Origin of the sequence: Salipiger sp. PrR007 (assembly GCF_010499845.1) — a bacterium.
GTDB lineage: Bacteria > Pseudomonadota > Alphaproteobacteria > Rhodobacterales > Rhodobacteraceae > Salipiger > Salipiger pacificus_A.
Genome location: NZ_JAAGOZ010000019.1, coordinates 1 through 57,671, shown reverse-complemented (window position 1 = coordinate 57,671; position 57,671 = coordinate 1). Strand labels below are relative to the sequence as shown.

Here is a 57,671-nt window from a genome sequence, read left to right as displayed (position 1 = left end):
CCGCCGCAAGTTTCAGGCCCTTCCGAGCAGGTCCTGATCCCGGACGCGCGTCGTATCGCCAACGCTCTAGGCCAAGCGCGCAAAGCATCGGGCCTTCAAGACGTCCGAACAGAGAGCGATAAGATCGCCGCGCCCAAGCCGCCCCCTCGGGCAGGCCCCATCGACCGGAGTTCGAATTCGGTTCCAAATGATGCTATGTTCACATTGGCGCGCCGACTGGCGTGTCCTGTCTTGCAAATAATTCTGAATGGAGGACCACCATAGACGCTCATCTGCTGGCCGCCCTGATCCTGACGCCCTTCGTGCTCGCGTTCGTCTACGCGGGCGTCCACGAGTACTTGCGATATAAATCGGAGGGCCGCGCGACCTATGGCCTCGTGTTTGATGAAGAGACGGGCACCTCCTACGTCACAGGGATCGGCGAGGAGGATGAGGGGTTTGACCCTGAGGACTTCGATCCCGGCAACTATAATGACGCTGGGACCACTGACGAGGTTGGACGGAACACGGGTTCTTCCAACAACGATGCCCTCCCACCACGGACAACCAGCTCCCGAAGCTGACTCTCCGATCTCCTGGACCATGCATGGCTTGGACGCCGCCTCGGATTGATGCTCGGGCGAGTCCCTGCCCTTCGCAGGAGGCGCACAAGCGCCACTTCGTTGCCGCGCCTGTCCTGTGGAAAGGTCGTCGACGCGGCTTGCGATTTGCACAGCGCGGAGGTGTCTCGCCCAACGCACGCGCTCTGTGTCAGAACCGCGTGATGACCGTCGCCCCGACGGATCGGAACTTGTCCATGGTCATCAGCGCCTCGGGGGCATCGGCAAGGCTGATCTGCTCCCCCACCAGCCGCGCCGGGTCCAGCTTGCCGCTGGCGACCATGTCCAGCATCGCCCCATAGCGATGCGCCTGCATTCCGTGAGAGCCGAGCAATTCGATCTCCTGGCCGACGATCTTGGGCATGGGCACCGCGGGCGCCGCGTGCTCGCCGAGCATCAGCCCGACCTGCACGTGCTTGCCGCGCGGGCGCAGGCAGAGGATGGAATTGGTCATGGTCACCGGGTGACCGAGCGCATCGAGCGAAACATGCGCGCCGCCGCGCGTGATCTCGCGGATTGCCCCAGGCACATCCGCCTCGGCACCGTCGATGACGGCCACGGCACCAAGATCCTTGGCCAGCGCCAGCTTGGCCGGGTCGAGATCGACGCCGATGACGTTTGCGCCCACCGCCGCTGCGATCATCACCGCCGAGAGGCCGACCCCGCCGCAGCCGTGAACAGCCACCCATTGCCCGGCGCTGACCTTGCCCTGGTCGATCACTGCCCGGAAGGAGGTCGCGAAGCGACAGCCGAGGCTCGCCGCGGTCGCAAAATCCATGGTCTCGGGCAGCGCCACGAGGTTCAGGTCCGCTTGGTGAATGCCAACATATTCGGCGAAGGACCCCCAGTGGGTGAATCCCGGCTGCTCCTGGTGCAGGCACACCTGCTGCTGCCCCGCGTGGCACTCCGAACAGCTGCCGCAGCCACAGATGAACGGGACGGTCACCTTGTCGCCCACCTTCCAGGTGACGACATCCTTGCCCACGGCCTCGACCACGCCCGCCAGTTCGTGCCCGGGAACATGCGGCAGCTCGATGTCGCTGTCGTGGCCCATCCAGCCATGCCAGTCGCTGCGGCACACCCCGGTGGCCCTGACCTTGAGCACGACGCCATGCGTGTGCGGGGCAGGATCATCGACGGTGACCAGCTTCGGGGCTTCCTGGAATTTCTCGAACAAGACGGCTTTCATCGCAGGGTCTTTCAGCTTTTGCGTACTTTGCGTTCATAGGTCGCGCGCACGGCGGCGTGGAGGAGAGCCTGGCTGCCAGTTCCGATCCCGCTCGGATGTCTTGCAGCAATTGCGCTGCGACGAAAAGAGCTCGCGGCCCGCCCGCCGCGTCTCCAGCGGCGGGCTCAAGGTGGGTTTCGGAGCGTGATCCGGGATCACCGCCCCCAGGTACGCTCCAGCGTCGCGATCCAGTTGCGGTGGGCGATCTTCGCAAGTTCCTCTTCGCCATAGCCTGCCGCGCGCAGAGCCTCCAGCAGGCGCTGAACGCCGGCCACATCGCCGATCCGCCGCGACATGAAGGTGCCGTCGAAATCCGAGCCGAGGCCCACGTGGTCGATGCCGACACGCTCGACGAGGTAGTCGATGTGCCGCACCATGACATCAAAGCCCATCTCGGGATCGCGGACCCCTTCGGGATGAAGGAAGCGCACCCCGAAATTCAGCCCGATCAGCCCGCCGGTCTCGCGGATCGCATCCAGTTGCCTGTCCGTTGCATTGCGGCTGTGCGGGCAGAGCGCGAAGGCGTTCGAATGAGAGGCGACCAGCGGCGCATCGGAAGTCCGGGCGACATCCCAGAACCCGGCGTCGTTGAGGTGCGACAGGTCGACGAGGATCCCCAGCTCGTTACAGAGCCGCACAAGATCCTTCCCCGCAGGGGTGAGCCCGCCACCAATGTCGGGCTCGTGCCCCATCACGAAGGGCACGCCATGGGCAAAGATGTTGGGGCGGCTCCAGACCGGGCCCAGCGTGCGCAAGCCAGCAGCATGCAGAACATGCAGCAGGTCGAGATCTTCGGTCGCTGCCTCGATGCCCTCGATGTGGAACACGGCAGCAAAGCTGCCCTCGGCCATGGCACGACGAATATCGGCAGCGCTGCGGCAGAGCGTGACGGCGCCGTCCGACTGGCGCACGATGCGATGAAGCAGCGCGGCCTGAGCGAGGGTCTGCTGCAGCGCCGACGCCTGCGGCACGCGTGGCAGGTCGCCGTTTTCGTCCGGCGTCTGATCGTCGGTGCTCACCCAGACCGCGCAGAGCCCGCCCGCGAACTGCGAGGCCTGCGCCCGGGGCAGGTCGATCTGCATGCCCGGCGCGCCGGTCAGGAAGCGGGCCTCGGCTCCGTCACGGGCGCGCAGCAGTTTCGAAAGCACGTCGTTGTGGCCGTCGAAGACGGGGATCATCTCGCTCACAGCTGCACCTCGTGGACGTCCTGGTGGGTCGCCACGAAGGCCCGGCCCTCGGGGGTGACCCAACCGCGGAACATGCCAGCGGTGTTGAACGGCGTGCTGACCTGACCCGAGGCGTCCAGCGCCACCAGCCCCGCACCGACGATCCCGGTGGTCTGCGACGAGGCCGAGAGGTCCACGTGCACCACGTGCTCGGCCGCCGTGCGGACGTCTTCGCGCAGATAGGCCATGCGCGCCGCGATCTCGTGCCCGACCACGTGCCGGATGAAGAACTCGCCCTTGCCGGTTCCGGAGACGGCGCAGACCCCGTCGCGGGCGTAGGTGCCGGCGCCGATCACCGGGCTGTCGCCGACTCTGCCGGCGGGCTTGTTGGTGTAGCCCCCGGTCGAGGTGGCCGCCGCGAGGTGCCCTGCCCCATCGAGCGCCACCGCGCCGACCGTGCCGTGCTTCTCGTTCTCGGTCGCCTCGGTCCCGGCGGCGGCATGCGCCTTCATCGCCGCCAGCGCCTCGACGCGCTTGTCGGTGGTGAAATAGTCCTGCGGCATGACCTCGAGGCCCGAGCCGGCGGCAAAATTGTCAGCCGCAATACCGGTCAGGAAGACTGCCCGACCGTCCTGCATCAGCGCGCGCGCCGCGCGCACCGGGTTGCGGATGCCACGTGCCGCGCTGACGGCGCCTGCCTCCAGCGTGGCCCCGTCCATGATCGAGGCATCGAGCTCGTGGATGCCGTCCTCGTTCAGCGCCGCGCCGTGTCCGGCGTTGAAATGCGGGCTGTCTTCCATGACGACGACGGCGGCTTCCACCGCAGCGACCGCAGAGCCGCCTTCCGTCAGTTCCGCCCAGCCCGCGGCGAGCGCGCGCGCCAGATCCCGCCGGGCCTCGGCCCAGTCTTCCGTGCTCATGCTGTCGAGGGGCAGCACGCCGCAGCCCCCGTGAATGGCCAGTGCAATCGTCGTCATGGTCGTCTTCCTGTCTTCATGCAGAGCCGCCCGGGGCATCATCGCCTGGGCGGCTCAAACCTTAGCCAAGGCGTCAGCCAAAGGAGATATCACCGATCACCCGCACCCGCACGCGCCGCGCGCCGCCGGGCAGGTAGGCGATGGGGATGTCCTCGATCTCGAGAACCTGCAGGCTCGCGGCATCGGCACCGGCGGCGACCGCCGCGGCGCGCGCCTCGGTCTCGGCTGCCGCCAGCGCCTGCTCGCGGGTCATGTCCGAAAACACCTGGTCGACCTCGCCCGACACCTGCGCCATGGCCGCGCCGAGCGCATTGGCGACGCCGGCATTCTCGACCCGCAGCACCTCGGAGGCGCCGGGCACCTCGTCGGGGATCAGGAAGGCACCGCCACCGACCGCGATCAACGGCACGTCCTCGGCCGAGGTCTTCATCTGGTCGAAGTTCTCGGCCACCATGGCGCGCATCCGGGCAAGCGTGTCCTGCACGAAGGTCGGATCGAGGTCGCTGACCAGCGACGGGTCGCCCATCTCGATCATCCCGGCGGCCACCGCGATGTCCGAGGTGGTCAGCGTCTGGCCCCCGAAGACCCGGGCTTCCTGCAGGATGCGATAGCCCACCGAGCGCGGGCCGATGGCGCCGGTCTCGGGATCGACGACCGTGCCACCGCCAAGCGCGATGGGCAGCAAGTCTGGCATCCGGAACAAGGTCCGCACACCGCCGATATGCACGATGTTGTTGGCCTCGCGCGGGAAGCCCCCGATCAGGCAGCCGATGTCCGAGGTCGTGCCGCCGACGTCGACCACCATCGCATCGCTGAGCCCGGTCAAGAAGGCCGCCCCGCGCATCGAGTTGGTCGGGCCCGAGGCGAAGCTGAACACAGGGTTCGCCGCCGCCACATCGGCCAGAGCCACGGTGCCGTCGTTCTGGGTCAGGAAGAAGGGCGCATCGAGGCCGATCTCGGCGAGCGCCGTCTTGAAGGCCTGCACCGTGGTCTTGCCGAGCGACTGCAGTGCCGCGTTCAGCAGCGCGACGTTCTCGCGTTCCAGCAGACCGATCCGGCCAAGGCTGTTCGACAGGGTGATCCGCGCCTCGGGGATGATCAAGCGCACGATCTCGGCCGCGCGGTCCTCGCATTCGGTGGTCAGCGGCGAGAAGGTGGCGGAGATCGCCACCGAGGTCACCCCGGCGTCGCGGATCTTCATCGCGGCCTCGCGGATCTCGTCCTCGCGCAGCGGCACCAGCGGGCTGCCGTCATATTCGTGCCCGCCGTGCACCATGAAGATCATCGGATCGACCGCGCGATACAGATCCTCGGGCCAGTCGCACATCGGCGGCAGCGACGCGCCGGTGGGCAGGGCGATGCGGATCGCCGCTACGCGCTCGAGCCGCGCGCGCTCCACCACGGCATTGGTGAAATGGGTCGTGCCGATCATCACCGCGTCAAGCGGACGCGGCGTGTCGCCGATATGCGCAGCGACATGCGCGAGCGCGGCTTTCACGCCCGACATCACGTCCTGCGTGGTGGGAACCTTGATCGAGGCGGTGATCTTGTCGCCATCGATCAGCACGGCATCCGTATTGGTGCCGCCGACGTCAATGCCAATACGCTTCATTTGAATACCGATTTGAAGTCAATGTCATAGCCGAAAGCGCGCGGACCGACCGCCGCCACGCCCGCGGGCGTCGTGAGGATCTCGGGAGCCGGGAGCGCCACCACACTCACGCGCTGGCCGTAACGCACGGATTCGGTGCCGATGGCGCTTCCCGACACGCTGTCGAGCAGGCACAGCAGGTCCGGCGTCATGGCGACGGGCGCGCCATTGCGGAAGGCCACCGCCCATTCGTTCTGGAACGCCAGCTCGAGCGTCGCGCCGCGATCCGTGTCGATGCCCTCGATCACGGTCTTGCCGCGCAGGAAGCCGCCGGTGGTGGTGCGGTCCACGTCGACGATCTTGCCGCGGAAGATCTGCTTGCCCTTGGCATGGTCCAACACGGCAGCGACCGGATCGTCGTGGCGGGCGCGGGCCTCGAGCACGACGCGGCCAAGCTCGGTCGCCTGGGTAATGGTGTGGTGGATGCCCCAGTCCTTGACCTCGCGGCCGGTGCGGGGTGCCTTGCAGGTCGCGGCGGTCGAGCCCACGGCGGTGCAGACCGCGCGCGAGACCTTCTCCATCCATTTCCAGCTTTCGGCGCGGGTGACGATCACCTCGTTGTCGCGCACGTCCACCAGCGACAGCGGGAACATCGACAGCCCGCCGATCGCGAAGGAGGTCATCTGCGCCTCGGGGTAGGCGCGGCCCATGCAGTCGGCGTTGACCACCGGACGGCCCAGCAGCGCGGCGGCAAGGAATGGCGAGAGCGCGTTGGCGCCGCCGATCTCCAGCGCCATGATCGCCCGGAACGGACGGCCGAGGTAGTCTTCCATCAGCTCGACCGCCCGGGCCATGTGCCGCGGATCCTTCAGCCGTTCCTGGCCGACCAGCGGAGCGCCCATGCCCGAGACCACCGCGACCATGTCGTCGTCCGCCAGCTCGCTGGGCTGCAGGACCTGGACCCGCGCACCCTCGGCGTAGAGGCGGCGGAGGTTCAGCGTTGAAAGATAGGGGTTGCCGCCGCCGCCCGTACCCAGAATCCACGCGCCGGTCGCGAGGGATTCAATATTCTCTTCCGGAAATTCCTGGAGCATCTGTCCACCTTGGGCGTTGCTTGTGCCGGCCCCGCGCGCTGCGGGACCGGGCTGTTTCAAAGGGATCGCGACCGATCAGTTCGACGGGCATTCCCAGGTGAAATTCCAGAAGTTCAGATCCCAGCTCTGCATGGGACGGAACTCGTAGCCCTGCAGGCAGGCATTGGCCGCGTAGCGGCGCATCGGGGCCACGGCCCAGACCGAGGTCTGCAGGTCGTAGATCGACTGCTGCAGTTCCTTGTAGGTGGCGTTGATTTCGGCCGGGTCGGTCTGCGCGCGCGACTGGTCGATCAGCGCGTCGATTTCCGGATCTTGCAGCCATGCCATCGACCACCAAGTGCCCGAGGCCTTGGAGTGGTACTGGTTGAAGAACATCGAATCCGGCGACGGGTAGCTCGGGCTCACGTTCACCTGCGTCGAGGCCGGGGTGGTGTCGGGGTTCGATGCCAGTTCGACGATGCGGTTCCAGGGCTCGGGCCGGATGTCGAGCGTGATGCCGATCTGCGCGAGGTTGGCCTGCATCAGCAGCGCCACTTCCTGCTCGAAGGCCAGCGAGGCGACGTAGCTGTTGACCAGCGTGATGTCCTCGCCCGCGTATTTGGATTTCGCGAGCTCTTCCTTGGCCTTCTCCAGGTCGTAGACGCCGGTCGGGATCTCGGTGTTGAACGCGGCCTCGAAGGTGTCCGAGAGCGGGCCGTGCATCGGCACGCCCGGGTAGATGATCTCCTGGATGGTCTCGTAGTCGGTCGCATAGGCGATGGCGCGGCGCACGTGCACGTCGTCGGTCGGGTAGACCTTGGTGTTCAGCTTGATCTGGAAGCCGCCGGCGGTGCGGGTCTGCAGCAGCTTGTAGCCCGGCATGTTGCCGATGGAGTCAAACGTGTCGTTGCCCAGCCCGTGCGACGACAGGCCCAGCTCGCCCTTTTCCGCCAGCGCGCGCACCGTGGCGTCGTCCGATGTCTGAACGAAGCGCACTTCGTCGATCGGTGTGCCCTTGTCCCACCCGAGGAAGTAGTCGGGGTTGCGCGCGATCACCATGTCCGCCGAGCGGTTGTAGCTGACCAGCGAATACGGGCCCGAACCCACCGAGTTGTCGCCAACATAGGCTTCGCCGAGCGCGTCATCCGCCGTCGCATTTGCCTCGACCAGCTTCTGGTTCAGCACCAGCAGGATCGGGGTGGAGGCAAGGAAGGGCGAGAACGGGCGGTTCAGCTTGATCTCGACCGTCGTCGCGTCGGGCGCGGTGACGTTGGCGGGATCGATCAGGTCGACGAGCAGGTTCGACGGCCCCTTGTTGATCTTCAGCAGGCGCTGGATCGACCAGACCGCATCGGAGGCGCTCAGCGCCGAGCCGTCCTGGAAGGTCACGTCGTCACGCAGGTGGAAGGTGTAGGTCCGACCGTCCTCGGAGATGTCCCAGGATTTCGCCAGATGCGGCACGATCTCGCCCGAGGGGGCGACGGTGGTCAGACCGTCGTACATGTTCACCACCGCCATGTAGCCGGTGTAGTCGGTGACCTTCGCCGGATCGAGCGAGCTGAAGATCTGCATGGTGTTGACCACGGTCGACACCTTTTCCTGCGCCATGGCGGCGGGTGCGGCACCGAGGCCGAGCACGGCTGCCAGAGCGAGGGCCGAAAGCCCGCGTTTCTTTGCCAGAATGGACATTGTTGTACTCCTGTTGGGTTTTCTTCTTTGTCTCAGGCGGCCTGTCCCAGCGGGGCAAGCGGCGCGAAGGGGATCTCGGGGTAGCCAAAAGCGGCGGGGCCGACCACATCGAGCGCCCGCGCGGAGCGCAGCAGGTCGTGGCAGGGCACGGCGAGCACGGCGATGCGCTGGCCGTAGCGCAGCATCTCGGTGGTGATCGGGTAGCCGGTGTCCACGTCCAGCACGATGATGAGGTCGGGCACTGTCACTTCGACCTCTCCCTCGCGGCGGAAGATCAGGAACTCGTTCTGGATCGCGATGCTGGCGGTCTGGCCCTGGAAGTCGTCGAAGCCGCCAAGCTCGAGATCGCCCACGGCGAAGCCGCCGCGCAGGTGGCGCTTCAGATCGGTGATCTTGCCGGTGAAGACGTGCCGCCCGCCTTCCAGCGCGCAGACCGTCGCGACCGGATCGTCGCCGTTGCGGCGCGCGTCCAGCACCGCCCGCCCGAGGCGGATTGCCTTGGTGTAGCTCTGGGGGATGGCATTCTGGCGCACGAAGCTCGCCGGCATCGGGGCCGTGGCCAGCATGGCCGCCCCGCCCTGCGCCACCACGCAGGCCCGTGCCATGCGCTCGTGGAACACCTCGGAGACCGCGTGCTGGAAGACCACGCGGTTGCCGTGCAGGTCGCACATCACCGAAGGGGTCGAGCTGTGGCCGTAGATCGAGAAGGTGGTCATCTGCATCTCGGGGAAGGCCCGGCCCATGCCGTCACAATCCAGAACCGGCAGGCCTCCGAGTGCCGCCGTGACCAGCGGGTTCATCGAGTTGGCGCCGCCGATCTCCTCGCAGACGATGGCGTCCATCTTGCGACCGGTGAGCTCTTCCATGCCCTGCAGGCAGCGCAGCCCCTCGCGGCCTTCGCGGATCCGCTCGGTGCCCACCACCGGTGCGCCGATGCCGCCGATGGACATGCACAGCGCGTCATCGGCGATCTTTTCCGTGGAGAGGATGGTCATCTTGTAACCCGCCTTCATCGCCTCGCGGGTCAGCAGCTTGCCCTGGTAGGGGTTGCCGCCGCCACCGGTGCCGAGGATCCCGGCACCGACTTCCAGCGCCTCGAGATCGTCGAGTGTCAGCTCCCACAGGTCGGCGGGATCGTAGGTCAGCTCACGGGTATCAGGCATTTTCGACTTCCATTTCTGCGAGGGCACCCATCTCACCCACGACCTTCACGTGGATGCGGGTGGCATTGCCGGGCAGGTAGGCGAGGGGCATGTCCTCGCGCTCGATCACCTCGATTGTCTCGGCGACGGCCCCGGCGGCGATGGCTTGGGCCCGGGCTTCCGCCTCGGCCTCGGCCAGAGCGCTGTCGCGGGTGACGCCATCGGTCAGGCTGAAGATCCGGTCGGTCTCGCCCGAGATCTGCGCGATCGCCGCGCCCACCGCGTTGGCCACGGCGAAGTTCTCGGGACGGATCACCTTCAGATCGCCGATCTGGTCGGGCATCAGCACCGAGCCGCCGCCGACCGCGATCACCGGCACCGGCTCGGCCGAGATGCGCGCTCGCTCGACGCAGGTTTCGAACATCTCGGTCATACGGGCCGCCGCCGCCGCGACCAGCGCGGGATCGAGGCTCGCCAGCAGCGCGGCATCGCCGATCTCGGCCTTGCCGGTGGCCACGGCGATGTCTGTCGCGGTCAGGGTCTGGCCGCCGAAGACCAGCGCCTCCTGGCGGACACGGTAGCCGACGGACTGCGGGCCGATCACCACGCTCTCGGGGGCTCCTTTCACCAGCGAGCCGCCACCGAGGCCGATGGAGAAGACGTCGGGCATGCGGAAGTTCGTGCGGACCCCGCCGATGTCCACCGAGGTCGAGGCCTGCCGGGGGAAGCCGTGCGACAGCGCGCCGACGTCCGAGGTGGTGCCGCCCACGTCGACCACGATCGCCTCCTTGAGGCCGGTCAGGAAGGCGGCGCCGCGCATCGAATTGGTGGGGCCCGAGGCGAAGGTCAGCACTGGGAAGGCGCGGACCGTGTCTGCGGCCATCAGCGTGCCGTCGTTCTGGGTGATGAAGAAAGGTGCCTTCACGCCCGCCTGCTCCAGCGCGTGGCCAAAGGCCTGCACCGTCTTGTCCGCCAGCCGCAGCAGCGAGGCGTTCATGATTGCGGCGCTTTCCCGCGCCAGCAGGCCGTGACGGCCGATGTCGCGCGACAGCACCACGCTGAGGCCGGGGCATTCTTCGAGCAGGATGTCGCGGGTGCGCAGCTCCATCGTGTCGTTCACGCCGGAGAAGACCCCGGTGACCGAGGCCGCCCGGATGCCCTTCGCGCGGATTTCACCGGCGATCCTGCGGATTTCGTTTTCATCAAGCGGCGACAGCACACGGCCGTCGAACTCGTAGCCGCCCTTCACCTGATAGCCGTGATTGCCGACCATCTCGCGGATGTCTTCGGGCCAGTCGACCATCGGCGGCAGACCCGCGCCCGAAGGCAGGCCGAGGCGGATGGCGGCCACCGGGTCGAGATGCCGGCGCTCGATCACCGCATTGGTGAAATGGGTGGTGCCGATCATCACCGCACCGATACGGGCGCGGTCGATGCCCGAAGCCGCGATCACCTGCTCCAGCGCCTCGAACACGCCCGAGGTCACGTCCTCGGTGGTCGAAGCCTTGATCCCTGCAAGGACCTCATTGCCCTTCAGCACGACGGCATCGGTATTCGTGCCGCCTACGTCAATTCCTACGCGATACACCAAAGGCTCCTTCATCAATCAGTGGTTTTGACCAGAAAGGCTGCGCGCTCTTCCGGGCTCACCGCGGGCTTTTGGCGTTCCTCATCGTCGGTAACGACCGGGATCGCCGCGATCAGCGCGCGGGTATAGGGATGTTTCGGGTCGGCGAAGACCTCGGGCGTCGTGCCTTCCTCGACGATTTCGCCGCGCAGCATGATCGCGAGGCGCGAACAGAAATTGCGCATCAGCGACAGGTCGTGCGAGATCATGAAGTAGGTCAGACCCAACTCTTCGCGCAGTTGCAGCAACAGCTCGATGACGGTCTTCTGCACCGACACGTCGAGCGCCGCCGTCGGCTCGTCGAGGATCAGCACCTTGGGCTCGGCGGCCAGCGCACGGGCGATGGCAACGCGCTGTTTCTGCCCGCCCGACAGCTCATGCGGATACTTCGCGAGGTAGGACACCGGCAGGCGCACCAGCTCCATCAGCTCGGCCATGCGCGCGTCGCGCGCCGCGCCTGACAGCCCGGCGTATTTCAGCGGAAGCCCGAGGCTCTGCTTCACCGTCCGCTTGGGGTTCAGCGAGGTGCCGGGGTTCTGGTAGACGATCTGCGCCAGCGGGCGGCCGGGGTTCGGCGTGCCGTCCACGGAGACGCTGCCGAAGGTGGGGCGCGACAGCCCCATCATCATCCGCGCCACGGTGGTCTTGCCTGAGCCCGACTCCCCCGCGAGGCCGAAGATCTCGCCCTCGCGCAGGGTGATCGTCACGTCCTTCACCGCGGTGAAGCGCTTGCTCTGGCGGCCGAACTGCTTGCCGAGCCCGGTCGCGCTGACGATGGGCGCCTGCGCGCTGATCTGCTGGGTCTGCACCCGAGGGCCATAGAGTGGCGGCACGGCGTCGAGCAGCCCGATGGTGTAGGGGTGTTCGGGCGCCGAGAGGATCTTCGCGCAGGGCCCGGCTTCGACGATATCGCCATGGCGCATGACCACAACGCGGTCGGCCACCTTGCGGACCACCCCGAGGTTGTGGGTGATCATCAGCAGCGCCATGCCTTCCTCAGCCACCAGAGTATTGATCAGGTTGAGGATCTCGTCCTGCGTGGTGACGTCAAGAGCGGTGCCCGGTTCGTCGGCGATCAGCAGCTTCGGCTGGTGCAGCAGCGCGAGGCCGATCAGCACACGCTGGCGCATGCCGCCCGAGAGTTCCGACGGATAGGCGTTCATCACCCGGTCCGGATCGGCCAGCTGTACGCGGCGCAGCACGGCGGCGATGCGGGCCCGCCGGTCGGCGCGGCTCGATTTCACCCCCTCGCGGCTGTCGGCGAAGCGCAGCACGTCGTCGAGGTGGGTGCCGATCTTGAACACCGGATTGAACGACGACAGCGGGTCCTGCATGATCAGCGAGAAGGCCGACCCTTTCAGGGCATCGCGCTCGCCGCGCGGCAGCTCGAGCACGTTGCGCCCCTCGACCTCGATGCGGCCGGCGCTCACCGTCGCATTGCGCGGCAGCGTGCCGAGGATCGCCTTGGCGGTGACCGACTTGCCCGAGCCGGTCTCGCCGATCAGCGCAACGCGCTCGCCCGCGCCGACGGTGAGGGAGATGTCGCGGAGCACCTGACGGGTCTGGCCGTAGGAGGTGAACAGGACGTCGAGTCCCTCGACTTTCAGAAGTGCGTCGCTCATCTCAGCCCTCCATATCGAACATGTCGCGCAGACCGTCGCCCAGAAGGTTGAAGCCGAGCGTGACGTAGAGAATGACCGCCCCCGGGCAAAGCACCTCCCACCAGAAGTCGGGCATGAACTGCCGCCCGTCGGCGACCATCGAGCCGAGGTCCGGGGTCGGGGGTTTCACGCCGAAACCGAGAAAGCTCAGCGTCGCGCCGAAGAGGATCACGAAGGCCGCGTCCAGCGTCGTCTTGACCGAGATCACCGACACGCAGTTGGGCAGGATCTCGCGGAAGAGGATGTGCATCGGGCCGGCCCCTGCGATGCGTGCGGCCTCGATGAAGTCCTCGGACGCCACCGATTTCGACACCGCGTAGATCAGCCGTGCATGCCACGTCCACCACAGCAGGGTGATCGCGATCATCGCGTTCATCAGCGTGGGCTCGAGCAGGTTCGACACGGCCAGCGCCATCACCAGCGGCGGCATCGCCAGCATGACGTTGGTCAGCCCGGTGATGATCCGCTCGGTCCAGCCGCCGAAATAGCCCGCGGCGAGGCCGAGCACCGTGCCGATCGGCACCGAGATCCCGAGCACGCCGATGACCAGCAAGAGCGAGATGCGCAGACCGAAGACGGCGCGCGAGAAGATGTCACGCCCGACCTTGTCGGTACCGAACCAATGCGTCGCATCCGGCGGCAGGTGGCGCGCGCGGAAGTTCACCACGGCGCCCACGTCCTCTGGCTTTGGAGTGATATAGGGCGCGAGGATCGCGAAGATCACCGCCGAGAGCACGATCAGGCTGCCGATCACCGCCGCGGGATTGCGGCTGAAGCGGTACCACATCATGTAGCTTGCGCTCAGGTCCTTGTTCGCTCCGTCCAGAGCCATCTTAACCTCGGCCATCAGCGGGCCTCCTTTCGGCGCATGCGGGGATCGATGATGGCGATCAGCACATCGACGATCAGGTTGGCGACGATGAAGAACAGGCCTGACACCAGCACGACTGCTGTGACCGCGTTCAGGTCCTTCTGGAGGATCGCGTTGAGCCCGTAGGAGGCGAAGCCGCCCCAGGAGAAGACCATCTCGATGACGAAAGCGTTGCCGATCAGCGAGGCGAACTCGAGCCCCATGATGGTCAGCGGCGCGATCGACGAGAGCTTCAGCAGGTAGCGGAAGATGATCACCCGTTCCGGCACGCCGAAACTCTGCAGCGTGAGCACGTGATCCTTGCGGCGGTTCTCGAGCATCGCCGAGCGGGTGATGCGGGTGATCTGACCGATCCCGGCCATCGACAGGGCGACGGCGGGCAGCGCAAGGTGTTGCAGCGCCGAGACGAAGACGTCCATCCGCCCGGCGAGCAGCGAATCCACCAGCATCAGCCCGGTCGGCCCGCCGGCAAAGCCGAGGCTGTGATCCATCCGCCCGATGATCGGCCAGTCCCCGAAGTAGCGCGCGGCCAGAAGCTGGAGCGAAATGGCGAAGAGAAAGCTCGGAATGGTCACGCCGACGAGCGAGAACAGCCGCCCGACGTGGTCGACCCAGCGATCGCGGAAATGGGCGGTCATGACGCCGAGCGGAATGGCCACGGCGAACATGATGATGACCGCCACCAGCACCAGCTCGACCGTCGCCGGAACCGTCTGGCCAAGGTCCACCGTCACCGGCCGCTGCGACAGCAGCGACATGCCCAGATCGCCCTGCAGGGCGCGCGTCATGTAGGAGACGTATTGCACCGGCAGGGAGTCATCGAGCCCCATCTCGGTGCGCAGGGCGCTGACCTGTTCCGGCGTGGCGGTGGGGCCCAGTGCCATGCGGGCAGGGTCGCCCGGCACCACCCGGGCCAGAACGAAAATCATGATCGAGAGCACGACCATCACCAGCACGAAAGTGCCGAGTCGGGTCAGGATCGCTAAGAACGGGTTTTGCTGCATCAGCCGGAAACCTCCCGGTTGGTCTCTTTCGGCGGACTATTCTGCAGCGTCGAGGGTTCGACAATTTGGGTCTGGTATGGGTTTTAATAAAATTGGTATAGGTTTATGAATGTTTCTCCATCCCTCCCCGCCCGCAAGAATCTTGCGCAAATCGCTGATCGAGCGCGTCCTGAGCGATCAGACCGGCACGATTTTCCTGCGCGCGCCCGCCGGCGCCGGGAAATCGGTCTTGATGCGCGACGCAGCGGACCAGATGGGGGCCTCGGTCTGCGTGCTGCATACCCCGCGCGAAAGCGATGTGCAGAACGGCTGGCTGTTCTGGGATGTGCCGAGCTCGGCGCGCACCGCGCGCTTGCCGGCTCAGGTGGCGGAGAGCGTCGAGCACCTGGTGATCGCGCACCGTCCCAGCCAGAAGATCACCGGCCTTGCTCGGCGGCTCCTGCACGGCGGCACACAGACGCTTGATGCGCGCGCGCTGAGCTTCAGCGCCGCAGAGATTGGCACCCGCCTGCCCGCGGCCCTGACGCGGCGGCTTCTGGAAAGCTACGCCGGCTGGCCGGCGTTTCTGCCGCTCGCGGCGACGCCTGACCCGGACCTGGCCGCGGCCTACGTCGGCGAGACCTTCCTCGCGCAGCTCTCTCCCGCGCCCACGACCCGGTTGTCGATCTGGCTCGAAGACCCGACCCCGGGCCCCGACGACGACTGGTGCGACGCGCTGCCGCCCTTCCTTCTCAGCGCTCCCGACGCCCAATCCGCCCTGACCGAGGCCCTGCGCAGGGCCGTGGCCGCGCGGATCGAAACCTTCTCCAACTCCGGCTCGGTCGCCGAGGTCGCCACCGCCCTCGAGGCCGCCAACCGCCCGCTCGCCGCCATGGCGCTGCTGCTCGACCACGGGCACGAGGCCCATGCTGCGCAGATCCTTGCGCATTCCCGCGGGCTCGAACTGATCTACGAGTCAAACCTCGACGAGTTCAGCCGGATCGTCCTGCGCTTCTCTCCGGAAGTCGTTGCGACCAACGAGACGGTGCTCTTCGCGATCACCCGCACCTTGATGAAACAGGGCGAGTTCCAGCGCGTCCGGCAGCTGGTCGCCAAGCACCTTGGCTCGGACTATCTCGACCCGCTCAAGGTGCTGTCACGCGGGACGCGGTTCTCCTTCGCGGCGCGCCGCTTTCGCCTGAACATGATGATCAGCGAGGACATGACGCCCTCCGACGCGATGCTGCAACGGCTCGGCGAGTTCATGGCCGACTACCCGGTGGGCGACGATCAGAAATGGGCGGCGTTCTACAACGCTCTGCTGGAATTCGAGATCCGGCGCCGGAACTTCCGCGAGGCCGAGGCCGCCGCCGCCCGCGCGCTGATCTACTTCCGCAAGATCGGGGGCCATCCGCTGCTCGAGTTCTTCATCCATCTGCACCTGACCGTGCTGCACCTGACGAACGGCGACGTCCGGCTGGCCCGCCCCGCCGCGCGCATCGCGCGAGATAAGTTGCAATCCGTCACGCATCCGGTCGAACAGGAATTCCGGATGCTGCATCTTGCGGAGGCGGCGCTGGCCTACGAGGAGGGCCAGCCCCAGAAACTCGTGACCTTTGTCGAGCAGGAGTTCGACGTCTTCGCGCGTGCCGAAATCTGGCCGAGCCTGTTCCATTTCGCGATCCATTATGCGTCGCAGGCGGTGATGGACCACTACCCCGCCAGCATCCGGCCCGGGTTCCTCGACGGTCTGTGGCTGCACCTTGCCGAGCGGATGGACCTGCTGCAGGCCGTCCAGATCCGCACCGCCGCCGCCTATCAGAACGAGGGCCGCATCGGCGAAGCGGCCGCCACGCTGCAGAGCCTGCGCGCCACGCAGAGTGTCCCGACCGAGGAGATGACCCCGGTTTGGCTGGCGCAGCTCAACGACCGCAACGCCATCGCGCTGGCTATGGCCCGCCTGCGCTGCCTCGTCGAGGACCCCGCGCCCGGTCCTGACATCGACCGCCAACTCGCTGCGCTCGAGAGCAACCCGAAAGCAACCTTGCGGGAAACCGTCGCGCTGAAGATCTGGCGTGCCCACCTTGCCCACAAGCGCCGCGACACCGCCGGCGCTCGGAGCCAGCTGCAGGCCGCGCTTCTGTCGGCCTCCCGGCTGGGCTGTTTCGGCGTGCTTTCCGAGCAGCGGATCTTCCTTGCGCCGCTGCTGCGCGAGGCGCGCATTCGCCAGCATCTCGAAACCGCACCGGACATACGCGCAACCCTGTCGAAATACGCCGCGTCCATCTCGACGCCCAAGGCCAAGGCGCGCGCCGGGGGGCTGACCGAACGCGAGGCCCAGCTCTTGCAGCTGATTGCCGGGGGCTACCCCAACAAGCGCATCTCGCAAGCGTTGAATATCGCGCAGCCGACCGTGAAGTTTCACCTGTCCCGGCTTTACGCGAAGCTCGGAGCGAAGAAACGAAGCGAAGCTATCCAGGCGGCCAATGCACTTGGGTGGCTGTGATCGGGCAAGCGCGTTTTGGCGCCTCTGCGCGCAGCCTGCGGGCGCGTCATTGGTATCGTAACCCGCACCAACCTGATCGGCGGATCAGGCGTTCCGAGCGGGGTGACGATGACGTAGGAGACAACTCGAAGCTTGAATTCTTCCATCATTCTTGACGATGCACTGAGGTGGACCCCATTTCCCGGACAGGTTTGCGGCGCTGCTGAGCTTGGCTGGTGATCATGCTGCCGCCTTGGGGCCGGGGCCCTGATGGGCCTCAACCGGTGTTCTGCCTTCAAGTGCCGAATGCGGGCGCTCGGTGTTGTAGAAGGTCATCCACTTGCCGATGCCTGCAAGGATCGCCCCAAGCGCCACCTTCGCCTTGAACGCGGCGCCGTAAGTCTTTCGTTTGCCAGCCACGCTGTTCTTCCTCGTCATCGTTGGCGGCAAGCTTAGCAGGGTGTCCGGTTTTCGGGGACACCCTCATCCAATCGAAGACCCCGCCGACGCAGCGAAGATTATGCTTGCCAACGAGGGGGCATCCACAGACGCGCATCAAGGCGCGCGCGCATCCGCCATCTCGCGAAGATGCACGCCAAGCATCAAGAGCGCCGGCCAGAACATATAGGCCTCGATCTCGAGGTTCTCTCCGAAAGAGAGCAGGATCAGCGTCATCAGAATACCCAGCGGGAGGCGACCGCGCGGATGGCGGGTTGCGTCAGCGACGACGACCACGAGATGTGCCACCAGCGGCACGAAAAGCGCGCCGAAACCCACCAGCCCCTTTACGAAGAGCAAACCGAACCAGGTGTGATGGCTGCCGATGGGCATGTATTCGACGAGATGCGGGCCCGGCTGCACGGTCCCGTGCCCAAACCATGGCGCCTCTTCCCGCCACCGCTCGAAGGCGATGCGTTGCAGAGCCTCGCGCACCCGTGTGCTGTCGGCACGAGCGCCCTTAAAGGCCGCGACGCTCGCCTGGGCGCTCGTGAGGAGCCATGTGCCCAACACCGCAAGAGATGCAGTGGCGCCAGAGAGCGCCAGCCAAGCCGCACTGCGCAGAACCTGCGGCAGCATGCGGGGCCCGATCGTGCAGGCCACCAGCCCGACGAGACCCATCCGCGATTTCGAGGCGAGGATCATGAGCAGGCCGGCCCCGACCCCCGCCGCCATCCAGCCACGATGCCTTTCCTCGAGCGCAAAGAGCACCATGACCACGCCAAGCAGTGCCGCGAAGGGAGACCAAGGGAGATAGAACTGCCAGCGCGGTGTCCATGAGGCGGGATCATAGGTGAAGAAATAGACCGAAAAATACTCTGGCCCCGGCCCTCCGATGGCTTTCAGCGGTGAGGTGAAGATGCGTTCGGGCATACCTATGTAAGGCGCGGCGAGCAGCACCGGCGCGAGCACCAGCGTCCAAAAACCGATGGCGCATTGTCCGCGGATCAAGACTTCGCGGCGGATCGGCAGCACGGCGCCCGCCAGGATGAAGAGCGCAACCAGCGCCCAGCCCTTGGCCCAGCCGATCGAGGACTTGATGGTCTGCTTGAGACCCAGCCCCCAGCCCAGGTGCCCGCCCCAGAGCGCGACCAGCATGACCAGCATGCCCGCGAGCCAGAGCCAGACCAAAGCCGGAACCGGCCCCGTTGCGCGCAGATCAGGGCGGATCGCCGGTCCCAAGTAGAGTGCCAGCACCGCCATGCCTGCGAAGGTCCAGCCCAGCACCGGACCGACCACGTAGAGCGCGCCCATCCCGTAGAACACCCATGTCATCACCATGACGCGCCAGGCCAGGGCCTCGGGCGGTGACATGGCGTCGGGCCGGCCCCGCCCGGTCACGGCGCACCGAGGGGACGGGCGAGGATGCGCCCGATCAGCGGACGGCGGATCCAGGCGAGGAACAACCCCAAGAGCAGCATCATAGTCGCCGCCCCCCCGGCCGCGAGCGCCAACTTGCGATTGGGCGAGGTCGGCCGGTCTGGCAACGAGGGGTTCTCCAGGACCTGCACCAGCGGGTAGGAGGCGTAGATGTCGGCCTTGCTGGATTGGCTGCGCGCGATGGCCGAGGCGAAAACCGCTTCGGCCACCGAGAAGTCGCGCTGCATGTCCTCGAGCCGCGCCGCGACGGGTGCCAGCTTGTTCAGACGCGCGGTCTCGGCATCGAGGCGGCGCGCCACCGTATCGCGTTCGGAGAGCAGACCCTCGCGCGCGGCCTCTTCGCGGACAAGCTCCGCGAGCAGCTCGGCCCGCGCTCCGGGCTGCGCGAGATCGAGCGCCGCCACCGCGTCAGCCGAGAGGCCGGTCAGGGCCATGGCGCGCGTGCGGGCCATGGTCCGCGCCGCGTCGAGCGCCGCGCGCGCGGCGGTCACCTCGGGGTGGCGCAGGCCATATCGAGCCCCCGCCTGCGCCAGCGCCGCGGTGTGCAATGCGATTTCGTCCAGCAAAGCCGTGTAGTCGGCATCGGCGTAGAGCTTGATGCTGACCGCTGCTTGCTCGGGCGCGATGCCCAGGCTGCGTGAGAGCGCGGCAACAGCTTCCGTCTTCTGCGCGACGTTCGAGGCGAGCCCGGCCAGATCTGAACGCAGATCGTCCGCCGCGGCGACGAGCCGATCGTATTGCGCCGAGGACACCAAGCCGGTTTCAGCCTGGAGCGCAGCGATGGTCTGCCGTGTGTCGGCGACCGAGCCGCGATAGTCCTCGATGGCCGACAGCGCCCCGGCCTCGCGCACCGACAGCTCGTCAACGCGCAGCGCGTCAACCTCGGTGAAGAACGCTTGGCGCAGCGCCTCGGTGCGGTCACGGGCGTCTTCGGGGGTGGGACCCTTCATCTGCACCCGGATCAGCCCGGTTTGGTCCACAAGTTCGACCTTTGGCCGCCCGATGGCTCGCGGCTCTTCTCCCAGCGTGGTCGCCGCGGCATCGACGATGCGGTCGGCGCTGAGCAGGCGCTTGTAGGTTTCGGTCGGGCTGATCGCGTTCGAGGAGAATGCCGAATTGGCGTAGGAAGACGCCTGCCCGATATCGGCGAGGTTCAGCGACGCCGCTGCGCCGGAGCCGGGCAGGATCAGCGACATCTCGGAGCTGAAGCTGAGCGGCGCCTTCCTGAGGTAGGTTGTGATCGGGCCCCAGATCGCCACCGCCCCCAGCGACGCGAGGATCAGGTAGCGCGGCAGGCGGACGAGGTCGCTCGGCCGTCCGCCGCCGAAGATCCGCCCCAGCGAGAGCTCGCGCGGTGGCGTGCGCAGCAGGCCGGGGATCGGGGCGTGTCGGCGGGCGGACCCGCTGGCGGTGATGTCGGACATGGAAGCTCTCCTTCATCCGACAGTCTATCGCGCCCTCCCCTCCGGGGTCCCCTGCGCCGCCGGATAGCAGAGCACCGTGAGGGCGAGGCCGGCTGGCTGATGGCATCGCCCCACTATCCGAAGGGATCGCGACGCAGGACCCCTCAGGCGAGACCGACCTCCCGCGCGATCAGCGCGGCCTGGGTGCGGTTCGACGCGCCGATCTTGCGATAGAGCGTCTTCACGTGGAGCTTGATGGTCGGCTCCTGCAGGTCGAGGTCTCGGGCGATCTCCTTGTTCGACTTGCCTTCGGTCAGACCTTTGGCGACCTGCTGCTCGCGGCGCGACAGCTTCTCGGCCAGCGGGTGGAGTTCCCGCGTTTCGGGACCGCTCATGAACTCGAGGGGCGCGTAGACCTCGCCCATGGCCATGAATCGCACCGCGTTCACCAGCCGTCGCGCGGTCAGCGTCTTGGGGATGAAGCCGCAGGCTCCCATTGCCAGCGCCTTCTCCGCGACCTCGCGCCGGGCCTCACCAGAGATCAGCGCCACCCGGGGCTGCTCCGGGCGGGCAAGCAGGCGCTCGAGGCCGGACAGGCCGGCCATCTGCGGCATGTTGAAATCCAACAGGACGAGATCGAACGGTCCGTCCTTTTCGATCAACCTTTCGGCCTCGCCGAAACTCGCAGCAGTGACGACCGCGATGTCGCTCGCAGACTCTAAAAAAATGACGAGCGTGTCCCTCAGAAGGTCATGATCGTCGGCAATCAACAGGCGCATGAAAACTCCCTAACCTCGGCAATGGTCTCTCCTCCGCGCCTTAAGATAGCGCGTAGACACGCAGGAGTTGCGAAAAAATGCATTTTTGATCCGCCAGAACAGACGACCTATCCGGTGGGACAGATTTTCGATACCCGCAGCGAGGCTTTCACCTGTCAGGCTCGATGGGTTCTCCCGACGCTCCGTTGAACCGAGTCGCTGCGTCGTCAACCTTTGGGTCAACAACGATTGACCCCTGGGAGAACGCCCGTGAAACACGCCGCCGAAACCGAATTCCACGCACTGAATACTCAGAAAATTCAGAGAGATGACTGTGCCCTGCCGACGCGCGAAGTGATCGGCCTGCCGGTTGTCGACGCCACCGCTCAAGCCACGATCGAGGCCGTGCTGGCGCCCGGGCGGAGGACCGTCGCCTTTCTCAATGCGCATTGCGCGAACGTCATGGCGCGCGATACCTCCTACGCCGACGCGCTGCGCCAGGCGGACATGATACTTCCCGATGGCATCGGCGTCGACCTGACGGCGCGCATGACTGGCCAGCGACTCACGGCGAATCTCAATGGAACCGATTTCGTGCCGGCCCTGCTGCGCACGGCCCGACAGCGGGGTCTTTCGGTCTTCCTTTTCGGGGGCACCCCCGGCACAGCCGAGCGCGCGGCGGACCGGCTTTGCCGCGATCTGCCCGGCCTGCGCGTGGTCGGCACGCGGGACGGCTTCAGCGGCGCCGCCGACGAGACAGCCGCGATCGACGCCATCAACGCCTCCGGCGCCGATATCCTCATTGTCGCCATGGGCGTGCCGCGGCAGGATGTCTGGCTCGCGCGAAACGCGGAACGGCTCGCTCCGCGCATTCGGCTCGGTGTCGGCGCCCTGCTGGATTTTCTTGCAGGCAACGTCCGTCGCGCCCCTGTCGCGATCCGGCGGGCGCGCTGCGAATGGGTCTGGCGGCTGGCGATTGAGCCGCGCCGCTTGGCCGGTCGCTACCTGATCGGCAACGCCACCTTCCTGGCGCGCGCCGCGCTGCATGCGCTCGGATCGGTCGAGCCGATCGCCCTGCGCAAGCGCCTGCTTGATCTGACCCTCTCCGGTCTGGCCGCGGTCGCGCTTTCGCCGCTGCTGCTGCTGGTCGTGCTGGCGATCCGGCTCGACAGCCCCGGCTCCGCGCTCTACCGGCAGACCCGCGTCGGCAAGGACGGCGTGCCCTTCTCGGTGCTGAAATTCCGCTCCATGCACACGGATGCCGAGGAGCGGCGCGCCGCGCTTCTGGCGCAATCGGACCGCGCGGGGATCTGCTTCAAATCCAGGAACGATCCCCGGGTGACCCGCGTCGGCCGCTTCCTGCGGCGCAGCTCGCTCGACGAATTGCCGCAGATTTTCAACGTCCTGCGGGGAGAAATGTCGCTCGTCGGCCCCCGCCCCGCGCTTCCGCAGGAGGTCGCCGCCTATCCCGCACAGGCACTTGGGCGCCTCAAGGTGAAGCCCGGCATAACCGGTCTCTGGCAGATCTCGGGCCGCGCCGACATTTCCTTCGACAAGATGATCGACATGGATCTCGCCTACGGCGCGAGCCGCTCCACCCTGCTTGACCTGATGATCATCTTCCTGACCTTCCGCACCGTGCTGTCCGGCCGCGGGGCTTACTGATCCCTTAGGATCCGCCCCGCCGCGCCCCAGCGGACACGCGAACGGAAGAAAGACCCGGCGCCGTCCCCCGCGCCGGGTCTTTTCGAGTCTGGCCGTTGAAGGACAGGCGCTCGGCCCGGGCCACGATCAGCGCAGGAACGAGACCACGCCGACGATGCCGAGAAGCTTCGCCACCTCGGTGAGGTTGGTGACGGTGCTGTCGTAGCAGGCGATGGAATCGCCGGGCAGCAGGTAAGGGTCGTAGTCGTCGCGGTCGGCGCGGCGCAGCAAGTCCTCGATGTTGCGCTCGATCACAGCCGAGACCCCCGTCACCGGGTTGCGGCTGAACAGCACCGCCGAGCGATCGGCGCTGGTGGCGCGCGGCCCGCCGACGCAGTTGGTATCGACCACCGCCTGCATGTAGCGCGTGCCCCATGGCACCTCGCGCACCTCTCGCCCGACGGCGGATTGCGCATTGCTGCTGGCCGGCTGGGTGAGGTTCGACAGGTAGAGCGACACGCCCGGCGGGCTGATCGGCGAGGGCCGCATGAGGTCTTCCTGGAAGCACTGGCGGCTCGGCACGCGGATTTCGTCCCCGGTGACGAGCATCACGTCGACCACGTTCTCGCCCTCGAAGACACCGCGCATGTCGAGCTTGTAGAGCTGCCCGCCGCGCCGCAGTTCAATCGCCGAGATATCGGCATCGGGCCGCACGCCACCGGCGGCGCGCAGCGCGGCGGAAAGGTTGCGCGCCTCGGTCGAGGCACCCATGGCACTGATCCGCACGCCGTCGCGTTGGTCCGCCCCGAGTGCGCCGACCTCGATCCGGTGCGGCTCGAACACCGCGCCGGAGACGCCGACGCTGACCGGGGCGAGATCGAGAACCCTGACAGAGATGCGCGGCCTGTCGCCGTAGAATTCCTCGGCGATGAGAGCGGCGGCGAGACGGTCCTCGATTTCGTCGACGGTGCGACCCTGCGCCGGGATCGCGTCGAGGAAGGGCAGCCGGATCGTGCCGTCGCGCGACACCTCGTAGGAGCCGTTGAAGGTCTCGTCCTGCTCGACCCTAATGTCGAGAAGATCGCCCCGCGTGAGCCGCTCGCCACGCAGCGAGGCCGCGGCGAGGCCGCTGCCCTTGCCGTCGCCTCCGCCGAGCGGGGCGCGGCACGACTGGGCATTGATCGCCGGGGAGCGGAGGAACTGGGCGTTGGCGCGACTGACCTCGGGCTCGCGCCACTGCGCCTGGTAATCGCGGCCCTCTGCCACCAATCCAAGATTGTCGGGCCTGTCGTAGCTGGCGCAGCCACTTGCCGCCATGAGCGCGAGAATCGAGGCTGCCTTTAGACTTGGCTGGAACACGCAAACTCTCCGTCGGAACTAAGGGGCCGGTAAGGTCCAATTCCAGTGTTAGGCAATCTCGTCGGGCGGATCCACGTTCCCGCTAGGGTTGACGCCATATCCCATCGGATTGCCGGCTGTCCGTGGGCAGCATGCAACTGTCCGCCCGCGCAGGCGACGCCGCGGCCCGCCATGCGGCAAGTTCGTGGAACCAGATACCAAAGGTTCCGCCAATGCCCTTGCCCCATGCCCTTCTCGCGCTCACCGGAGTTCCGCTCGTGCGGAACCTGCTGTCCTACGGCGCGTCGGAAGTTGCGGCGAAGGCCTCGCGCCTGCTGGTCGTCATCGCCGTGTCGCGCACCATGGAGGCTGAGGCCATCGGCCTCGCAGCGGCGGCGCTCGCGGCGGCGGATATCCTCAAGGCGCTGACCGAGAACGGCGTGGGGCAGCGCATCATCGCCGCCCCCGAACACCGGCTTGAAGCCACCTGCGAGACCGCGCGGAGGATTTTCACGCTCTGGTGCGCCGGGCTTTTCGGGCTGCAGCTGCTGGTCGCCGGTCTGGTCGTTGCGCTTGGCGGCAGCGTCTTTGTCGGTGGCCTGATCGCGCTGCTGGCGCTCGAGTACCTCTTCATGCCCGCCGGGCTCGTGCAGGCGGCCCTGGCCATGCGCGAGGGCAAGATGCGGCAGACCGCCGCCATCGCCGGCGGACAGGTGGTGGGTGCAAACCTCATGGCGGCGCTGCTCGCGCTCCTCTGGCCCGGCGCGCTGGCACTGGTGCTGCCGCGCATCCTCGCCGCGCCGATCTGGCTGGTCTGCATGCGCCGCCTTCGGCCCTGGAGAGCGGCGCAGAGCACCATAGGCGCGCCAATCTCCGAGTTCAGCCGCTTCGGGGCCGCAGTTCTGGGCATCGAGATCGTCAAGGCCCTGCGCATGCAGGCCGACAAGCTGCTCATCGGCCTTCTTATGGGGCCCGAGATGCTCGGCCTCTACTTCCTCGCCTTCAATGCCGGGCTCGGCCTTGCCTCGTCTTTTTCGGTGGCGCTTTCGGTGGTGATCTTCCCGCATCTCTGCCGCGCCACGGACCGGGCCGAGGCGCTGCGTCAGGGCATCCTGCTGAGCCTTGCGGTGATCGCCCCGGCCGTGGCGCTGCAGGCCGCACTGGCCCCCGTCTACGTGCCGCTGCTCTTTGGAGCCGGGTGGGAAGGCATCGCCGAGGTGGTGAGCATCCTGTGCCTTGCGGCCATCCCGATGAGCCTCTGGTCGGGCGCCGCCGGCTGGCTGCGCGCCGAGGGGCGCACCGGCGAGGAGCTGCGCGCGACCATGCTGCTCACCGGCGCGCTGCTTCTGAACACGGTCGTCATGTCGCCTTTCGGCCTGACCGCGCTGGCCTGGGGCTATCTCGCCACCGCCTGCCTCACCATGGGTGCGGCGTCCCTTCCCGCCCTCGTTGCCGGCTTCGGCCCGCGCCCCCAAAGGAGCTGACCCATGCCCCGCTTCTCGATCATCGTGCCCTGCTATCAGGCCGCCAAGACCATTGACGACACGCTCGCCAGCCTGCGCGCGCAGACGGTGACCGACTGGGAGGCGCTCTGCGTCGACGATGGATCCACCGATGCGACCTACGCGCTGCTGCGTACCGCCGCCGCGACGGACCCGCGTATCCGCGTGTTGGAGAACCCGGGCAAGGGCCCGTCGGACGCCCGCAACCATGGGGCCGCGCAAGCATCCGGCGAACTCCTCGCCTTCTGCGACGCCGACGACCTCTGGGCAGCGGACAAGCTGGCCGCGCTGGAGGCCGCCTTTGCCGACCCGGCCTGCGACGGCGCCTTCGGCAGGGTCTCCTTCTTCGAGCGCCGGGCGGAGGATGCGCGCTCGGTCTCCAGCGTTCCCTCCGCGCCGCTGAGCATCCCGATGCTCCTGGGCGAGAACCCGGTCTGCACGATGTCCAACATCGCGCTTCGGGCAAGGGTGTTTGCCCAGAGCGGGGGACTGCGCCGCGAGATGGTCCACAACGAGGATCTCGACTGGCTGATCCGTCTCGTGGGCATCGGCGCGCGGATCGACCCCATCGACAGGGTCCTCGTACACTATCGGGTCTCGCGAAGCGGGCTCTCTGCCGACATCGAGCGCATGCGCGCGGGCCGGGCCATGGCGCTGGACAGCGCGGCACGCTTCGGCTTCCAGCCGGACGCGCAGGCCGAGGCGGTGCATCTGCGCTACCTCGCGCGCCGGGCGCTGCGCGTCGGTCTTGGTGGCACCACCGCGCTCGGCCTCGCGCTGCGGGGTCTCGCGCTTGCCCCGGCCCGCTTCCTGACCCCGATGCACCGCGGCTGCGGCACGCTCGCCGGTGCCTTGATCGCGCCCGCCCTGCCCGCGCCGATGCGCCGCGCCCTGTTTTCACGCTGAGACATACTCCGAGGAGCCGTTCCATGTCCCATGTTCGCCACGCCCCGCTCGCCCCGATTGCCTCTGTCGTCGTGCCCGCCTTCAACGCCGCGGCGACGCTGGAGCAGACGCTCGCAAGCCTCAGGCTGCAGACCTGCCAAGGGCTCGAGATCATCGTGGTGGACGATGGCTCGACCGACGACACGCCGATGATCGCCCAGGCTGTCCGCCGGCAGGACCCGCGCGTGCGGATCGTGAGCCAGGCGAACCGAGGCCTCGCCGGAGCGCGCAACAGCGGCATCGCCGCAGCCCGCGCAGACTATATCGGCTTTTGCGATGCCGATGACCAATGGGCCCCCGGCAAGCTCGCCGCGCATGTCGCGCATCTGGAGGCGAACCCGCTCGTCGGCCTTTCGTTCAGCGGCTCGCAGCTCATGGACGAGACCGGCGCGCTCATGCGGCGTGCCCAGAAGCCGCGGCTGACAGGCATCGGCGCGGCGCATGTGTTCAAGCGCAATCCAATCGGCAACGGCTCCGTGCCCGTGTTTCGTCGCACCGCGCTCGAGGATATCGCCTGGCGCCCCGAGGGTGAGCAGCAGCGCGACTGGGTCTTTGACGAGACCTTCCGGCAGTCCGAGGATATCGAATGCTGGCTGCGCCTCGCGCTGAGCACCGACTGGGAGATAGAGGGTATCCCCGGCCTTCTGACACGCTACCGGATCACTTCGGGCGGTCTGAGCGCGGCGACCGACCGCCAGTTCGCGGCCTGGGAGCGTATGGTCGAGAAGCTGACACCGCTCGATCCGCAGTTTTTTGGCCGCCATGCACCCGCCGCGCGCGCCTACCAGCTTCGCTACCTCGCGCGGCGGGCGGTCAGCGACGGACGCGGCGCCGAGGCGCGGAGGCTGCTGCGCCGCGCGCTCGCAAGTTCCCCCCGGCCGTTGATCGAGGAACCGATCCGCTCGTGTGTCACCCTCGTCGCGGCGACTTTGGTCGACCGACCGCTGGGGCGCGCCCTGCACCGGATGGCCACGCGGCCTGCCCCGGCCTGATGCCCTTGGCGCGAGATCCCCACGAAAACACCAAGGAGCCAGCCCGATGACCTTCTTCAGACCCCCTGCCCCGAGCGCGTCCCTTGATCGGAAGCGCGTGATCCACCTCGTCGACGACACCACGCCCGGCGGCGTCATGCGGTATCTCGATTTCCTGAAAAGCGATGCTGCGCTCGCCGAGGCGGCGGAGCATATCCTGCGCCCGGTCAGTCGCGGCGAGATCGGTCGGCTGTCGCTGGACGCCGAGGTCATCGTCTCGCACCTCTCGGTGAACTGGCGGGCCTTGCCCAGCCTCATTGCGCTGCGCGCCCGCCACGCCTCGGCACGGATGATCCATGTCGAACACAGCTACACCGCGGCTTTCACCGCGCTGAATGTGCCCAGTCGGGCGCGTTTCTTCACGCTCCTGCGAAGCGCCTACGCTCTTTTCGACAAAGTGGTGGCGGTGAGTGCCGCGCAGGGCGAATGGCTGCGCGCGCGTGGCCTCGTGCCATGGGACAGGCTCGAGATCATTCGCCCGGCTGTCGACCTCTCGGACTTTGCCTCTCTGCCGGCACCCCGCGCGCGGCCGCGCGTGATCGGTGCCTTCGGACGCCTCGACCGCCAGAAAGGTCTCGACACGCTGATCTTGGCCTTTCGCAAAATCCCCGGGCAAGACAAGACCCTGCGCCTCTATGGCGCCGGCGCCGATCTCGCCATGCTGAAATCGCTCGCGGCCGGGGATGCGCGCATCGAGTTCCCTGGCCATGTCGCGGTTCCGGCTCTGGCGATGGCCGAAGTCGATGTGGTGGCGATGCCGTCCCGCTGGGAGGCCTATGGCATCGCCGCACTCGAAGCGCGTGTTGCCGGACGCCCCCTGGTCGCCACGAGCATCGATGGATTGCGCGACCACGCTGGCCCCGGGGTCACACTGGTTCGGCCGGGCGCCGTGGACGAACTTTCGCAAGCGCTTCTAGAAAATGCGACCTCCAGCCAGACCTCTGATGAGCGCATCGCTCTCGCCGCCCTCGCAGAAACTGCAACGCGCGATGGCTGGCGCCGTCTGATCATGGAAGGTACCTGCTTGACCAGTGCTCGATTTGCCGAAGCTGAGATACCCTCGTTCGCCCGGGCAGCCGTGAATTGAGGCCCCCTTCGAGGCAATGGACCCTTGGGACCTTTGAGCATGTGATCGGGTGCGGTCATGCAGCCGGCCTCAGGGGTGCGGACTTCTGTTCGCGCACCGAGGCCGGCGAATATGCCGTGCTTGAATGGGTGGACTGACTCAACAACCGCCACCTGCTGGAGCTGAGCGGGAACGTCCCGCCAGCGTGAGCAGAGGCAGACTTCCACGCCGCTCAGGAACTTGAAGGCATCGCTGCGCAACAAGACGACATCAGCCTTCGGCATACTCGGAGCGGTTCACACGGCACAGTCCCGGTTTCAGCAGTGGAGGCCGTCCAAGACGAGGCCCATAACCGCCGCGGTGTCTTTCCACCGCGGCAGCTTCTGGCCCAGCACGCGGGAGCGACGGGCAAGTTCGTCCCGCGCCGCTTGGGACAGGAGCAGGGTCCGCAGGTGTCCGGCGAAGGCCGCGGGATCATCCGGGGCGGCCAGCAGCGCCGCCTGCCCGACGGTGCCGGGCACCGCGCCGGTGGCGCAGCTCACGATCGGCAACCCGTGACAGAGCGCTTCGGCGAGCGCCATGCCATATCCCTCGTAGCGGGTCGCGAGGGCGAAGATGCGCGCTTTGCGGTAGGCCTCGGCCAGCGCCGCGTCGGGCAGTTCTCCGGTCAGCGCGACCCGATTTCCAAGCCCGTGCTCAGCGATCAGAAGGGCCAGCTCGTCGGCAACCTCCGCATCATGTATTTTGCCAACGATCGAGGCCGTCCACTCCAGATCGGCGACGCGCGCAAGTGCGCGGATCAGTACGTCATGCCCCTTGCGCCGCGCCAGCAGGCCGACGGAGAGAATGCGCGGGCCCGCCTCGACGCGCAACAGATCGCGCGGCCCGTCATGTCCGGGCAGCGCCACGGTGATCCGCGCGGGGTCAGCGCCAAGACCGATGTATGTCTGTCGCGTGTGCGGGCTGGTGACGACGATCTCGGCTGCAAGCGAGAGGTTCGTTCTTTCCTGCGCCAGAAGATGCTGCGCAATATCCGCAGCCAGCCCCTGCTCCATCCCCATGGGATGATGCAGCATGGCCACCACGGGGCAGGTCAGACGGGCCAGCGCCTCGGCGCGCATCGCCGCGAAGACCAACCCGTCGAGGATGAGAGGCTGATCCGGCGGCAGGGCCTCCAGCACTTCCGACACCTCGCGGCGCAGCGCCGCGCTCTGTTCCGCCGCCGCCGCCCCTGCGGGCAGCGCGATGTGTGTCACGTGCCGGCCCACCGCCTGCAGTTCTTCCAACAGGCGGCGCTCGTAGATGAAGCCGCCGGTCTTCTGGCGGTGGTCGCCGGGGATTGCAAAGGCGCAGGGTCTCATCGAACAAGCTGCTCCGCGCTGGTACGGGCCAGAACCGCGCGCTCTAGTGCGGCCACCAGCGCATGGGCCAGCACCGCTGCCAGCCCGACGAGGGCGATGGCGCTCCAGAGCATGCCGTAATCCGAGGTCGAGGCCACCGTCGCCATGAGCGCGCCAATGCCGCGCCCCGTGGCCAGCCACTCGGCGGTGGTGACGGCGAGGATGGCGGCGGGGATGGCCATGCGCGCCGAGGCAAAGAAGGCTGGCAGCATGGCGGGAAGCTGCGCGCCAAGCAGCCGGCGCAGCGGGCTGGCGGCATAGACGTCGAAAAGGTCGAGCACCGCGCGGGGCGTGCGGGCGAGACCGTGCTGGCAGGCGATCAGCGTGGGAAAAAAGATCATCACCGCGACCACGGTGATGGTGCCCGCCGTGCCGCGCCCGAACGCCCAGACGATCAGCGGCCCCGTGGCGATGATCGGGATTGAGCGCAGCGCGATCGACAGCGGAAGCACCACCCGCGCGAGGCGCGGCAGAAGCGTCAGCAGCAGGGCCAGCCCCGCGCCCAGCCCCAGTCCCGCCAGATAGCCCGGCCCGGCCAGCGCCAGCGTCTCTCCGAGCGCCCCGAAGAGGCGCGCGCGCTGCGCCCCGGCACTGGCACCAGTGACCAGGTAGCTCCAGACATCCTCGGGGCGTTTTGCAAAGAAGCGCGGCACGCCGAAAAGCTCCATGCTGCCCTTCCAGATCAGCAGCGTCACGCCAAGCGCCAGCAGCGCCTGCGCGGGTGCGTCCCAAACTCGCCGGCCGCGCGCGACGGGCGGTGCCATGAGCACCTCGGGCGGGGCAAGGTCGAGACGTCGGCCAAGCGCGCCGACCGCCGCGAAGGCCAGCATGGAGACACCGGCCGCGATCACCGCGATGGCCCATGTCGCAGGTAGGTCGAGCGCCCGCAACGCCCGCACTGTCAGCACGCCAAGCCCGCGCTCGGCGCCGGTGAACTCGCCGACCATCGCCCCGAGAAAGGCCGCCGGGGCGGCGATCTGCAGACCGGCAACGAGGTAGGGCAGCGCCGCGGGCAGCCGGACTTCGCGCAGCGCGGTCATTCGTCCGCGTCCGTAGCTGCGCAGCAGGTCGAACCAGCCCTGCGGCGCGGCGCGCAGCCCCACCAGGACAGGCAGAAAGGTGGTGTAATAGACTGCCAGGGCCGCCAGCGTTACCTGCGGGCCGCTGCCCGGCCCGTAGAGCACGCGCAGGATCGGCCCCGTGGCCACGAGCGGCAGGCAAAAGACCAGCAGCGCCAACGTCGAAAGAAGCCTTTCGCCGCGCGGCACCAGCACCGCCAGCAGCGCCAGCAGCACCCCGGCGAGATTGCCCCAGAAGAACCCGAGCGCCGCCGAGGCCAACGTGGTGCCCAGTGCCCGCCAGAGCAGCCCGGCGTTGTTGGCCGCATAGGCGACGATCTGGCTCGGTGCCGCGATGATGAAACTGCCCGCGGTTGCGCGGGCGGCGCCCTCCCAGATCAGCAGGACCAGCAGCAGGCCGAGCCCGGGCGGCAGCGGACGCGCCCGGCGCAGAGCGGTGCGGCCGCCGCGCAGGGCTCCTCGGCCTTCGCTCATTGCGCCGCGACACTTTCGGGGTATTGGTGGTCGCGCAACGCATCCGTCACCTGCGTGCAGAGCGCGCGAAACTCTCCCGAGGCAAGTGCTTCTGGACCGCGCGGCCGCGGCAGGCGCACCGGGATGTCTGCGGCGACGCGCGCCGGGCGCGGGGTCAGCACGATCACCCGGTCCGACAGGCGCACCGCCTCGGCCACCGAATGGGTCACCAGGACCGACGTCGCGCCACGCGCTTCCCAGAGCGGCGGCAACTCGGCGTTGAGCCGGTCGCGGGTCAGCGCATCCACCGCCGCGAAAGGCTCGTCGAGCAGCAGCAGTTCGGGTTCTCCGGCCAGGGCGCGGGCGATGGCGGCGCGCTGGCGCATGCCGCCCGACAGTTCCGCCGGGCGGCGGCGCTCGAAGCCAGACAGCCCGACCAGCGTGATGAGCTCGGCGATCATCTCGGGGTCGCGCGGTTTGCGCGCCAAGGCCCGCCCCAACGCAATATTGCTCTCGACCGTGCGCCATGGCAGGAGCGCCGCATCCTGAAAGGCGACGGCCAGACCGGCACGTTGGCGCAGCTCGTGGGGGCTCTCTGCACCGATGGTGATCCGTCCCTCGGATGGCCGCTCGAGCCCCGCGATCAGCCGCAGCAGCGTCGACTTCCCGCACCCCGAGGGCCCCACGAGCGCGGTCATTTGCCCGCCGTCGAGAACGAGATCGACCTGCGCCACCGCCTCGACCGGTCGGCCCGCCCCCGCAAAGCTCTTGGCCACCCCGACAAGATGGATATCGGGGAAGCCCTCGGGAGACTGGCTCATTGGCCCACAGCGACCCGCGCGGTCGCGTGACGCGTCCTATCCATGCACCTCCTCCAGAATGGAGCGGTCCCAAAGATCGGGCGAGACGGGTTTGCCCAAAAGCGCCAGCGTCTCGACGTTGGCGGCGACGGTCTCGTCCGTGAACCAGCCGAACCCCTCCGCCTCGGTCAGCTCCGAGAACATCAGCGGCACCTGCCGCTCGGCCTGCAGCTTCTGCGTCGCGAGATCGAGACCTGCTTCGGGGAACATCTCAACCGTGAGCGCGGCGGCGGCTTCGGGATCGGCCTGGTAGTCCTGCCAGCCCATGACCTCGCCCTTCATCAGCGCGACAAGCTGGTCACGGCGGTTGGCGAGGCTGTCCTCGGTGGCGATGTAGGTCTGCGAGTGCACCGCGTAGCCGTGATCGGCGAGCAGCATGGTGACGCATTCCACGCCCTGCATCTCCATCGCCACGGGCAAGTCGGTGGCCCAGCACAGCAGGCAGTCCACTTGCCCCTGCACCAGCGGCGCGGCGTCGTATTGGGTCGGCACCACCTCGATCTCGTCGATCTTTACGCCGTTGATCTCGCAGAGCGCTTCCAGCACCGGGGTATTGGCCAGCGCCATGCCGATCTTCTTGCCAACCAGGTCGGCAGGGCTGCTGACCGGGTTGTCCGGCAGCGAGGCAATGGCGAAAGGGTTCTTCTGCATGGCCACGCCGATGATCTTGAACGGCGCTCCCTGGTTCACCGCCGCGGCGGTGTAATCCGCCGCCGAGATGCCGATCAGCGCCGTGCCCGCGACCACCGGCGGCTCAACCGGCGCGTTTGGTCCGCCGGGCAGCAGCGAAACGTCGAGTCCCGCCTCGCTCCAGTAGCCGTTCTTTAGGGCGATGTAGCTGCCGCCGAACTGCACCGAGTGCAGCCAAGACAGTTGCAGGGCGACGGCGTCCTGCGCGCTCGCCCGCCGCGGCGCCAGCAGCATGGCTCCGGCCGCGGACAGCGCTCCCCCAAGAAAAAGGCGGCGTGTGGGTGTCAGAAAATGCATGGGACCCTCCCGGTTGGAAAAGAGACTAGCTTAGTCAGGGGTTGAGGCAATGCCGACAGAGGTCCTTGGTGCCGTCTGCGGCGCGCGGCGCAGGAAAAAGGCCCCGGGCAGCGCCGCACACAGGCTGATGAGGCCGAAGGTGATACTGGCCGCCAGCCCCGCCCCGGCGTCCAGGCCGGCAATCGGAAAGAGCGCCGCCGCCGCGCCCTCGCGCCAACCCCAGCCGGCGACAGAGGCCGGCAAAAGCATCGCGGCCAGGATCAGCGGCACGATGAGCGCGGCCTTGCCTATGGGCAGCTGGCTGCCGCTGGCCCGCGTGGCGGTGACGAAGGCGGCCACGGTCAGCACGGCGATGGTGAGCGACAGCGCCGCCTGCGCGGGCCAGTCGCCCAGGAGTGCCGTGTGCGCGGCCCTGCGCCAGCCATTCGCCCGGCCCCTGCGGCTGGCAAGCAGCAAGGCAAGCGCGCCCGGCAGCATGGCCAATGCCGCGGCGGGCAGCCAAAGGCTGGCGGAGAGCCCCGTGACCTGCGCGGGGCGGTCTGAGCCTGCGAGCAATAGAACAGCGCCCGAGAGAGCGACCATCGCCATGCCCGCCTGCCCCGCCGCGCGTTCCAGCACCACCGCCTGCGCGGCGCGACTCAGCGGGCCGCTCCGGCGGCTGCGCGCGGCCCGCGCCGCGTCGCCAAGCACGCCTCCGGGCAGGGTCTGGTTGACAAATTGCGCCATGTAATACTCTCGCACCGCATCGCTCCGCGTCAGCTCAAGCCCCAGGGCCTTGGCGGTTCGCTGCCAGCGCAGCGCCGACAGCAGCGTGACCGCGTTGAGCAGCCCCAGCGTGGCCAGCCCCCACCCTGGCGCGACGTCCAAGAGCCTCTGCAGAGCTTCGCCCCCATCGGCAAGCCAGAGACAGAGCCCGATCAGCGCGAGCGGCAGACAAAGACGCAGCGCACTCATGATCCGTCTGCCCGCTTCTCGGCGCCCGCTTCGCTGGTCGCGCGCAAGAACCGGTCTCGGAACGCGGCCATCGGCCAGACCTCCTGCGCGGCAGCGGGCTTCAATCCTTCTGCCCAGCCCCATTCATCGAAGAGACGCAGCGTATCCGCCGGGCCGATGAGATGGATGGGCACATCCTTGCCGCCCGCCTGCGCAACGAATTCGGCGGGCTGATGGTCGCCGAGCAGGATAAGGAGCGGCGGTAGGCCGCGTGGCAGCGTTGCCCAAGAAAGCACCGTGCGCAGCGTGTAATCGAGCGAGCGGCCATAGTGATCGCGGATGCGGTCCGGATCAGCCCAGACCTGCTTGGGGCTGGGTCCGAGAGTGGCCTCGGCGTCGAAGATGCTGCCATCACCGATTTTTTCCCAAGGCACCATTTGCGGCACCGGCGTCCAGGGGGCATGGCTGGAGATCAGCGCGATCTCGGTCATCAGCGGCTCTTCATGATCGAGGGTCGCCCGGTCGAAAGCCGCCAGCGTGTACTGGTCGGGCATGGTCACCCAGTTGAAGGGCAGCCCGCGATAGCCGAGGTCGGCGGCGGCGCGGATCTCCTGAAACCCCATGGCCGGTCCCTCGGGCCAATCCATCACGATCGCCGGGGCCACCGCCATCGTCCGGTAGCCCGAGCGCGCGGCGAGGGTAAACAGGGTCTGCCGCGCGCTCGCCAGAAAGGCGCGATAGCGCCGCTGGTCGCTGACCTGCACGCCCGCCGCGAGCGTCGCATGGGCCAGCCAGCTCTGGCCGCCCTGCACCGGCGAGGCCAGCCAGCCGGAGCGCGCCGCCAGCCCGGCCTGCGCCAGCGCCGCCTCTCCGGCGTGCAGCGTGGCGAGATGGCGCGGCGCATAGAGCGGGTTGTCAAAGGCCGCGCGTCCGTAGCTTTCGGCATAGACGATCACCACCGGGCGCCCCGCGAGTTTCGACAGAAGATTGCCGCGGCGGGCCCAGGGATCCTCGGCGGCGGCGCGCTCGAACTCGGCCAATGCGGCACGCGCGCGGGCGAAGCCTCGGATATGCTCGGCCGTCAGCCGCGCGGTGAACGCGCTGCCGGGCGGGCGCCAGCCCTGCCAGCCATTGAGCGCCGTGCGGATCTCGGCAGCGCAGAGCAGCGCGAACACCAGCGCGACCCCGCCCGCCAAGAGCCGCAGGCCGCCCGGGAGCCGACTGCCGCTGCGGGCCCATAACCGCAGCGCACGGTAGAGAAGGATCATCGCGCCGCCCAGCAGCAGCGCCAGCGCTGCGCCGATTGCCAGAGCGCCCGCCAGTCCCGCGCTGCCGCGCAGCAAATGCGCCGCGGCCGGCACAAGATGCATGTCCGCCAGCGGATCGAAGCCCCGACCGAAGGCGGCATAGGCGGAAAGATCAGCCAGCTTGAGCGCCGTGATCAGGGTGAGCGCCGCGGTGGCTGCGATTGCCAGCGGCCGGGCGTGCCCGCCAAGCGCCAGCATGCCCAGCAGCAGCACCGGCAATTCCAGCGGCACCATCGCCAGCGCAGGCCAGTGCAGCGCATCCGGGTGGTTCGGCAGGACCAGGACAAGATCGACAAGCACCGCCGAGAGGACAAGCGCCAACCAGAGGCGGAGCGTCGCTGCCATGCCGGGCCCGGTCACCGCCGCCTCGCCAGCCAGAGAACGTCGCGCGCGAAGGACCACACCAGCAGCGCCAGTGCCAGCAGCGCCGCGACCTCGGACCACGGCGGCACGGCCACCGGCGCGAGCAGCGCCGCCAGCACCGCGATCTGCACCACGCAGACCAGCTTGCGGCGGACCCGCTGTGGCAATGGCGCGGTCAGCCACGGCCAGAGCATGCTCGCGGTCACGAAAAGGTAACGCAGGCTGCCCAGAAGCAGCACCCAGCCTCCCGCCGCGCCGCTGCGCCAGGCGACCGCCGCGAGCAACAGGGCAAAGACGCTGTCGACCTCCATGTCGAACCGCGCGCCCCATGGTCCATCCAGTCCGCTGCGCCGGGCCAGCGGGCCGTCGACCCCATCGAGCGCCAAAGTGAGCAAGGCGAGGCAGAAGAAACCCCAGCCCGACGCGCCCTCGGTCAGCCCGGGGCGCGCCAAGGGCACCAGCATGAGCGCCGCCAGCGCCAGCCTGCCGAGGGTGAGCGCATTGGCATAGCCGAGCCGCGGCGCGGTCCAGTGCCGCAGCAGGAAGTGGCCCGCGATGCACGCCCCCAGCCCAAAGCCCAGCACTGGCAGCAGCATCGCCGATCCGACCAGCCACCACGACAGCGCAAAGAGCGCGATCGCAAAGCCAGTGGCCAGCAGCATCAGGGACGCGAAAGGCGTCCTTGCACCGGTCAGAGCCGGGGCGCGCTGCAGGTGGGGCGGCGGCAGATCCATCTCGAATGAAGTGCTGCCATGTCAGAGCCTGTCAAGCACCGCCCTTTACGTTGGGGCAGATACTCACTACGCTGTGACAGCTCAGAACCGGGAGGTGGGCGCATGGCAAGCCTGTCCCAGACAGGGCATTCCCCTCGCTATTCACGTGCGGCTCGGGTGCTGCACTGGCTGACGGTACTGCTCGTCTTCACCACCATCCCCGCGGGGCTGATCATGGTGCAGGAAGGGCTGCCCCGGGCGCAGCAAGACGCGCTCTTTCTCTTTCACAAGAACATCGGCCCGATCATCCTGTTGCTTGTCGCCTTGCGGCTCGCGCTGCGGCTGATCTCTCCACCGCCCCCGCTTCCCGCCACTGTGCCGGCGCTGCAGGCGCTGGCGGCGAAGGGGGTGCACTGGCTGCTCTACATCGTGCTGGTGGCGATGGTGATCTCCGGCATCGTCCGGGTGCAGGCCGGCGGGTTCCCGATGGAGGTCTGGGACCCGCTGCTCGGCGGAATGGTTGGCAAGAACGAGGCGCTGGCAAAATCCGCCAGCGGCTTTCACGAGCTGGCGAAGACCGTTCTGATCTTGCTCATCGCCGTGCACATAGGCGCCGCCGCGCTGCACGGGCTGGTAAAGCGCGACGGGGTGTTCAACCGCATGTGGCCGCCCGCCTGATCTCTCAGACTTCATCCTGCTATGCCTCGGTCCCACCGGCTCAGATGACGACACGCGCGATGTCGCCGCCGAAGACCCGGGAAGGCGCGGCTGTGAATCAGCAAGATGTTCGCGGCGCTGACGACGCAGGGCTGCCTGCCGACCGGCGGCATCCGGCGGCGCAGGCCGCAACGAGACGCCCGGGAAACCGCCCCTCTTCCGTGGCGACGAAAGGGCCGCGATCAAGGGGGCTGAAGCCACCCCTGTCTCTGGTTCACAAGATGCCGTAACTCGGCGCCTGCGATGCAGACCCGTGCGACGATCGTGCGCGCTCCGCCCTCGGCAGGTTATTCCGCGCTCTCACCCCCCGCGATCGACGTCTTCACGGCGGCCGCCATGTAATCGACGAAGAGTCTGATCTTCGGGTCCTGCAATTTCCGATGCTGGAAGAGGCAGCCGAGAGTCGAAGGCATCGGCGGCGTGTCGGGCAGCACTTCGATCAGCGCGCCGCTGCGCAGATGCTGCGCGACCTCGAGCCGCGGCCGGTTGACGATGCCATGGCCGTCCAGCGCCCAGCGGGTCAGCACGTCGCCGTCGTCAGCATCGAAGGGGCCCTCCACCTCCAGTCGGCGCAACCCCGTGGCGGTCCGTAGCTGCCAGAAATACTCGGGCGAACGGGGATACCGCAGAAGAAGGCAATTGTGCCGCCCCCCGAGCAGGTCCTCGGGCGCGGCGGGGATGCCGCGTTTTTCGAGATAGGCAGGCGCGGCGCAGAGCACGCGCGGGCAATCATGAATGTGCCGCAGCTTAAGGTTTGAATCCTTCGGCACCCCGAGGAAGAAGGCCACGTCAAGCCGCTCGCCCATCATGTCCACCAGCCGGTCCGACAGCCGCATCTGCACCTGCACTTCGGGATATCTTTCGGTGAACTCGGGCACCAGCGGCGCGATGATGCGCCGCCCGATCCCCAGCGGCGCCGTCACCCGCAGCGCGCCGCGCGGCGTCTCGGAGAAATTCGCCACCACCGCTTCGGCCTCGTCCACCGAGGCCAGCACCGTGCGCGCCTGATCGTAGAACACGCGACCAACCTCGGTCGGGGTGATCGACCGGGTGGTGCGGTTGAAAAGCCGGACGCCGAGCCGACTTTCCAGTTCCTTGATCCGCTTGCTCGCCACCGCCGGTGTCAGCCGAAGATCGCGCCCACCCGATGTGATGCTGCCCAGTTCGACCACCCGGACAAACACCCGCAGGCTCTCGATGTATTGCATGGTTCGGCTCCTCTGCCCCGGCATACTACGCGCCGCGACAGATCATTATCAACGATCTGTATAAAGTCCTTGGCGAAACCACGCGTATTCAGAGAGAGTGCCTTGCGCTAGCGTCGCCTCCGATCACCCAGCCACATGCTCAGCCACGGAGGGATGCATGACGCACCGAAGCGAGATCCGCTTTCTGCTCAACGGGAGGGCTGTGAGCCTGCCCCAGGTTCCCGCCAGCCAGACCCTGCTCGACTTCCTGCGGATCGAGCGCCGCCTCACGGGCACCAAGGAAGGCTGCGCCGAAGGCGACTGCGGCGCCTGCACCGTGCTGGTCGGCCGCCTGCACGAGGGCGCGCTTCGCTACGAAGCGGTCAACGCCTGCATCCGCTTCACCGCCTCTCTCGACGGCTGCCATGTGGTGACAGTCGAACACCTCTCGGGCCGCGACGGTGCGCTGCACCCGGTGCAGCGGGCGATGGTCGAGCATCACGGCGCGCAATGCGGCTTCTGCACTCCGGGCATCATCATGTCGCTCTACGCGCTCTGGATGCAGATCCCGCAGCCGACCGAAGCGCAGGTGGAAACCGCGCTTCAGGGCAACCTCTGCCGATGCACAGGCTACGCGCCGATCATCCGCGCCGCCGTGGCGGCAAGCCAGTACGGCACGCCGGAGGCCGATCACCTCACCCTCGAGCGGGACCGCGTTGCCGCCGAGCTGACAGCGCTGAAGGACGGGCGCCGCGTCGAGACCGGCCCCGACGACAACCGCGCCATCCTCCCCGCCGATCTTGATGATTTCGCCGCCGCCTATGCCGCGCATCCGCAGGCGACGGTGATCGCCGGGTCCACCGATGTCGGCCTCTGGGTCACCAAGTTCCTGCGCCCGATATCGCCGGCGATCTTCATCGCCCATCTGCCCGAGCTGAAATCTGTCGAGGTCAGCCCGGAGGCGATCACCCTTGGATCCGGTGTCAGCTATTCCGAACTGCAGCCACTGATCGCCGAGCACCTGCCGCATCTTTCCGCGTACTGGGACCGCATCGCCGGCTGGCAGGTGCGCAACATGGGCACGATCGGCGGCAATATCGCCAATGGCTCGCCCATTGGCGACACGCCCCCGGTGCTGATCGCGCTCGGCGCGGAGGTCACCCTGCGCCACGCTGCCGACCGCCGGAGCCTGCCGCTGGAGGCGTTCTTCGTCGACTACGGCAAGCAGGACCGCCGCCCTGGCGAGTTCGTCGAGAGCATCCGCATTCCCTTGCCGTCCCCCGCCACCCGCTGCGCCGCCTACAAGATCTCGAAACGCCGCGACGAGGACATCTCCGCCGTCGCCGCGGGACTCAGCGTGACGGTGAAAGGCGGGATGATCACCGACGCCCGCATCGCGCTTGGCGGCATGGCCGCGACGCCGAAACGCGCCGCAACCGCGGAGGCCGCGTTGCAGGGCCAGCCGTGGAGCGAGGCGACCTTTGCCACTGCCGCGCGCGCCATGTCCGAGGATTTCGCCCCGCTCAGCGACTGGCGGGCCAGCGCCGACTACCGGATGCGTGTCGCGCAGAACCTGCTGCGGCGGTTCTTTCTCGAACAGGACGGTTTGCCCGTCCGCCTGAGCGCCTGAGGGAGGAAAACCATGAAACATCAGCCCAACATCCGCGGCGCGGTCCACGAGGACCGCCAGCACGACAGCGCGATCAAGCACGTCCGGGGCCTTGCCGAGTACACCGACGACATCGCCGAGCCGGTGGGCACGCTGCACGCCTATCTCGGAGTGTCCACCGTCGCCCATGCCACGCTGAAGGGTCTCGACCTCTCGGAGGTGCGCGCCGCGCCGGGCGTCGTCGACGTGCTCACCGCCGCCGACATCCCCGGCCAGAACGACATCAGCCCCACCGGGCGCGGCGACGAGCCAGTGTTCCCTACGGAACAGATCGAGTTCCATGGTCAGCCGCTGTTTGCAGTGATCGCCGAAACCCGCGACGCCGCCCGCCGCGCCGCCGCCTTGGCAAAGGTCGACGCAGACCCGCTGCCCCACGCTCTGGACCCGGTCGCGGCGCAGGCGGCGGGCTATCCGCTCGTCACCGAGCCGTTGAAGCTCGAGCGCGGCGAGGTCGAGAGCGCGATGGCTGCAGCGCCGCACCGGCTGCAGGGGCGGATCTCGGTCGGCGGGCAGGACCACATGTACCTCGAGGGCCAGATCGCCTTTGCCCTGCCCGGCGAGGACGAGGACGTGATGGTGCACTGCTCGACCCAGCATCCGAGCGAGGCGCAGCACATGGTGGCGCATGTCCTTGGCATCCCGAGCAACGCCGTGGTGGTCAACGTTCGGCGCATGGGCGGCGGCTTCGGCGGCAAGGAAAGCCAGATGAACCTCTTCGCCGTGGTCTCGGCCCTGGCCGCCAAACGCCTGAACCGACCGGTGAAAATTCGCCCCGACCGCGATCAGGACATGACCGCCACCGGCAAGCGGCACGACTTCGTCATCGACTACGACGTGGCTTTCGACGGCGCCGGCCGCATTCGCGCGGTCGACGGCAGCTTCGCGGCCCGCTGCGGCTGGTCCTCGGACCTTTCCGGCCCGGTCACCGACCGCGCGCTCTTCCATGCCGACAATGCCTATTTCTATCCGCATGTCCGGCTGCAGAGCCGCCCGATGAAGACCAACACCGTCTCGAACACCGCCTTCCGCGGCTTCGGCGGGCCGCAGGGGGTGGTCGCTGCCGAGCGGATGATCGAGGAGATCGCCTATGCGCTCGGCAAGGACCCTCTGGAGGTGCGCAAGGCAAACTTCTACGGCGATGCTCACGACGGGCGGAACCTGACCCCCTACCACCAGGAGGTCACCGACAACATCATCGGCCGGGTGGTCTCGGAGTTGGAGGAAAGCTGTGACTACCAGCAGCGCCGCCGCGATATTCTTGGCTTCAACGCGCAGGGCGGCGTGCTGCGCAAGGGCATCGCGCTGACGCCGGTGAAGTTCGGCATCTCCTTCACCGCCACCCATTACAATCAGGCAGGCGCGCTCATCCACGTCTACTCGGACGGCTCGATCCATCTCAATCACGGCGGCACCGAGATGGGCCAAGGGCTCAACACCAAGGTGGCGCAGGTGGTGGCCGATGCCTTCCAGGTGGATTTCGAGCGCATCAAGATCACCCGCACCACCACTGAGAAGGTGCCCAATACGTCGGCGACCGCCGCCTCTTCGGGCTCGGATCTCAATGGCATGGCCGCGCTCGATGCCGCCGAGCAGATCAAGTCACGGCTGGTGGAGTTCGCCGCGGGGCACTGGGGCGTGACGCCGGAAGAGGTGCGCTTCGTGCCGGGACATGTGCAGTTGGGCGCGCAGCTTCTGCCGTGGGAGCAAGTGATCAAGGCCGCCTACATGGCCCGCGTGCACCTCTCTGCGGCTGGCTTTTACAAGACGCCCGACATCCACTGGGACCGCGCGGCAGGCAAGGGGCGCCCGTTTTATTACTACGCCTATGGCGCGTCCTGCTCGGAAGTGACCATCGACACGCTGACCGGTGAATACCGCGTCGAGCGCACCGACGTCCTGCACGACGTGGGCCGTTCGCTGAACCCGGTACTCGACCGCGGCCAGGTCGAGGGCGCCTTCGTGCAGGGTATGGGCTGGCTCACCACTGAAGAGCTCTGGTGGGACGACAAGGGCGCGCTGCGCACCCATGCGCCCTCGACCTACAAGATCCCGCTCGCCTCGGACCGTCCGCGCGTCTTCAACGTGAACCTCGCCGAGTGGTCGCAGAACCGCGAGCGCACCATCAAGCGCAGCAAGGCCGTGGGCGAGCCGCCCTTCATGCTGGGCATCTCGGTCTTCGAAGCGCTGTCGATGGCCGTGGCGAGCGTCGCCGACTACCGCGAATGCCCGCGCCTCGATGCCCCCGCGACCCCCGAGCGCGTGCTGCTGGCGGTCGAGCGGTTGGCGGGACGGTCATGAGCACGCTGGAAAACTTCCTCGCCGCGCCCGGCCCCATGGCCCGCCTGCGGCTGAGCCGGGTGCGCGGCTCCTCGCCGCGCGAGCTCGGCTGCGAGATGTATGTCTCCGAGGCGGCGCGTCACGGAACCATCGGCGGCGGCCAGCTCGAACACCGCGCCATCGCCGCCGCGCGGAGGATGCTGGCGCGGGGCGATCTCGCGGAGACGCTCGACCTGCCACTTGGACCCGAAATCGGGCAGTGCTGCGGCGGCAGGGTCGAGGTCTCGTTCACCCGGATGGGCGCGCAGGACCGGCGCCTTGCGCTGGCACGCGCGGCGGAGGAGGCCGCCGCGCTGCCGATGGTGCAGATCCACGGCGCGGGCCATGTCGGCCGCGCGCTGGCCGATCTCATGCAGCACCTGCCCGTCCGCTGCCTTCTGGTGGACGAGCGCGCCGAGGAGCTGGCGCTCTGCGCCGCGAAGGTCGACACGGTGCTCAGCGCCCTGCCCGAGCTGGAGATCGCCATGGCCCCGGCGGGCAGCGCCTTCATCGTGCTGACACATGACCACGCGCTCGACTTTCTCTGCGCCTCCGCGGCGCTAAAGCGGCAGGATGCGCGCTATGTCGGGCTGATCGGCTCGGCCACGAAACGCGAGAAGTTCCGCCGCTTCGCGCGGAATGAATGCGACGGGCTCTCGGACGAGGCCCTCACCTGCCCGATCGGCGCACAGGGCAGCCGCGACAAGCGCCCCGAGGTGATCGCCGCCTTTGTCGTGGCCGAGGTGCTCACCGCCCTCACCCTCCAGCAAGGCGCGGCGCGGCCCATGGCTTTCGCCGCAGAATAACCCCCGCGTCCGCCCGAAGAGGAGCGGGCGGCGCGGGACAACCGCAAGCAACCCGAGGAGATCCCACATGCGGGAAGGGAGTTATCACTACACGCTGTTCTCACGCAGCGATTTCAGTGCTTTCTGGGCGCTGTTCACCGACAATCTGATCAACCTGATGGTGCTGGCGGGCGTCTGCCAGTTCGTCTTCGGGATGCCCGCCGAGATCGTCTACGGCCGCATCCTGCCCGGCGCGGCGGTGGCGATCCTGTCGGGCGTCGCGGCCTATGTGGTGCTTGCCAAGCGCGCCGCAGCACGGCATGGGCGCGATGTCACGGCCCTGCCCTACGGCATCTCGACGCCGGTGATGTTCGTCTATCTCTTCGGGGTCATCGGTCCGATCTACTGGGCCACCAACGATCCGATGCTGGCCTGGCAGGTCGGCATCGGCGCGGGCTTCATGGGAGGCATCGTCGCCGCCCTCGGTGCCATCGTCGGGCCCTGGCTGAAGCGAGTCACGCCGCGCGCCGGGATGCTCGGCACGCTCTGCGGCATCGCGCTGGTGTTCATCGGCACCGTGCCTTTGGCCACCATCTTCGAGCAGCCCTACATCGGCTTTGCCTCGATGATCATCATCCTCTGGGGGCTTGTCGGGCAGTTCCGCCTGCCGTTCAACATCCCCGCGGGCCTGCTGGCGCTCATTGTCGGCACCGCCGTGGCGTTCAGCATCGGCGAGGCGCGGATCAGCTTCGAGGGCACCGGCTTCTATCCGCCGCTTCCCTATGTCGGAGACCTGATGGCGGGGATCAACCATCTCTTCGCCAACCCCGAGCTCTTCCTCGTGCTGGTGCCCGTGCAGATCTACAACTTCATCGAGACGATGAACAACGTCGAGAGCGCGGAAAGCGCCGGCGATCACTACCCGGTGGGCGTGTGCCAGATCACCGACGGGCTCGGCACGATGATCGGCGCGGTCTTCGGCTCGCCCTTCCCCACCACCGCCTATATCGGCCACCCGGCCTACAAGCGCATGGGTGCGCACGCGGGATACATCATCGGTGTGGGTCTGGTCATTCCGCTGGCCGCCTTCCTCGGGTTGCTGGCCTTCCTCAACAACCTGATCCCCGAGGCCGCCGCCGCGCCGGTGCTGGTCTTCGTGGCGCTGAGCCTGATCACCAACACCGCCCATTGCGTCAAACCTGCGCATATGGCCGCCGTCACCATCGCGATGATGCCGCATGTGTCGTCCTTCCTGATGATCAAATGGGGGGCGCTGATGGGCGCGCTGCAGGCCACCGGCGTGCAGGGCCTGCCGCAGCTGGGTGACGAGGCGCTGACCGCCGCGCTGCTGCAGCAGGGCGCGCATTTCGCGGGGCACCTGTCGCTGAGCCAGGGTGCGATCCTCACCGGGCTCATCTGGGGCGCGATCGTCGCGAGCGTGATCGACGGGCGGTTCCGCAATGCCGGGGGCTTCGCGCTCGCCGCCGCGCTCATGTCGCTGGTGGGGATCATCCATGGCGCCAGCCTGCACTGGCCCGCGCTCGGCCCGGTGTCCGCCGGCTACCTGATGGCCGCCGCCTTCCTCTACATCTACCCGCTCTTCCACCGCGAAGGCGCGACGCAGAACCAGAACGTGGTGGTCGAGGAGCCGCCTGCCGCGCCCGCGGAGTGATCCGGGCAGAGCGATCCTCACCCCACCGGCGCGGGCCATATCCCGGCCCGCGCCCCTATGCCCTCCCCCGCCAGATCCCCGGCCAGATCTCCGGCCAACTCCCCGAAAGGTGATCCGATGAAAACCGACCAAGTGCTCCTGCGCGGACGCATCCTCAGTTTCAACGCCGAGCCGCAGGGCCCCGACGACCATGCCGCCTACCGCTACATCGAGGATGGGGGGATCCTGATCGCGGGCGGGATGATCCGCGCCAGCGGCGCCTTCGACCAGCTTGCCCGGCAGGCCCCGAGCGTGCCGGTGGTGGACCACCGCCCGCACCTGCTGATGCCCGGCTTCATCGACACCCACATCCATTACCCGCAGGTGCAGGTCATTGCCTCCTGGGGGGCGCAGCTGCTGGACTGGCTCAACAGCTACACCTTCCCCGAAGAGACCCGCTTTGGCGATCCCGCCCATGCCGGGGCCATGGCAGAGTGGCTGATGGCGCAGCTCTGCGCCCATGGCACCACCACGGCGGTCGCCTATGCTTCCGTCCACGAAACCTCGGCCGAGGCCTTCTTTGCCGCTGCCGCGCGCCGCGACATGCGGATGATCGGCGGCAAGGTGATGATGGACCGCAACGCGCCCGAGGCGCTGCGTGACACGCCGCAATCGGGTTATGACGCCAGCAAGCGGCTGATCGCCCGCTGGCACGGCCGCGGCCGCGCCGGCTATGCCATCACCCCGCGCTTCGCCATCACCTCAAGCCCCGAGCAGATGGAAATGGCCGGCGCGCTCGTCGCCGAGCACCCCGAGTGCTTCCTGCAGACCCATCTCTCGGAGAACCGCGACGAGATCGCCTATACGCTCAGCCTCTACCCCGAAGCGCCGGACTATCTTGGCGTCTACGAGCGGTATGGCCTGCTTGGGCCCAAGACGCTGCTCGGCCATTCGATCCACCTCGAGCCCCGCGAGATCGACCTGCTGGCCGAGACCGGCGCCAAGCCCGTCTTCTGTCCGACCTCGAACCTCTTTCTTGGCAGCGGGCTCTTCGACGACGCCGGGTTGCGCGCGCGCGGCATTTGCAATGGCATCGCAACCGACGTCGGCGCGGGCACCAGCTACTCGATGCTGCAGACCCTGAACGAGGCCTACAAGGTGCTGCAGCTTCAGGGCCAGAAACTCCACCCGCTGCGTGCTTTCCACTGGATCACCCGCGGCAATGCCGTGGCGCTGGGGCTGGAGGACAAGATCGGCACGCTGGAGCCGGGGACCGAGGCGGATATCGTGGTGCTCGACTCCTCGGCGACCGAGCCGATGGCCCTGCGCATGCAGCGGGCCGGGACTCTGAGCGAAGAGCTTTTCGTGCTTCAGATGCTTGGCGACGACCGCGCCGTGGCAGAGACCTATGTCGCGGGCCTGCCGCAGAAAAACGCAGCGGTCCGCGCTCCGCGACCCGAACTGCAGTCCGCCTGAACCCGCCCCTGCCACATCCGCCATCTCTGGCGAGATGAGGCATCCATGGGCGCGGCTTTCGGCAAATCCGAAAGCCGCGCCGCGATTATCCTTTTTTCCAAAAAGGACTTTTCGCCCCGCGCCCTGTCGCCCGCGCCGCCCGGAGGGCCCATACTTCCGGCAGTTCCCCTCCCATCGGAGCCCCAGATGACCCAGACCCCTTCCTACTACGCCCCCACCGGCGGCCATCCGCCGCAAAGCCAGCTCCTGACCGACCGCGCGGTGTTCACCGATGCCTACGCGGTGATCCCCAAGGGCACGATGCGCGACATCGTCACCAGCTTCCTCCCGTTCTGGGAGGACACGCGTCTGTGGGTGCTGTCGCGCCCGCTCAGCGGTTTTGCCGAGACCTTCTCGCAGTACATTATGGAGGTGCAGCCGGGCGGCGGCTCGGACCATCCCGAGACCGACGCGGGCGCCGAGGGCGTGCTCTTTGTCGTCGGCGGCGAAGCTGTGCTGACCGTCGAAGGCGAGGCGCATGTTCTGCGCGAGGGCGGCTACGCCTTCCTGCCGCCCGCGACGCTTTGGAGCCTGCGCAACACGGGTGAAGACATCCTGCGCTTCCACTGGATCCGCAAGGCCTACGAGGCAGTGCCCGGCCTGCCCCACCCCGAGGTGATCATCGCCAACGAGCAGGACATCGCCCCCACGCCCATGCCCGGCACCGACGGCAAATGGGCCACCACCCGCTTTGTCGATCCGTCGGACCTGCGCCACGATATGCACGTCACGGTTGTGACCTTCGAACCCGGCGCGGTGATCCCCTTTGCCGAGACCCACGTGATGGAGCACGGGCTCTACGTGCTCGAGGGCAAGGCGGTGTACCGGCTCAACCAGGACTGGGTCGAGGTCGAGGCCGGGGATTATATGTGGCTGCGCGCCTTCTGCCCGCAGGCCTGCTACGCGGGCGGTCCGGGCCGGTTCCGCTACCTGCTCTACAAGGACGTCAACCGGCACATGGCGCTGCGTCCGTCGGGCGCGGCACAGCCGATGTCCGCGCCCCGCAAGGTCAGCGCTCCGGCGGGCTGACCCCGCCGATCGCCGCCGTAAGCTCCCGGGCCGCGCGCATCACCGCGCGGCTCGTTTCGTTTGTGCTCTCCTCGCGCATACGGATCGTCGGGCCGGACACCGAAATGCCCGCCACTGCCTCGCCCGAGACATCGAAGACCGCCGCCGCGATGCAGCGCATTCCCAGATTCTTTTCTTCTGCATCAATAGAATAGCCCCGCGTCCGGATCGCCGCGAGATCGGCGCGCAGTGCCTCCGGCTCGGCCAACGTGTGCTCGGTGAAGCGCTCCATGTCCCGCGCCAGCAGTTTCTCCAGGCGCTCCCCCGCCATCTCGGCCAACAGCGCCTTGCCAATGCCAGAGGCATGCAGCGGCGACAGCGTGCCCGGCGGAAAGAACGCGCGGATGCTCTCATGTGTCTCGACCTGGCTGACGAAAAGCACCGACGCCTCGCGCACGATGCCGAGGTTGGCCGTCTCGCCCGTGTCTTCCATCAACGTGCGCAGGATAGGTCGCGCCCGCTCGACGAGGCTGGTCCGGCGCAGGAAGCGTGCGCCGATGACAAAGGATTGCGGGCCGACGTGCCAGAGCTGCTCGGTGGGATCGAACTCGACCATCCGCCGGCCTTCGAGGGTGACGAGGATGCGATAAACCGTGGCCGGGGATTGCTGCAGATCGCTCGCCAGTTCCGACAACGTGAGGCCTGGGCGGGCACTCAGGTAGTCCAGCACCTCCATCGCTCGGTCGAGCGACTTGATGGTGTTCTGCGCGCTGTTGTCCTCCCATCCACGCGGCCGGCCGCGGGCACGGCGGGGGGTGATTTCGGCATCTTTAGGAGAATCCATAAAATCTCTTTCATTCATCTTGAAAGCGAAATTCACGATATGAAAAAATCAACCAACTGACAACGAATGCTTTTCCTGCTTGGCTCATTTCTGAAAAACGATTTCAAAAAAATTTCGCCGCGGGCCGCCTCCGGTTAGGGTCGTTTCCAGCGACCAGAGGAGGTGGCCATGAGCTTTCCGAACCCCGTTTTCATTCCGGGCCCGACCAACATCCCCGAGCGCCTGCGCAAGGCCTGCGATATGCCGACGATCGACCATCGCTCGCCGCTGTTCGGGCAGATCCTGCACCCCGCCCGCGAGGGCGTGCGCAAGGTGCTGAAGAGCACGCGCGCCGAGGTGTTCATCTTCCCCTCGACCGGCACCGGGGGTTGGGAGACGGCGCTGAGCAACACGCTCTCGCCTGGCGACACCGTGCTGGCGGCGCGCAATGGCATGTTCAGCCACCGCTGGATCGACATGTGCCAGCGCCACGGGCTGAACGCCGAGGTCGTCGAGACGCCCTGGGGCGAGGGCCTGCCCGCGGAGCGCTACGCAGAGGTCCTGGCCGCGGACAAGCAGCATCGTATCAAGGCGGTTCTCGCCACCCACAACGAGACCGCCACCGGCGTGCGCTCGGACATCGCCGCGGTGCGCCGCGCGCTCGATGACGCGGGCCACCCGGCGCTGCTGTTTGTCGATGGCGTCAGCTCGATCGCCTCGATGGATTTCCGCTTTGACGAGTGGGGCGTCGACTGCGCCGTCACCGGCTCGCAGAAAGGTTTCATGCTGCCGCCGGGCCTTGCCATCGTGGGCTTCAGCGACAAGGCCATGGCGGCCACAAAGACCGCCAAGCTGCCGCGCACCTTCTTCGACGTGCAGGACATGGCGAAGGGTTATGCCAACAACGCCTACCCCTACACCCCCGCCGTCGGCCTGCTGAACGGGCTGAACGAGGCCTGCCGCCTGTTGCTGGACGAGGGGCTGGAGAACGTCTTTGCCCGCCACCACCGCATCGCGGAAGGCGTGCGCTCGGCGGTCCGCGCCTGGGGCCTCGAACTTTGCGCCGCCTCGCCCGAGGTCTACTCGGACACGGTCAGCGCCATCCGCACGCCCGAAGGGTTCAACGCCACCGACATTGTCAGCCACGCCGCGCAGACCTATGGCGTCGCCTTCGGCACCGGGCTTGGCGAGGTTGCCGGCAAGGTGTTCCGCATCGGCCACCTCGGCAGCCTGACCGATGTGATGACCCTTTCCGGTCTCGCTTGCGCCGAGATGTGCATGAAGGACCTTGGGCTCGACATCACGCTCGGCTCGGGCGTCGCGGCGGCGCAGGAGTTCTACCGCGCCACCCCCGCGCTCGTCCGGAAGGAGGCCGCGTGATGAAGGATATCGCGCTGAGCATCCCCACCTATGACGACATGCTGGCGGCCCACGCCCGCATCACGCCGCACATCCACCGCACCCCGGTCCTGACCTCGTCCTTCCTGAACGAGCTCACCGGCGCGCAGCTCTTCTTCAAGTGCGAGAACTTCCAGAAGGCCGGCGCCTTCAAGGTGCGCGGCGCCTCCAACGCGGTCTTCAGCCTGACGGACGCCGAGGCGGCACGCGGCGTCTGCACCCACAGCTCGGGCAACCACGCGCTGTCGCTGAGCTATGCCGCCGGGCGGCGCGGCATCCCCTGCAACGTGGTGATGCCGCGGAGCGCGCCTCAGGCCAAGAAGGACGCCGTACGCGGCTACGGCGGGATCATCACCGAATGCGAGCCCTCGACCAGCTCGCGCGAGGCGGTGTTCGCCGAGGTGCAGGCGGCGACGGGGGGCGATTTCGTCCACCCCTACAACGACCCCCGCGTCGTCGCGGGCCAGGGCACCTGCTCGCGCGAGTTCATGGAACAGACCGACGGGCTCGACATGGTCGTGGCGCCCATCGGCGGCGGCGGGATGATCTCGGGCACCTGTCTCACGCTCTCCACGCTCGCCCCCGAAGTCCAGGTCATCGCCGCCGAGCCCGAGCAGGCCGATGACGCCTACCGCAGCTTCAAGGCCGGGCACATCATCGCCGATGACGCGCCCGAGACCGTGGCAGACGGGCTGAAGGTGCCGCTGAAGGATCTGACCTGGCACTTCGTCTCCAGCCACGTCAGCGACATCCTCACCGCCTCGGAAGAGGAAATCGTCGAGGCGATGAAGCTGATCTGGAAGCGCATGAAGATCGTGATGGAGCCATCGAGCGCCGTGCCGCTTGCCACAATCCTCAAGAACCGCGACCGTTTCGCTGGAAAGCGCGTCGGTCTCATCATCACCGGCGGCAATGTCGATCTCGACCGTCTGCCCTGGACCAAAGGAGCCTGAGCCATGAATGCACCCGTGACTTTCGACCAACTCGAGGTCGGCTTCGACGTGCCCGCCCTGCCGGGCATGGACGCGGCGGACATCCAGACACCCTGTCTCGTGCTCGATCTGGATGCGCTCGAGCGCAACATCCGCAAGATGGGCGACTACGCCCGCGCCCACAACATGCGTCACCGCGTGCACGGCAAGATGCACAAATCGGTGGACGTGGCCAAGCTGCAGATCCGGCTCGGCGGGGCCATTGGCGTCTGCTGCCAGAAGGTGTCGGAGGCCGAGGTCTTCGTGCGCGGTGGCGTCAAGGATGTGCTGGTTTCGAACCAGGTGCGCGATCCGCGCAAGATCGACCGGCTGGCGCGGCTGCCGAAGCTCGGCGCGAAGATCATCGTCTGCGTCGACGACCTCGCCAATGTGGCCGAGCTGGCAGAGGCCGCGCAGCGCCATGGCACCACCATCGAGTGCTTCGTCGAGATCGACTGCGGCGCGGGCCGCTGCGGCGTGACCACCTCCGAGGCGGTTGTGCAGATCGCGCTTGCCATCGATGCCGCCCAGGGCCTCGAATTCACCGGCATCCAAGCCTACCAGGGCGCCATGCAGCACCTCGACAGCTACGAGGCGCGGCGCGACAAGCTGAACGTTGCCATCGCGCAGGTGAAGGAGGCCGTCGCCGCGCTTGAGGCCGTGGGCCTGAAGCCCGATCTGGTCTCTGGCGGCGGCACCGGCAGCTACTATTTTGAGAGCAACTCCGGCGTCTACAACGAGCTGCAATGCGGCTCCTACGCCTTCATGGATGCCGATTACGGCCGGATCCGTGACAAGGACGGCAACCGCATCGACGACGGCGAATGGGAGAATGCCTTCTTCATCCTCACCCAGGTGATGAGCCACGCCAAGTCCGACAAGGCGATTTGCGACGCGGGCCTCAAGGCCCAGTCCATCGACAGTGGCCTGCCGGTGATCTACGGGCGCACCGACGTGGAATACGTCAAGTGCTCGGACGAGCACGGCGTGATCGCCGATCCCTCGGGCGTGCTGAAGGTCGGCGACAAGCTGAAGCTGGTGCCCGGCCACTGCGACCCCACCGCCAATGTCCACGACTGGTACGTCGGCGTGCGCGGCGGCAAGGTCGAGACGCTCTGGCCGGTCTCGGCGCGCGGCAAGGCTTACTGAACCGCACCCCCCCTCATGCCCCGCGCGCCCGCTCACCCCGCGGGCGCGCCTTGCCCGCGCGTCCATAGTCCCGGCGCGCGGGCCTTTTTCACGAAAGGAGAGCCCCATGCTCATCGTTCCCGAACGCGAGATCGCCGACCTGATGACTCGCGAGGCCGCCTTTGCCGCGGTCGAGAAGGTGTTTGCCGCCATGGCCGCCGGAGACGCCTACAACTTCCCCGTGGTCCGTGAAGCCATCGGCCACCAAGACGCGCTCTACGGCTTCAAGGGCGGGTTCGACCGCTCCGGCCTGACACTGGGGCTGAAGGCCGGCGGCTACTGGCCCAACAACCTCGAAGAGCGTGGCCTCATCAACCACCAGTCCACCGTGTTCCTCTTCGATCCCGATACCGGCAGGGCAAAGGCCATGGTCGGGGGCAACCTGCTGACGGCGCTGCGCACCGCCGCCGCCTCCTCGGTGTCGATCCGCCATCTCGCGCGAGAGGACGCCCGGGTGATCGGCATGGTCGGCGCGGGACACCAGGCGACCTTCCAGCTGCGGGCCGCGCTCGAGCAGCGCGACTTCGACAAGGTGATCGGCTGGAACCTGCATCCCGAGATGCTGCCCAACCTCGAGAAGGTTGCCGCCGAGGCGGGCCTGCCCTTCGAGGCGGTCGAACTCGAGGGCATGCGCGAGGCAGATGTGATCATTTCGATCACCTCCTCCTTCGCGCCGATCCTTCTTGCCGAGCACGTCTCGCCGGGCTGCCACATCGCCTGCATGGGCACCGACACCAAGGGCAAGCAGGAGGCCGCGCCGGAGCTGCTGGCAAAGGCGACGGTGTTCACCGACGAAGTCGCGCAGTCGGTCTCGATCGGCGAGGCGCAGCACGCGGTCGCCGCAGGGCTGATCGGCGACGCCGACATCATCCAACTCGGCGCGGTGATCGGCGGCGCACACATCGGGCGCAGCTCGGCCGAGGAGATCACCCTCTTCGACGGCACCGGCGTCGGCCTGCAGGATCTGGCCGTGGCCGCGGCTGTGGTCGATCTGGCCATCGAGAAGGGCATCGCGATCGAGGTCGATTTCTGAGCCATCTTACTGCGGTGCACGGGCGGGGCGGAGGCGGCAAGCCTCCGCCCTTTCTCTTTTGTGGAATGCAGCCCCCGTGCCCACCCGGAAAAAGGCCGAAGGTCGCCCGGCGCTCTCCCGAATGCAAACGGCGCGCCCCGAGGGGCGCGCCGCAGCTTCCGCGAAGGATCGATGGGGTCAGGCGCTCTCGCCGCGCGGCTCCTCTCCGCGATGGCCGGCCATGCCGCCCGAAACCTCTTCGGTGGATTCCTCGGCCAGCTCCTTCGGCAGCACGAGGTTGAGCGCGATGGCGATCACCGCTGCGGGCAGGATCCCCGAGGCGCCGAGGATGCGCAGCGTGTCGGGCAGGTGCTGCAGCGCATTGGGCGCGCCCGGCGCGACGTTCAACACTTCGAGCTGCAACCCGAGCCCGACCGAGAGCGCCACGGCGAAGATCACCATGTTGCGCCGCGTCCAGTCGACGTCGGACAGCATCGAGATACCCGAGGCGACGACCATGCCGAACATCACGATGACGCCGCCGCCGAGAACCTCGATCGGCACGGTGCGGATCACGCCGCCGACCTTCGGCACCAGCCCGCAGACAATCAGGAAGATCGCGCCGATGGTCACCACATGGCGGCTCATCACGCCGGTCATGGCGATGAGCCCGACGTTCTGGCTGAACGAGGTGTTGGGCAGGCCGCCGAAGATCCCGGCGATGGCCGAGCCGACACCGTCGGCATAGGTGGCCCCGGCGATCTCGCGGTCGGTGGCCTCGCGGCCCGCGCCGCCCTTGGTGATGCCCGAAACGTCGCCGACGGTCTCGACCGCCGAGACGAAGGCCATCAGGCAAAAGCCGATGACCCCGGCGACCGTGAACTCGATGCCGTAGCGGAACGGCTGCGGCAGCGAGAAGGCGGCGGCGTTCTGCCACGAGCCGGCGATGGCGTCGAACGACAGCAGCCCGGTGAAGATCGCGTAGATATAGCCCACGAGAATGCCCACCAGCACCGCCGAGATGCTGAGCATGCCGCGGGCGAAGAACTTCAGCCCCAGCGTCACCGCCAGCACCACCAGCGCCGCCGACCAGCTTGCCCAAGACCCGTAGCTGGCGAGCCCGGCCTCCTTGGCCGGAACGCCGCCCGCCGCGTATTCGATGCCGACCTTGACCAGCGCGAGGCCGATCATCGTGACGACCAGCCCGGTCACCAGCGGCGGCAACGCAAAGCGGATGCGGCCGATCACCGTGCCAAGGAGCGCGTGGAAGAGGCCGCCCGCGAGGATGCCGCCGAACATGGCTGCAAGCCCGTCGACCCCCTTGCCCGCGACCAGCGGGATCATGATCGGGATGAAGGCAAAGCTTGTGCCCTGCACGATCGGAAGGCCCGCCCCGATCGGCCCCAGCGTCAGTGTCTGGAACAGCGTCGCCACCCCGGCAAAGAGCATGGACATCTGGATGAGGTAGAGCAGTTCCGGGAAGTCGGGGCTGTTCGAGCCGAAGCCGAAACCCGCCGCGCCCGCGACGATGATCGCCGGGGTCACGTTCGAGACGAACATCGCCAGCACGTGCTGGATGCCGAGCGGGATGGCGCGGCTGAGCGCGGGGGTGAAGTTCGGATCGCGCAATTGCTCGGGCGTTCCGATGCGGTGGTCGGTCATGTCTTGGGGTGCTCCCTGCTGGGGCGCGGGGCCGGTCTTGCTGCCGGCTTCCTCACGCGGTGGCGTGAACGAGGTAAGGCTCTTCGAACCAGTGCTCCTCGAGGTTTGGCCCCGCGCCGATCCGGTCGATCACGGCGAAGAGCCCCGGCGCGCGCAGCGGGGTCAGCACCCCGTGCCACGTGCCGCGGTGGAAATTGATCCCCTGTCCGGGGCGGGTGAGAAAGGCGCGGGGCGTTCCCGGCACGCCGCCCTCATCGGGGGCGACAACCACGAGGAACGGATCATGGCTCATCGGCAGAAAGGCCTGGCTGCCCTGTGGGTGGCGCTCGACCATCTCGAGCCGCAAGGGCAGCGCGCGCGGCTCCGCCCTGAAGAGGCTGATCCCGGCGTGGCCATCCAGCATGTCGAGCGTCGCGCGGTCGTGGAAACGTCCGCACAGCCCCTGGTTGATGATCCGGTCAGGCGGTCCCTCCGCCTCCAGCACCTCGCCAAATGGGGCAAAGGCGGCGGCGGCAAGAGGTTCGGCGAGGATCCGGCTCATGCGCCGAGCTTGTCCATCAGGCGCAGCTCGGCGATGCGCTCGACCTGCCTGCACGCCTCGTCGAACTCGGTGGCGCGATCATTGCCGAGGCGGCGGTGAAAGGCCTTCATGATCGAGGCCTTGTCGTTGTCACGCACGGCAATGATGAAGGGAAAGCCGAATTTCGCGGTATAGGCCTCGTTGAGCCCGGTGAAGGCGTCGCGCTCGGCATCGGTCAGCGCATCGAGCCCCGCCCCCGCCTGCTCGGCGGTCGACTCCTCGGTGAGCCGCTTGGCCTGTGCCAGCTTGCCCGCCAGATCGGGGTGCGCGGTCAGCACGGCAAGCCGCTGTTCGTCGGAGGCCGCGCGGAAGACCCGCGCCAGCGCGGCATGAACGCCGCGCGCGGTGTCATGGGTCTGCCCGAGTTCCAGCGCATGGGCGCCCTCGGCGATCCAAGGGCTGTGCTCGAAGACGCCGCCGAAGGCCTCCACGAAGGCGCGGCGGTCCATCCGCGACGGGCGCGGGCCGGTCGGCGCGGGATGCTCCGTCGCCCAATGCTCGGCGATCTGCGCGCGGGTGGCGAACCAGACGCCCTCCTGCGCGGCCATGTGGGCCAGCACCCGCTTCAGCGCCGCCACCCGGCCCGGACGACCGACGAGCCGGCAATGCAGGCCGATCGACAGCATCTTCGGCGCCCCCGCGAGGCCCTCCTCATAAAGCGTATCGAAACTGTCGCGCAGGTAGGTCTCGAACTGGTCGCCCGAGTTGAACCCCTGCGGCGAGGCGAAGCGCATGTCATTGGCGTCGAGCGTATAGGGCACGATCAGCTGCTCCTTGCTGCCGACCTTCACCCAATAGGGCAGGTCGTCGGCGTAACTGTCGGCGATGTAGTCGAAATCCCCCTCCTCGGCGGCGAGACGCACGGTGTTCATCGAGCAGCGCCCGGTGTACCAGCCGCGCGGCGGCGCGCCGGTGACAAGGCTGTGCAAGCGGATCGCCTCGCGGATCTGCGCGCGTTCCTCTTCCTCGGGCATGTCCTTGTGCTCGACCCACTTGAGCCCATGCGAGGCGATCTCCCAGCCGGCGCGCTGCATGGCAGAGACCTGCTCTGGCGCACGGGCAAGCGCGGTGGCGACGCCGTAGACGGTGACGGGGATGTCCTTCAGCAGCCGGTGCAGCCGCCAGAATCCGGCGCGGGCGCCGTATTCGTAGATCGACTCCATGTTCCAGTGACGCTGGCCCAGCCATGGCGCCGCGCCGACGATCTCGGACAGGAAGGCCTCGGAGGCGGCGTCGCCGTGCAGGATGTTGTTCTCGCCGCCTTCTTCGTAATTCACCACGATCTGCACCGCGATCTTCGCGCCGTTCGGCCAGTTCGCGGCGGGCGGGGACTCGCCATATCCGGTCATGTCGCGGGGATAGCGGGGTGCGGTCAGCGGGCTCAGCAGCGTCATCTGGGACGGGCTCCTTCGGTGTTGCCTCCGGGTCATCCCTAAGGTGTAATCCGGATAATGCCGGATGATTTTCAATTTCCGTTTGAAGCTGCCTCAACCACCTTGCGTGGAGCCCGGCGCGCCCCTAGCGCCCGCTTTCCGTCGCGCGGTCCTCGGCCTGCCGGATAGCCGCGCCGACCCGGTCGGTGATGTAATCCATGAAGAGCCGCGTCTTGGGGTCCTGTCCCTTGCGATGGGTGAACAGGCAGGCCATTTGAATCGGCTCGGGCGGCGTGTCCTCGGCCACCGGGACCAACCGGCCGATGCGCAGGTATTCGGCCACTTCGAAGACCGGCTTCAGCGCGATCCCTTCGCCCGCCAGCGCCCAGTCGGTCAGCACGTCGCCGTCATCGGATTCGTAGCGTCCGGAGACGGCGAAGCGTTTCGGCCCCTCGGGCGTGCGCAGCCGCCACTGGAACTCGGTGGCGCCGGGAAAGCGCAGGTTGAGGCATTCGTGGCGGTGGGCGATCAGCGCCTCGCCCGAGGTCGGGTTGCCCCGCCGCGCGGTGTAGGAGGGCGCGGCGACGAGCACGCGCTGCACATCGGCGATCTTGCGCATCCGCAGCGCGCTGTCCTCGGGCGTCCCGAGGAAGAACGCCAGATCGAGCCCCTCGGTTGTCAGGTCCACCTTGCGATCCGACAGGCGAAGGCGGATCTGCACATCCGGGTATTCCTTGAGGAACCCGGGCACATGGGGCGCGATCAGCCGCCTGCCGACGCCGAGAGGCGCCGCGACGTAGAGCGAGCCCTTCGGGTTGTCGGTGAGCTGGGCCACCTGCGCCTCGGCCATCTCCAGCACCTCGAGCACTTCGCGCGCTCCCCCGTAGAAGGCCCGACCCTGCTCAGTCGGGGCGAGGTTGCGCGTGGTGCGCTGGAAGAGCCGCACGTTGAGATGCTCCTCGAGCTGCGAGATTCGCGCCGAAGTGACCGCCGGTGAGATTCGCAGGTCGCGGCCCGCGGCGGACATGCTGCCCAACTCGTAGACACGGACGAAGGTGCGGATA

46 protein-coding genes are annotated in these 57,671 nt (G+C 67.7%); 17 read left to right on the top strand and 29 right to left on the bottom strand.

Annotation, left to right across the window (positions count from 1 at the left end):
- Positions 1-750 precede the first annotated feature (750 nt).
- From G0Q01_RS09300 to G0Q01_RS09250, 11 genes are all read right to left on the bottom strand, one after another.
- A complete protein-coding gene (locus G0Q01_RS09300) occupies positions 751-1,788 on the bottom strand; it encodes a zinc-dependent alcohol dehydrogenase family protein (protein WP_164192495.1) in 1,038 nt (345 codons plus the stop codon).
- Between the two features lie 194 nt (positions 1,789-1,982).
- Positions 1,983-3,005 carry a dipeptidase gene (locus G0Q01_RS09295; protein WP_164192700.1) on the bottom strand — a complete coding sequence of 341 codons (1,023 nt, stop codon included), beginning with the start codon at positions 3,003-3,005 and terminating at the stop codon, positions 1,983-1,985.
- A gap of 5 nt (positions 3,006-3,010) precedes the next feature.
- Positions 3,011-3,970 (bottom strand): isoaspartyl peptidase/L-asparaginase family protein, encoded by a 960-nt coding sequence (locus tag G0Q01_RS09290; protein WP_164192493.1) that lies wholly within the window; start codon positions 3,968-3,970, stop codon positions 3,011-3,013.
- Between the two features lie 73 nt (positions 3,971-4,043).
- A complete protein-coding gene (locus G0Q01_RS09285; protein WP_164192490.1) occupies positions 4,044-5,582 on the bottom strand; it encodes a hydantoinase/oxoprolinase N-terminal domain-containing protein in 1,539 nt (512 codons plus the stop codon).
- Positions 5,579-6,655, bottom strand: a complete 1,077-nt coding sequence (locus G0Q01_RS09280) for a DUF917 domain-containing protein (protein WP_164192488.1) — start codon at positions 6,653-6,655, stop codon at positions 5,579-5,581. Before G0Q01_RS09280 ends, G0Q01_RS09285 begins: the two co-directional genes overlap by 4 nt.
- Before the next feature lie 75 nt (positions 6,656-6,730).
- On the bottom strand, positions 6,731-8,323 hold the full coding sequence (locus tag G0Q01_RS09275) for an ABC transporter substrate-binding protein (protein WP_164192486.1): 1,593 nt from the start codon (positions 8,321-8,323) through the stop codon (positions 6,731-6,733).
- A gap of 32 nt (positions 8,324-8,355) precedes the next feature.
- On the bottom strand, positions 8,356-9,486 hold the full coding sequence (locus G0Q01_RS09270) for a DUF917 domain-containing protein (protein WP_164192483.1): 1,131 nt from the start codon (positions 9,484-9,486) through the stop codon (positions 8,356-8,358).
- Positions 9,479-11,053, bottom strand: coding sequence for a hydantoinase/oxoprolinase family protein (locus G0Q01_RS09265; protein WP_164192480.1), 1,575 nt, complete (start codon positions 11,051-11,053; stop codon positions 9,479-9,481). The genes G0Q01_RS09270 and G0Q01_RS09265 overlap by 8 nt, the downstream gene beginning before the upstream one ends.
- 14 nt (positions 11,054-11,067) lie before the next feature.
- On the bottom strand, positions 11,068-12,714 hold the full coding sequence (locus tag G0Q01_RS09260; protein WP_164192477.1) for an ABC transporter ATP-binding protein: 1,647 nt from the start codon (positions 12,712-12,714) through the stop codon (positions 11,068-11,070).
- A gap of 1 nt (position 12,715) precedes the next feature.
- Positions 12,716-13,600, bottom strand: coding sequence for an ABC transporter permease (locus G0Q01_RS09255; protein ID WP_164192474.1), 885 nt, complete (start codon positions 13,598-13,600; stop codon positions 12,716-12,718).
- A complete protein-coding gene (locus tag G0Q01_RS09250; protein ID WP_164192470.1) occupies positions 13,600-14,628 on the bottom strand; it encodes an ABC transporter permease in 1,029 nt (342 codons plus the stop codon). The genes G0Q01_RS09255 and G0Q01_RS09250 overlap by 1 nt, the downstream gene beginning before the upstream one ends.
- Before the next feature lie 142 nt (positions 14,629-14,770).
- On the opposite strand from G0Q01_RS09250, the gene G0Q01_RS09245 reads away from it, so the two are divergent.
- Entirely contained in the window at positions 14,771-17,113 is a 2,343-nt protein-coding gene (locus tag G0Q01_RS09245) for a response regulator transcription factor (RefSeq protein WP_203594955.1), read from the top strand.
- A gap of 219 nt (positions 17,114-17,332) precedes the next feature.
- On the opposite strand, the gene G0Q01_RS27070 is transcribed toward G0Q01_RS09245, so the two are convergent.
- The 4 genes from G0Q01_RS27070 to G0Q01_RS09225 form a co-directional block, all read right to left on the bottom strand.
- Positions 17,333-17,512: an integrase core domain-containing protein gene (locus tag G0Q01_RS27070; protein WP_164192464.1), complete on the bottom strand. Its 180-nt coding sequence runs from the start codon at positions 17,510-17,512 to the stop codon at positions 17,333-17,335.
- A gap of 135 nt (positions 17,513-17,647) precedes the next feature.
- The gene (locus G0Q01_RS09235; RefSeq protein WP_164213302.1) at positions 17,648-18,904 is read right to left on the bottom strand and encodes an O-antigen ligase family protein; all 1,257 of its coding nucleotides are present in this window, start codon (positions 18,902-18,904) and stop codon (positions 17,648-17,650) included.
- Positions 18,905-18,927: 23 nt separating this feature from the next.
- Complete coding sequence (locus G0Q01_RS09230; protein WP_235939912.1) at positions 18,928-20,394, bottom strand: hypothetical protein; 1,467 nt, start codon at positions 20,392-20,394, stop codon at positions 18,928-18,930.
- A gap of 143 nt (positions 20,395-20,537) precedes the next feature.
- Positions 20,538-21,152 carry a response regulator transcription factor gene (locus tag G0Q01_RS09225; RefSeq protein WP_108970121.1) on the bottom strand — a complete coding sequence of 205 codons (615 nt, stop codon included), beginning with the start codon at positions 21,150-21,152 and terminating at the stop codon, positions 20,538-20,540.
- A 249-nt stretch (positions 21,153-21,401) separates the two neighbouring features.
- Here G0Q01_RS09225 and G0Q01_RS09220 point away from each other — a divergent pair, with 249 nt between their 5' ends.
- On the top strand, positions 21,402-22,796 hold the full coding sequence (locus G0Q01_RS09220; protein ID WP_370526699.1) for a WecB/TagA/CpsF family glycosyltransferase: 1,395 nt from the start codon (positions 21,402-21,404) through the stop codon (positions 22,794-22,796).
- Positions 22,797-22,922: 126 nt separating this feature from the next.
- Here the strand turns inward: G0Q01_RS09220 and G0Q01_RS09215 are convergent, their stop codons facing one another.
- Positions 22,923-24,092, bottom strand: coding sequence for a polysaccharide biosynthesis/export family protein (locus tag G0Q01_RS09215; protein WP_164213312.1), 1,170 nt, complete (start codon positions 24,090-24,092; stop codon positions 22,923-22,925).
- Positions 24,093-24,346: 254 nt separating this feature from the next.
- Between G0Q01_RS09215 and G0Q01_RS09210 the strand changes: the two genes are divergently transcribed.
- The 4 genes from G0Q01_RS09210 to G0Q01_RS09195 are packed head-to-tail and all read left to right on the top strand — an operon-like array spanning position 24,347 to position 28,678.
- A complete protein-coding gene (locus G0Q01_RS09210; RefSeq protein ID WP_164213301.1) occupies positions 24,347-25,597 on the top strand; it encodes an oligosaccharide flippase family protein in 1,251 nt (416 codons plus the stop codon).
- Positions 25,598-25,600: 3 nt separating this feature from the next.
- Positions 25,601-26,521 carry a glycosyltransferase family 2 protein gene (locus G0Q01_RS09205; RefSeq protein WP_164192454.1) on the top strand — a complete coding sequence of 307 codons (921 nt, stop codon included), beginning with the start codon at positions 25,601-25,603 and terminating at the stop codon, positions 26,519-26,521.
- A gap of 23 nt (positions 26,522-26,544) precedes the next feature.
- On the top strand, positions 26,545-27,552 hold the full coding sequence (locus tag G0Q01_RS09200; RefSeq protein ID WP_164192450.1) for a glycosyltransferase family 2 protein: 1,008 nt from the start codon (positions 26,545-26,547) through the stop codon (positions 27,550-27,552).
- Positions 27,553-27,598: 46 nt separating this feature from the next.
- Entirely contained in the window at positions 27,599-28,678 is a 1,080-nt protein-coding gene (locus G0Q01_RS09195; RefSeq protein WP_164192446.1) for a glycosyltransferase family 4 protein, read from the top strand.
- A 296-nt stretch (positions 28,679-28,974) separates the two neighbouring features.
- Here G0Q01_RS09195 and G0Q01_RS09190 read toward each other — a convergent pair whose 3' ends face one another.
- From G0Q01_RS09190 to G0Q01_RS09160, 7 genes are read right to left on the bottom strand one after another with little or no spacing between them, the layout of a single operon-like run.
- The gene (locus tag G0Q01_RS09190; protein ID WP_164192443.1) at positions 28,975-30,018 is read right to left on the bottom strand and encodes a glycosyltransferase family 4 protein; all 1,044 of its coding nucleotides are present in this window, start codon (positions 30,016-30,018) and stop codon (positions 28,975-28,977) included.
- Positions 30,015-31,610 (bottom strand): ABC transporter permease, encoded by a 1,596-nt coding sequence (locus G0Q01_RS09185; RefSeq protein WP_235939911.1) that lies wholly within the window; start codon positions 31,608-31,610, stop codon positions 30,015-30,017. Before G0Q01_RS09185 ends, G0Q01_RS09190 begins: the two co-directional genes overlap by 4 nt.
- A complete protein-coding gene (locus G0Q01_RS09180; protein WP_164192440.1) occupies positions 31,607-32,410 on the bottom strand; it encodes an ABC transporter ATP-binding protein in 804 nt (267 codons plus the stop codon). The genes G0Q01_RS09185 and G0Q01_RS09180 overlap by 4 nt, the downstream gene beginning before the upstream one ends.
- 36 nt (positions 32,411-32,446) lie before the next feature.
- Positions 32,447-33,436 (bottom strand): ABC transporter substrate-binding protein, encoded by a 990-nt coding sequence (locus G0Q01_RS09175; RefSeq protein ID WP_164213300.1) that lies wholly within the window; start codon positions 33,434-33,436, stop codon positions 32,447-32,449.
- A gap of 30 nt (positions 33,437-33,466) precedes the next feature.
- Positions 33,467-34,390: a lysylphosphatidylglycerol synthase transmembrane domain-containing protein gene (locus G0Q01_RS09170; RefSeq protein WP_164192434.1), complete on the bottom strand. Its 924-nt coding sequence runs from the start codon at positions 34,388-34,390 to the stop codon at positions 33,467-33,469.
- Positions 34,387-36,021, bottom strand: a complete 1,635-nt coding sequence (locus tag G0Q01_RS09165; protein ID WP_164192430.1) for a sulfatase — start codon at positions 36,019-36,021, stop codon at positions 34,387-34,389. Before G0Q01_RS09165 ends, G0Q01_RS09170 begins: the two co-directional genes overlap by 4 nt.
- Positions 36,022-36,032: 11 nt before the next feature.
- Positions 36,033-36,773 carry a CDP-alcohol phosphatidyltransferase family protein gene (locus tag G0Q01_RS09160; protein WP_235939909.1) on the bottom strand — a complete coding sequence of 247 codons (741 nt, stop codon included), beginning with the start codon at positions 36,771-36,773 and terminating at the stop codon, positions 36,033-36,035.
- Positions 36,774-36,875: 102 nt separating this feature from the next.
- On the opposite strand from G0Q01_RS09160, the gene G0Q01_RS09155 reads away from it, so the two are divergent.
- Complete coding sequence (locus G0Q01_RS09155; RefSeq protein ID WP_164192427.1) at positions 36,876-37,430, top strand: cytochrome b; 555 nt, start codon at positions 36,876-36,878, stop codon at positions 37,428-37,430.
- Positions 37,431-37,756: 326 nt separating this feature from the next.
- On the opposite strand, the gene G0Q01_RS09150 is transcribed toward G0Q01_RS09155, so the two are convergent.
- Positions 37,757-38,677: a LysR family transcriptional regulator gene (locus G0Q01_RS09150; protein ID WP_108970133.1), complete on the bottom strand. Its 921-nt coding sequence runs from the start codon at positions 38,675-38,677 to the stop codon at positions 37,757-37,759.
- A gap of 157 nt (positions 38,678-38,834) precedes the next feature.
- On the opposite strand from G0Q01_RS09150, the gene xdhA reads away from it, so the two are divergent.
- From xdhA to G0Q01_RS09120, 6 genes are all read left to right on the top strand, one after another.
- The gene (gene xdhA / locus G0Q01_RS09145) at positions 38,835-40,286 is read left to right on the top strand and encodes a xanthine dehydrogenase small subunit (protein ID WP_164192424.1); all 1,452 of its coding nucleotides are present in this window, start codon (positions 38,835-38,837) and stop codon (positions 40,284-40,286) included.
- A gap of 12 nt (positions 40,287-40,298) precedes the next feature.
- The gene (gene xdhB, locus G0Q01_RS09140; protein WP_164192420.1) at positions 40,299-42,623 is read left to right on the top strand and encodes a xanthine dehydrogenase molybdopterin binding subunit; all 2,325 of its coding nucleotides are present in this window, start codon (positions 40,299-40,301) and stop codon (positions 42,621-42,623) included.
- Positions 42,620-43,447, top strand: a complete 828-nt coding sequence (gene xdhC / locus G0Q01_RS09135; protein ID WP_235939903.1) for a xanthine dehydrogenase accessory protein XdhC — start codon at positions 42,620-42,622, stop codon at positions 43,445-43,447. The genes xdhB and xdhC overlap by 4 nt, the downstream gene beginning before the upstream one ends.
- Before the next feature lie 67 nt (positions 43,448-43,514).
- Entirely contained in the window at positions 43,515-45,098 is a 1,584-nt protein-coding gene (locus tag G0Q01_RS09130) for a xanthine/uracil/vitamin C permease (RefSeq protein WP_164192417.1), read from the top strand.
- Between the two features lie 117 nt (positions 45,099-45,215).
- Positions 45,216-46,553 carry a guanine deaminase gene (guaD, locus tag G0Q01_RS09125; protein WP_164192412.1) on the top strand — a complete coding sequence of 446 codons (1,338 nt, stop codon included), beginning with the start codon at positions 45,216-45,218 and terminating at the stop codon, positions 46,551-46,553.
- Positions 46,554-46,739: 186 nt separating this feature from the next.
- Positions 46,740-47,621: a bifunctional allantoicase/(S)-ureidoglycine aminohydrolase gene (locus G0Q01_RS09120; RefSeq protein ID WP_164192409.1), complete on the top strand. Its 882-nt coding sequence runs from the start codon at positions 46,740-46,742 to the stop codon at positions 47,619-47,621.
- Here G0Q01_RS09120 and bhcR read toward each other — a convergent pair.
- Positions 47,602-48,444: an HTH-type transcriptional regulator BhcR gene (bhcR, locus tag G0Q01_RS09115; RefSeq protein ID WP_164192406.1), complete on the bottom strand. Its 843-nt coding sequence runs from the start codon at positions 48,442-48,444 to the stop codon at positions 47,602-47,604. The two genes, G0Q01_RS09120 and bhcR, sit on opposite strands and share 20 nt — an antisense overlap.
- A gap of 168 nt (positions 48,445-48,612) precedes the next feature.
- Here bhcR and bhcA point away from each other — a divergent pair, with 168 nt between their 5' ends.
- The 4 genes from bhcA (at position 48,613) to bhcD (ending at position 53,013) form a co-directional block, all read left to right on the top strand.
- Positions 48,613-49,803, top strand: coding sequence for an L-aspartate--glyoxylate aminotransferase BhcA (gene bhcA, locus G0Q01_RS09110; protein WP_164213299.1), 1,191 nt, complete (start codon positions 48,613-48,615; stop codon positions 49,801-49,803).
- Positions 49,803-50,774, top strand: coding sequence for a beta-hydroxyaspartate dehydratase BhcB (gene bhcB, locus G0Q01_RS09105; RefSeq protein ID WP_164192400.1), 972 nt, complete (start codon positions 49,803-49,805; stop codon positions 50,772-50,774). The genes bhcA and bhcB overlap by 1 nt, the downstream gene beginning before the upstream one ends.
- Before the next feature lie 3 nt (positions 50,775-50,777).
- Entirely contained in the window at positions 50,778-51,941 is a 1,164-nt protein-coding gene (bhcC, locus tag G0Q01_RS09100) for a 3-hydroxy-D-aspartate aldolase BhcC (protein ID WP_164192397.1), read from the top strand.
- A 106-nt stretch (positions 51,942-52,047) separates the two neighbouring features.
- Positions 52,048-53,013: an iminosuccinate reductase BhcD gene (bhcD, locus tag G0Q01_RS09095; protein ID WP_164192393.1), complete on the top strand. Its 966-nt coding sequence runs from the start codon at positions 52,048-52,050 to the stop codon at positions 53,011-53,013.
- A 177-nt stretch (positions 53,014-53,190) separates the two neighbouring features.
- Here the strand turns inward: bhcD and G0Q01_RS09090 are convergent, their stop codons facing one another.
- The 4 genes from G0Q01_RS09090 to G0Q01_RS09075 form a co-directional block, all read right to left on the bottom strand.
- On the bottom strand, positions 53,191-54,654 hold the full coding sequence (locus G0Q01_RS09090; protein WP_164192390.1) for a uracil-xanthine permease family protein: 1,464 nt from the start codon (positions 54,652-54,654) through the stop codon (positions 53,191-53,193).
- A 52-nt stretch (positions 54,655-54,706) separates the two neighbouring features.
- On the bottom strand, positions 54,707-55,195 hold the full coding sequence (locus tag G0Q01_RS09085) for an ureidoglycolate lyase (protein WP_164192386.1): 489 nt from the start codon (positions 55,193-55,195) through the stop codon (positions 54,707-54,709).
- Positions 55,192-56,628, bottom strand: coding sequence for an allantoinase PuuE (puuE, locus tag G0Q01_RS09080; RefSeq protein ID WP_235939901.1), 1,437 nt, complete (start codon positions 56,626-56,628; stop codon positions 55,192-55,194). The genes G0Q01_RS09085 and puuE overlap by 4 nt, the downstream gene beginning before the upstream one ends.
- Before the next feature lie 124 nt (positions 56,629-56,752).
- On the bottom strand, positions 56,753-57,670 hold the full coding sequence (locus G0Q01_RS09075) for a LysR family transcriptional regulator (RefSeq protein WP_370457206.1): 918 nt from the start codon (positions 57,668-57,670) through the stop codon (positions 56,753-56,755).
- Position 57,671 lies beyond the last annotated feature (1 nt).

Excerpts from the sequence above, each read along its gene's own strand:
- G0Q01_RS09300 (WP_164192495.1), bottom strand. The coding sequence starts at position 1,788 with ATGAAAGCCGTCTTGTTCGAGAAATTCCAGGAAGCCCCGAAGCTGGTC.
- G0Q01_RS09295 (WP_164192700.1), bottom strand. The coding sequence starts at position 3,005 with ATGATCCCCGTCTTCGACGGCCACAACGACGTGCTTTCGAAACTGCTG.
- G0Q01_RS09290 (WP_164192493.1), bottom strand. The coding sequence starts at position 3,970 with ATGACGACGATTGCACTGGCCATTCACGGGGGCTGCGGCGTGCTGCCC.
- G0Q01_RS09285 (WP_164192490.1), bottom strand. The coding sequence starts at position 5,582 with ATGAAGCGTATTGGCATTGACGTCGGCGGCACCAATACGGATGCCGTG.
- G0Q01_RS09280 (WP_164192488.1), bottom strand. The coding sequence starts at position 6,655 with ATGCTCCAGGAATTTCCGGAAGAGAATATTGAATCCCTCGCGACCGGC.
- G0Q01_RS09275 (WP_164192486.1), bottom strand. The coding sequence starts at position 8,323 with ATGTCCATTCTGGCAAAGAAACGCGGGCTTTCGGCCCTCGCTCTGGCA.
- G0Q01_RS09270 (WP_164192483.1), bottom strand. The coding sequence starts at position 9,486 with ATGCCTGATACCCGTGAGCTGACCTACGATCCCGCCGACCTGTGGGAG.
- G0Q01_RS09260 (WP_164192477.1), bottom strand. The coding sequence starts at position 12,714 with ATGAGCGACGCACTTCTGAAAGTCGAGGGACTCGACGTCCTGTTCACC.
- G0Q01_RS09255 (WP_164192474.1), bottom strand. The coding sequence starts at position 13,600 with ATGGCCGAGGTTAAGATGGCTCTGGACGGAGCGAACAAGGACCTGAGC.
- G0Q01_RS09250 (WP_164192470.1), bottom strand. The coding sequence starts at position 14,628 with ATGCAGCAAAACCCGTTCTTAGCGATCCTGACCCGACTCGGCACTTTC.
- G0Q01_RS09235 (WP_164213302.1), bottom strand. The coding sequence starts at position 18,904 with ATGTCACCGCCCGAGGCCCTGGCCTGGCGCGTCATGGTGATGACATGG.
- G0Q01_RS09230 (WP_235939912.1), bottom strand. The coding sequence starts at position 20,394 with ATGTCCGACATCACCGCCAGCGGGTCCGCCCGCCGACACGCCCCGATC.
- G0Q01_RS09225 (WP_108970121.1), bottom strand. The coding sequence starts at position 21,152 with ATGCGCCTGTTGATTGCCGACGATCATGACCTTCTGAGGGACACGCTC.
- G0Q01_RS09215 (WP_164213312.1), bottom strand. The coding sequence starts at position 24,092 with ATGGCGGCAAGTGGCTGCGCCAGCTACGACAGGCCCGACAATCTTGGA.
- G0Q01_RS09210 (WP_164213301.1), top strand. The coding sequence starts at position 24,347 with ATGCCCTTGCCCCATGCCCTTCTCGCGCTCACCGGAGTTCCGCTCGTG.
- G0Q01_RS09205 (WP_164192454.1), top strand. The coding sequence starts at position 25,601 with ATGCCCCGCTTCTCGATCATCGTGCCCTGCTATCAGGCCGCCAAGACC.
- G0Q01_RS09200 (WP_164192450.1), top strand. The coding sequence starts at position 26,545 with ATGTCCCATGTTCGCCACGCCCCGCTCGCCCCGATTGCCTCTGTCGTC.
- G0Q01_RS09195 (WP_164192446.1), top strand. The coding sequence starts at position 27,599 with ATGACCTTCTTCAGACCCCCTGCCCCGAGCGCGTCCCTTGATCGGAAG.
- G0Q01_RS09190 (WP_164192443.1), bottom strand. The coding sequence starts at position 30,018 with ATGAGACCCTGCGCCTTTGCAATCCCCGGCGACCACCGCCAGAAGACC.
- G0Q01_RS09185 (WP_235939911.1), bottom strand. The coding sequence starts at position 31,610 with ATGAGCGAAGGCCGAGGAGCCCTGCGCGGCGGCCGCACCGCTCTGCGC.
- G0Q01_RS09180 (WP_164192440.1), bottom strand. The coding sequence starts at position 32,410 with ATGAGCCAGTCTCCCGAGGGCTTCCCCGATATCCATCTTGTCGGGGTG.
- G0Q01_RS09175 (WP_164213300.1), bottom strand. The coding sequence starts at position 33,436 with ATGCATTTTCTGACACCCACACGCCGCCTTTTTCTTGGGGGAGCGCTG.
- G0Q01_RS09170 (WP_164192434.1), bottom strand. The coding sequence starts at position 34,390 with ATGAGTGCGCTGCGTCTTTGTCTGCCGCTCGCGCTGATCGGGCTCTGT.
- G0Q01_RS09165 (WP_164192430.1), bottom strand. The coding sequence starts at position 36,021 with ATGGCAGCGACGCTCCGCCTCTGGTTGGCGCTTGTCCTCTCGGCGGTG.
- G0Q01_RS09160 (WP_235939909.1), bottom strand. The coding sequence starts at position 36,773 with ATGGATCTGCCGCCGCCCCACCTGCAGCGCGCCCCGGCTCTGACCGGT.
- G0Q01_RS09155 (WP_164192427.1), top strand. The coding sequence starts at position 36,876 with ATGGCAAGCCTGTCCCAGACAGGGCATTCCCCTCGCTATTCACGTGCG.
- G0Q01_RS09150 (WP_108970133.1), bottom strand. The coding sequence starts at position 38,677 with ATGCAATACATCGAGAGCCTGCGGGTGTTTGTCCGGGTGGTCGAACTG.
- xdhA (WP_164192424.1), top strand. The coding sequence starts at position 38,835 with ATGACGCACCGAAGCGAGATCCGCTTTCTGCTCAACGGGAGGGCTGTG.
- xdhB (WP_164192420.1), top strand. The coding sequence starts at position 40,299 with ATGAAACATCAGCCCAACATCCGCGGCGCGGTCCACGAGGACCGCCAG.
- xdhC (WP_235939903.1), top strand. The coding sequence starts at position 42,620 with ATGAGCACGCTGGAAAACTTCCTCGCCGCGCCCGGCCCCATGGCCCGC.
- G0Q01_RS09130 (WP_164192417.1), top strand. The coding sequence starts at position 43,515 with ATGCGGGAAGGGAGTTATCACTACACGCTGTTCTCACGCAGCGATTTC.
- guaD (WP_164192412.1), top strand. The coding sequence starts at position 45,216 with ATGAAAACCGACCAAGTGCTCCTGCGCGGACGCATCCTCAGTTTCAAC.
- G0Q01_RS09120 (WP_164192409.1), top strand. The coding sequence starts at position 46,740 with ATGACCCAGACCCCTTCCTACTACGCCCCCACCGGCGGCCATCCGCCG.
- bhcR (WP_164192406.1), bottom strand. The coding sequence starts at position 48,444 with ATGGATTCTCCTAAAGATGCCGAAATCACCCCCCGCCGTGCCCGCGGC.
- bhcA (WP_164213299.1), top strand. The coding sequence starts at position 48,613 with ATGAGCTTTCCGAACCCCGTTTTCATTCCGGGCCCGACCAACATCCCC.
- bhcB (WP_164192400.1), top strand. The coding sequence starts at position 49,803 with ATGAAGGATATCGCGCTGAGCATCCCCACCTATGACGACATGCTGGCG.
- bhcC (WP_164192397.1), top strand. The coding sequence starts at position 50,778 with ATGAATGCACCCGTGACTTTCGACCAACTCGAGGTCGGCTTCGACGTG.
- bhcD (WP_164192393.1), top strand. The coding sequence starts at position 52,048 with ATGCTCATCGTTCCCGAACGCGAGATCGCCGACCTGATGACTCGCGAG.
- G0Q01_RS09090 (WP_164192390.1), bottom strand. The coding sequence starts at position 54,654 with ATGACCGACCACCGCATCGGAACGCCCGAGCAATTGCGCGATCCGAAC.
- G0Q01_RS09085 (WP_164192386.1), bottom strand. The coding sequence starts at position 55,195 with ATGAGCCGGATCCTCGCCGAACCTCTTGCCGCCGCCGCCTTTGCCCCA.
- puuE (WP_235939901.1), bottom strand. The coding sequence starts at position 56,628 with ATGACGCTGCTGAGCCCGCTGACCGCACCCCGCTATCCCCGCGACATG.